Below are 57671 nucleotides of genomic sequence, written 5' to 3'. Positions count from 1 at the left end.
TTTGCCGTTCGGTGTAAGGGGAATTTTGTCCAGCTGGAGCAACGCTGTCGGTACCATGTATTCTGTAAGGCCTTGTCGCAGGTGCTCCCTCAATTGGCTGGTGTCGATGTCGCTGTCGGCTGTAAAGTAGCCACATAGATGCTGGACTGCGCCGATGGTTTTGATGTCAGCCACGCTGGCGGTGATACCAAGGAACTTCGCCATGGCGCTTTCAATCTCGCCAAGCTCGATGCGGAAGCCTCTGAGTTTGATCTGATTGTCGATCCGGCCGGCATATTCCAGATCACCGTTGGCATTCCACCGCACTAAGTCACCGGTACGATACATCTTGGCATTTTCTTCGCAGGTCTTAAAGGGATTATCGATAAACTTTTCTGCAGTCAGCTCTGCTCTGTTCCAGTAGCCCAATGCGATCTGTTCACCGGCAAGGCATAATTCTCCGGCTACGCCAATAGGCAGGAGGTTCATGGTTTCATCCACCACATAGGACCACGCGTTTGCCACCGGCTTACCGATTGGTATGTTGTCATATTCCTTATCCTGGTCAACGATGTGATAGCTGGAACTGATGGTGAACTCTGTGGGTCCATAGCCATTCACTAAAGTGCCGCTTATTTTTTTTACTGCTTTGAGTTTTTCTCCGCCTAGGGTGATCGATTTCAACGGCACATCAAATTGATTAATGAGTTCCGTGCCAAGCTGGGTGCTAAAGGCACCATCGGTAATGTTGTGCGCAATAAGATAGCGATGCAAAGCCTGCATATCCTGACGCATATCTTCGCTGACGATATGCAGCTGGCCGCCAAGAGTAAGGGGCACAAACAAATCATAGACAGAGGCATCAAAGCTGAAGCTGCTGTGGCAGCACACATTGTCTGCAGCAGTTAATCCATAATCTTTGGCCCGCCAGGCCAGGAAGGCCGACAGGGATTTATGCCTGATCATAACTCCCTTAGGTTTTCCTGTTGAACCCGAGGTATAGATCATGTAGGCTAAATTCTCCCTCTCGGGTGCTGCCAGCCGGATGTCCTGATTCCGTTCTTCGCCAAATTCAAATTCATCGATCAAAATGACATTGTCAACCTGTAAACCTTTTGACTCATAAATATCCTTTGTGGTGATCAGCACAGCCGCGCCGCTATCCTGAAGCATATACTCAATTCTTTCCAGAGGGTATTCATTATCCAGCGGCACATAAGCCCCGCCGGCTTTCATGGCTGCAATTACGCTTATCATGAATTCTCTGCGTCTGGGCAGCATGATTCCGACAAAAGTGTTTTTTGTTACACCTAAGCGCACAAGTTCCCTGGCGAGGCATTCGCTGTACACATCGGCTAGCTCGTAACTCAAACTGCTCACTGCATCAACTAAGGCGATATGGCCAGCATGTATTTGAGCCTGTTTTCTAAACAAGTCAATAAAAGTGGCGTTCTTGTCATAGTCTAAGACTCTGCCCTGGAACTGGCTGAGGATTTTCACCTTATCTTCCTCTGGTATAATGGCAAGGGTTTCGCATCTTTGTTCAGAGTTTTCCGCCATGTTATTTGCGCACTCGGCTATGGCTCTGCCTAAGGTCTCCATATACTCCTGCGTGTACAGGCTTTCATCATACTCAATATGGATTTCATAATCGCCATTGCAGGGACTGGCAGCAATAGATAAGGGGAATTTCGCTTTGTTTAACGCCAAAGCTTTAGTTTCCGCCATCTCGCCTGCGAGTTCGAACCCTTCCTCCATCCCCCCCTGATAGGCATAGCTGATTTGCGGTACAATTCCATGTTTTTCTGCTATTTTGGTAAAAGGATAGCTATCGTGGTTCAAGGCTTCAAACATGTTATCCTGTACGGCCTTCACATAATCCGCCGTTTTTTCCTTGGCCTTGACTTCAACGACAACAGGCACCGTTTTTACGAGCATCCCCATGATGTTATGCAATTTGTTTTCATTTCTCCCGCTGGAAATAGCGGCAATAGCGATCCGTTCTTCCCTGATATAGCGGCTTAAGGTTGTGCAAAGAGCTGCCAGGAAGAGGCTATTTGGCGTTACAGCATTAATCTGACAGAAGCTGTTGATGCCTGAGCTGGGAACCGAAACAGCAACCCGGTTGGAGCGGTTTTCTCCACCGCCTTTGGCGACTCGCGGCAGTTCTGTCATGCCACCCACTAATTTGGCGTCAAAGAAACTTTCGGCTTCCTTATATTTATCGCTTCCTATTAGTTGCTCTTCTTCTAAAGCATGTTCAAAGGCAGTATACGATTCCGGGATGAGCGCTTCGCCCTGATAGGCTTTTACCACATCACCCATAAACACACCAAGAGCGCTGCCGTCGATGATGATATGGTGGATGTCCGTGAACAGGTAAGTATGCTGGTCGGTATAATAGACAGCAATTCTGTACAAGGGGCCGTTGAAGAGGTCAAAGGGTTTGACAAATGTTTTCTTAATATTGGGGATGTCCGCGTCACTTAACTTGGCTAACTCAATGCATACCGGCTCGTCATCATGTCTCAGCTGCACCACCTGGCCGTCTTTCATCCCCAGGCAGGTTTTCAGGTAAGAATGAGCCTCGATTACTTGTTTCACAGCAGTTTTTAGTTTATGAGGGTCAACTTGGCAGGAGAATCTGCTTACTTCGGGGATGTTGTATTGCAGCGCGTTCCTGTCCTTTTCCCATTCGTAGTAAAGTCCCAGCTGGTTTGCGGTAAGGGGATAGTATTCTCTTTTGTCAAAGGTTTGTACTGCTTCTTCCTGGGCGGTGTTGCTTAGTATTTCTTCCAACTTCGCTATGGTCTTGTTCCTGAAGATATCATTGGTTTTTATGGTAATATGGAACTGCTTATGGATCGCCACTGCCAGCTTGATAGCCAAGATGGAAGTCAGACCCACACTAAAGAGGTCATCGGTGATACCAAAGTCTTCAGTTCCCAAAATGCCGGCAGTGATGTCAAATAGTTGCTGCTGCGTCCCATTTTGCGGCGGTACCATCTCCTGACGCTGAATGACCGGTTCAGGAAGAGCTTTCAAATCTGTTTTCCCGTTCGCCGTGACAGGCATCTTGCCCAATTGGGTGAATGATGACGGAATCATGTAGGCTGTGAGTTTTTGGGCTAAATAGTCTCTTAAATCGCTGCTATTTACTTTGCCTTTCGCTGTGAAATAGGCACAGAGATACTCGGCATTTTGCAGTTTTCTGATAATCACTACGCTGGCGGTTATGCCATTATATTCATTCATACGGGATTCAATCTCGCCCAGCTCTATCCGAAGACCCCGCAGCTTGATCTGATTGTCCATCCGGTTGATGATATCGACTTCTCCACCAGTTGTCCACTTCGCATAGTCACCGGAGCGGTAGACTCTCTCGCCCTGGAACAGGATAAACATTTCCTGGGTGAGATCCGGGCGATTCAAATACCCCCTGCCTACACCGCGGCCGCCGATAAGTAGTTCTCCCACGGCTCCGATGGGCAGAAGATTTAAGTCTCTATCTACAATATATAGTTTAACGTTGGCTAAACCTTTGCCGACAGTAACCTGTTCGTTCTCCAGCTCTTTGGCATTGGAGCCTATCGTAGTTTCTGTCGGTCCGTAGCAATTGTAGATGACCGCATCGGTATACTTTCGTAAGTAGGAAAAACAATTGGCCGGGAACTTCTCACCACCGCAAATGATTACTTTAACGTTAGCCAGAGCCTTGGCAAAATCCTCGGCTTCGAGATACTGCATGACCAGCGAAGGAGTAATGGCCATAACTTCGGCTTGTGTTGCCAGCATGAACTTGGCTAAAAGCATCGGGTTTCGCACTGTTTCTTCATCGGCAAAGGCCAGGGTCAGCCCATTGGCCAGGGTTACCAAGGTTTCCTCCAGGAATACATCGAAGGCTACTGTTGTGATAGATAACGAAACCCGGCATGAGCAATACTTGTTGATATAGAAGTTTGACGGCAGCGGCAATACATAGTTCACGATATTGTGATGTTCAAGCATCACGCCTTTAGGTTTGCCTGTTGAGCCTGATGTGTAGATGATATAGCAGAGATTATCTGCCGTTACGTCTGTCACTGGATTATGGTCAGCCTCCTGCAGCAGCAATTCATCTACGACCAAGCCGTTGCTGAAGTTAAGTTCTGCTTGATTTTTCTTCGTAGTTATGATGAATTTGGCGCCGCTGTCTTCAAGGACATGGTTAATCCTGTCGGCGGGATATTCGGGATCAACAGGAATGAATGCTCCCCCTGACTTGATAATGCCCAGCATGGTGCAAATGAGCCTGCTGTCTCGCGGCAATAAAAAGGCTACTTTGTCTTCGGGTCTGATCCCCTTTGTTATGAGGGCATGGGCAATTTTATTGGCCGATGCGTTCAGTTCAGCGTAGGATAGGGTTTTATCGCCAGCAATCAGTGCTGTGTATCCACTACTCACTTTTACAGTTTTCTCAAATACTTCGTGCCAGGTTTTTTCTGCAAATTCCTCATAGGCCGGATTAAAGCTTTGCAGCAATGCTTGCTGTTCATCATCGATGATAGGGATAGCTTTACACAGCAGCTGCGATTGTTTCGCCATTTGTTTGGCACACTCGGCTATGGCGCTGGTAAAGATCTTAATATAATCCTTTGTGTATAAACTGTCATCATACTCGATGGAAATTTCATAATCACCGTTGTTGGGTATGGCCGTTATAGCCAGCGGAAACTTCGCTTTATTGAGCGCCAAAACTTCTGTTTCTGCCGGTTTTCCTTCAAGTTCGAAACTTTCCTCCATCCCGCCTTGATAGGCATAGTTAATAAGCGGTGCAATTTTATGCTTTTCAACCATCTTGGTAAAGGGATAGATCTCATGGGATAAGGTTTCCAGCATATTGTCCTGCACAGCTTTCACATAATCGACTGTTGTTTCATCTGACCTGATTGGGACAACGACGGGTAGTGTTTTTACCAGCATCCCCATGATGCCATTTAATTTATTTTCACTTCTTCCGCTGGAAATAGCGGTAATAGCAATCTGTTCTTCTCTGGTATAGCGGTGTAAGGTCATGCATACGGCTGACAGGAAAAGGTTGCCTGGCGTGACTGCGTTTTTCTGGCAAAAACTATTGATGCATTCTCCTGAAACTGGGACAGCAACAAAAGCATCTTGCTTTTCTTCGCCGCTTGCCATAACTCTGGGAAGCTCTGTCATGCCATTCTTTAGCTTGTCGTCGAAGTATTTCTCCGCAGCATGGTACCTTTCGCTTCCTATTAACCGTTCTTCTTCCAAAGCATGTTCAAAAGCCGTATAGATCTCCTGGGTGAGTTCTTCGTCGTTGTATGCTTTCACTACATCAGCCATAAATACGCCTAAGGCACTGCCGTCGATGATGATATGGTGAATATCCGTAAACAGATAGGTATGCTGTTCAGTATGATAGACAGCGATCCGGTACAGCGGCTCTTGGAAAAGGTCGAAGGGTTTGACGAAGATTTCCTTAATACTTGCGATGTCCGCGTCACTTACCTCGGCTAATTCAATGTATACCGGCTTGTCATCACGTCTCAGCTGCACCACCTGGCCATCTTTCATTCCCAGGCAGGTCTTGAGGTACGAGTGAGCTTCGATTACTTTTTCCACTGCCGCTTTGAGTTTACTGGGATCTACTTGATTCGAGAATTTGCTTACTTGGGGAATGTTGTATTGTAGTGCTGTCCGGTCTTTTTCCCACTCGTAGTAGAGACCCAGTTGGTTTTCGGTCAGCGGATAGTACTCTTGCTTGGCAAAGGTCGTCGTCTCTTCTTCCCGGGAGGTATTGTTAACTAGCTGCTCCAGCTGTTCGATGGTTTTGTTTTTGAAAATATCGCTTGTCTTGACGTTGACGCCGAATTGTTTGTAAATGTCCACTGACAGCTTGATGGCCATAATGGAGGTCAAACCTACACTGAAGAAATCATCAGTGATGCCAAAGTCTCTCGTTGTCAAAATGCCGGCTATGATGTCGAAGAGCTGCTGCTGGGTCTCGTTTTGCGGCGATACTATCTCCTGTCGCTCAATGACCGGATCAGGCAGTGCCTTGCGATTGACTTTGCCGTTGGATGTAAGCGGCAGTGTATCGAGCTGGGTGAAGGCTGTTGGAATCATGAAGGTCGTTAGTTTGGTGGCCAATTGTTGTTTCAGTTTTTCCTGGTCTATTTCAGTTTCGGCAGTATAGTAGCCACAGAGGTGTTCTGTGCCGCCGATTTCTTTCACGGCCACAGCACAGCTCGTGATTCCCTCATAACTTAGGATCTGGGCTTCGATTTCGCCTAGTTCGATTCTCAGGCCCCGCAGTTTAACCTGCCCGTCCATCCTGCCGATGTATTCGATTTCTCCGTCAGGGGTCCATCGGACTAAGTCGCCGGTTCGATAGATGCGTTTTCCCTGCCACAGGATGAATTTTTCTGCTGTCACATCATCCCGGTTCAAATATCCTCTGCCGACACCGGCTCCGCCAACGCAAAGCTCACCGGCCACGCCGGGCGGCACTAACTGTAGCCCTGCATCCAGTACGTAGAGCTGATAGTTATCTAGGGGTTTGCCGATGATCGAGCTGTCATAATCTTGTTTGATTACATGAGAAGTCGTGAAAAGAGTGCACTCTGTCGGCCCGTAGACATTATAGAAATCATAGGACGGTTTTTTGATGGGTAATAGTTTTTCCCCGCCGATCATCAGAGTACGCAATGACTTGTTGTCCAATTGCTCAACAAAGTGTCTGCCAAGTTGGGTAGTCATAAAGGCTATCGATATCTGATTATCTTCAAAGTAACGATTTAGGCGAATAAAATCCAGCCTCATGTCCGAAGGTATAACATAAGTCGAAGCGCCACAAGTAATAAAGGGATATATATCCAGCATGTGGGCATCAAAGCCGAAATTGGCATAGGCTGGCGACCGATCTCTTTCGGTAACATGGTAGTAGGATTGATACCATTTGCAATAGTTCACTAGGTTATGGTGTTCTAGGATGCAGCCTTTGGGCATTCCTGTTGAGCCTGATGTATAAAGGATAACGAACATGTCATTGGGGGCAGGTACTGGCAATGGTATGCTTTCGTCAACCGCCATCATAGAGATATCGTCTGCTTTGATTATTCTTCCGCCAAACTGCGGGATATGTTCTTCTACTTTGTTTTGTTCCGACAGGATCAGCTTAACTCCCGCATCTTTGAGCATGAATTCTAATCTGTCACTAGGGAATGAATAATCGAGCGGCATATAGGCGCCGCCAGCTTTTAGGACGGCCAGGGGATAGATGACCATGTATTCGCTGCGATCGATGAGCACGCCAACGACTTGTTCTGCCCCTACACCCATGGTTTTGAGGTGTTTGGCCAGTTTGTCGGTTATATCATCCAGTTCTTGATAGGTGTATTTTCTTTCTTCATAAACAACTGCGATATTATCCGGCATTTTTTCGGCCTGCTGCCTAAACATTTCTACGATGCTGCCGCAGGAATTGGGGTATTCAGCATGTGTCTGATTAAATTTTTCCAGCACTTTTAGCTGACCGTCATTTACAATACAAATATCTTTGCATAACATTTTGGGGCTTTCTGCAATTTTACCGACACACTCGGCAATAGCACTACAAAGGGTCTCGATATAGTCCTTGGTGTATAGGCTATTATCATACTCGATTTTAAATTCATAACCATTCAGCTTAGGCATGGCAAATACAACCAGCGGAAACTTTACCTTTTCTAAGGCTAAGCCTTCCATTTCCGCAGCTTGTCCTTCCAGCATAATCTGTTCTAACATGCCTCCCTGGTATGCATAGTTAATCTGCGGAACAATTTTATGCTTTTCAACCATCTTGGTAAAAGGATAGATTTCATGGGACAGGGTTTCAAGCATATTGTTCTGCACAGCTTTTACATAATCCAGTGTGTTTTCGTCCGGCCTGATTGAAACAGCAACAGGCAATGTTTTTACCATCATCCCCATGATACCGTTCAGTTTGGTTTCATTTCTCCCGCTGGAAATTGCAGTAATCGCAATCTGTTCTTCTCTGGTATAGCGGTGTAAGGTCATACATACGGCTGACAGGAAAAGGTTGGCTGGCGTTACTGCGTTTTTCAGGCAAAAACTGTTGATGCTTTCTCCAGAAACTGGGACAGGGACCGCAACAAACGCAGACTGCTTTTCTCCTCCGCTTGCTGCAATTTTTGGAAGTTCTATCATGCCATTCTTTAGCTTTTCATCAAAATATTTCTCCGCAGCAAGGTATCTTTCGCTTCCTATTAACTGTTCTTCTTCCAAAGCATGTTCAAAAGCCGTATAGATCTCCTGGGTAACTTCTTCGCCATTGTATGCTTTCACTACATCAGCCATAAACACGCCTAAGGCACTGCCGTCGATGATGATATGGTGAATATCCGTAAACAGATAGGTATGCTGTTGAGTATGATAGACAGCGATCCGGTACAGCGGCTCTTGAAAAAGGTCGAAGGGTTTGACGAAGGTTTCCTTAATACGCAGGATGTCCGCGTCACTTACCTCGGCTAATTTAATGTATACCGGCTCATCATCACGTCTCAGCTGCACCACCTGGCCGTCTTTCATTCCCAGACATGTTTTGATGTACGGGTGAGCCTCGATTACTTTTTCCACTGCCACTTTGAGTTTACTGGGATCTACTTGGTTTGAGAATTTGCTGACTTGGGGAATGTTGTATTGCAGTGCTGTCCGGTCTTTTTCCCACTCGTAGTAGAGACCCAGCTGGTTTTCGGTCAGCGGATAGTATTCTTGCTTGACGAAGGTTGTTGTCTCTTCTTCCCGGGAGGTATTGTTAACTAGCTGCTCCAGCTGTTCGATGGTTTTGTTTTTGAAAATATCGCTTGTCTTGACGTTGACGCCGAATTGTTTGTAAATGTCCACTGACAGCTTAATAGCCAGAATGGATGTCAAACCTACACTGAAGAAATCATCAGTGATGCCAAAGTCTCTCGTTGTTAAAATGCCGGCTATGATGTCAAAGAGCTGCTGCTGGGTCTCGTTTTGCGGCGACACTATCTCCTGGCGTTCGATGACCGGATCAGGCAGTGCCTTGCGATTGACTTTGCCGTTAGAAGTAAGTGGAATGGCATCAAGGCGGGTAAAGGCGGTCGGGATCATGAAGGCCGTTAGTTTGGTAGCCAATTGTTGTTTGATTTTTTCCTGGTCTACTTCAGTTTCGGCAGTATAGTAGCCACAGAGGTGTTCTGTGCCGCCGATTTCTTTCACGGCCACAGCACAGCTCGTGATTCCCTCATAACTTAGGATCTGGGCTTCGATTTCGCCTAGTTCGATTCTCAGGCCCCGCAGTTTAACCTGCCCGTCCATCCTGCCGATGTATTCGATTTCTCCGTCAAGGGTCCATCGGACTAAGTCGCCGGTTCGATAGATGCGTTTTCCCTGCCACAGGATGAATTTTTCTGCTGTCACATCATCCCGGTTCAAATACCCTCTGCCGACACCGGCTCCGCCAACGCAAAGCTCACCGGCCACGCCAGGCGGCACTAACTGTAGCCCCGCATCCAGCACATAGAGCTGATAGTTATCCAGGGGTTTGCCGATAAGCGAACTGTCATAATCTTGTTTAATTACATGAGAAGTCGTGAAAAGAGTGCACTCTGTCGGCCCGTAGACATTATAGAAATCATAGGACGGTTTTTTGATGGGCAATAGTTTTTCTCCGCCGATCATCAGAGTACGCAATGACTTGTTGTCCAATTGCTCAACAAAGTGCCTGCCAAGTTGGGTAGTCATAAAGGCTATCGATATCTGATTATCTTCAAAGTAACGATTTAGGCGAATAAAATCCAGCCTCATGTCCGAAGGTATAACATAAGTCGAAGCGCCACAAGTAATAAAGGGATATATATCTAGCATATGCGCATCAAAGCCGAAATTGGCATAGGCTGGCGACCGATCTCTTTCGGTAACATGGTAGTACGATTGATACCATTTGCAATAGTTCACCATGTTATGGTGTTCCAGGATACAGCCTTTTGGCGTTCCTGTTGAGCCTGATGTATAAAGGATGACGAACATATCATGGGGGGTAGGAACTGGCAAAGCTATGTCTTCGTCAACCGCCATCCCGGAGATATCGTCTATTTTAATTACCCTTCCGTCAAACTGTGGAATATGTTCTTCAACTTTGTTTTGTTCCGACAGGATCAGCTTAACGCCCGCATCTTTAAGCATGAATTCCAGTCTGTCACTAGGGAATGAATAATCCAGCGGCATATAAGCGCCGCCCGCTTTCAGAATTGCCAGGGGATAGATGACCATGTATTCGCTGCGGTCAATGAGCACGCCAACGACCTGTTCTGCCCCTACACCCAAAGGTTTGAGGTGTTTGGCCAGTTTTTCGGTTATATCATCCAGTTCTTGATAGGTATATTTTCTTTCTTCATAAACAACAGCAATACGATCCGGCACGCGGCTGACTGTCTGTTTGAACATCTCGACGATGGTGCCGCAGGGATTGGGGTATTCTTTGTGCGTCTGATTGAAGCGATCCAGCATTTTGATTTGCTCGTCTGTTACGATCGAATCTCCATGCTGTAACATCTGGTGATTCTCTGCTAACCAGACTAAATGTCCGGCTATTTGTTCAAGGCTCTCCCTACTTAGCACTCCGGCAACACTTAGAACAGTAATATCGATACCGTCGGCCAATTCTGCATAAGAAACAACCAAATCACATTGCGTAACATTGGGAACCCACATATTTTCAATTATTGAACCGATCCGCGCAAAATCAAATTTATTGGATAGGGAATTTGTCAAAGCAACATTAATATGATTCCCTTTGCTATAAACAGTACCATTCAACTCCCAAGCTGCTACCTTTCTTGCAGAGCGAGGTGGAATTTCCTCATGTAGTTTCCGCACTTGTTCCGCAAAGGTTCCCTTTTCCTCAAATACATAAGGCAGTTGGTTAACACAAAATCCCTTTAGCGCCTTGTATGGCCCTCGCAGGCTTACCGGATAAGCAATTACGGCCTCCCCGAATCCGGAATAGCGGCAAACGAGTATACCGGTAAGAGCCTGCATAAAATTAAACAATGATACCTTGTTAGCTTCACAAAAGCCCTTGATTTTCTTATAGACTTCTCCCTTTATCATTCGACTTGCTTGAATAACCTTAAAATCCAGTTTTCGGCTCCCGCTCTCCCGCGGCAGTTGGTTGGTCATTGTTCTGCCAGATAGTCTGCTCACCCAGTAGGCAATCCCCGTATTATCAGCGGCATCCTCAGCTTCTGCCGACATGTACGCTTTTAATACTTCTAAACCAGCACTATCACTACCCTCAGGGGTTGGTTTTTCATTATTCACATAGGCTTGTTCCACTTGCCTGGCAAAATTCTCCGTCACCGCCCCATCAGTATTTAAATGACAGAATACAAATAGCAATGTTGTTTGTTGGTCAGCCATATTTTTTATGGCAGCACAGCGGACCAGCAGATCGCGTTCAAAATCAAATGGCAAGGCAGCCATTTTTTCAATATACAAGCTGCACTCTTGGGCGCTTCCCACTTCCCTGTATTCCAATTTCACATCAACAACTCTGCGCACACCTAAGTAAATCTCGCCGTTATGTTCAAAAAAATTACTGCGCATATCCCAATTATTATTTACTACGGCCTGCAAGGCATTCTGCAGCCTGATGATATCAAGGTCTCCAGCGAATGTCCAATATCTGGTCCCGTGATACCTAATATGTTCATTGGCAGGAATTCTTGTCATTTCTAACCACAGTGCTTTGGTATACTTACTGGCTTTTGCATAATACTCAAATTGTTTCATGCTATCATTAATCTCCTTCCATACTTAAAGGCTATCTCCTAAGCGTCCAGGCTTTCGCCTAGATATATCTCATAATAAGTCTCAGCTTATAACATCATCATATCCGATATGTCTGCGCACTCGCGGTATTAACAGCACAGACACTGTCAGCAGCAAAAGCCCTGTTCCGCAAACTGTCATCACCCGGTCAACACCAAGCCAGTCTGACACAAACCCGACGAACATGTAGGAAAGAGGAGCTGTCCCGGCGATTGCGGTTGCCACAAGACCAAAAAAACGGCCCTTGAGTTCCTGAGGCACAGTAAATTGAAACAGCATATTGGCCAATGCCAGCATAGCTGCGAACATGGCTCCCATAACAATCATTGAACCGGCTACCACGTTAGGATGAATACCCATTCCTGAAACTATCATAGCAATAGCGGTAAATGCCAAAACCACTGCATACTTACGGTAAAAATTGCGATACTGCTGCCGAAAACTCATCCCCACTGTCATGACAACAGCGCCAACTGAAAAACACGTTTCCAGTACGGCTACCCAGGTAACGGTCTCGTGCAGCACGTTTTTGACCAGTAATGGAATCATAATAAAGATAGGTAGAATAAAAAAAGCTGAACAGGCATACACGACTCCGAACGCCCTCAACTCTTTATAGTTCCAGATATAAGAAAGGCCTCGCTTCAGTTCCTCCCAGTAGTTCACTTCCCCTTCGGCATTACCCGGTTCAGCTGATAAATCCACTTTGATCAGAAACAGAAACAAGGTACCGCAGACATACAACGCGATATTGAGGTAAAGAGCCTGCAGCATTCCGGCAACCGCAATGACCGATGTGCTCAAGACCGCTGCAATAATATTGGAAAATTCAACGATCGATGACTGTAAAGCAACAGCACTGGTCAATCGTTCCTCATCAACCAGTTTAGCCACTGACGTGCTGATGGAAGCTTCCAACTGGGGCATGAAACAGCACATAGCAAAACTCAAGACAGCCAAAGTCACGAAACCAAGTTTGTCCCCATACATCAGCCAAACGATGACAGCAAGAAAAAAAAGCTGCATACACACGCCGATGATCATGCAGTTTTTTTTGTTGTACCTGTCGATTAACGGTCCGATAAAAGGACTGAGCAGAAAAATCGGCAAAGCCTGCACCGCCATGAGGATCCCCAAGTTCTCGCCGTTCTCGCCCTCTAGGGAAATAACCCACCAGGCAATGGCAATGGCAAAATATCTTGCAGCAACTGCTACCAGTACGCTGCCGGCAATAAAATTACGGAAATCAGGAAACAATACCAGCGGGTGGTCGCGCAATTTGTCAGGCAGTATCAAAGCTTTTCCCCCTCAATTCTTTCTCCATGTAAATAAGCTATTAGTTCGATAATTTATTACAGAAAAAATAGCCATAAATTGCTTTTTTAGTAACTTATGGCTATTTTCTCTGCTTGTTTAATCTAATCCTGCAATATATTACAAAAATTGCTATTCATATCATAGCATCCTTTGAGAACCAATTATGAAATTATTCTGCAACCTTAAAGTTATATTTGAGAAGTAAAGAGCAGATCACTGGGAATAATATAAATCTAATGGCGTTTTTTAACAAAGATTAGTGATGAATGCTAAAATATTAAACCTTGACTTGTGGCTGGTTGATTGTTTGAAAGGAGCCCACTATGGACAGTATGCTACGTATTGGGATTGATGTTGGGTCAACTACTGTAAAGGTGATTGTTCTCGATGGCGAAAACAATATAATATTTAATCAATACTTACGGCACTCGTCAGATATAAAAAATACCCTAAATTCAATATTCGTCAAAGCTCACCCCCTCCTGCAAAATAAGCTTTTATCTGTTATATTTACCGGCTCATCAGGTATCGGCTTATCCAATCGTTTAGAGCTTCCTTTCGTACAGGAAGTAATCGCCTGTACTCACGCGGTAAAACAGATCATCCCTAATACCGATACCGTAATTGAGCTTGGCGGCGAAGATGCCAAGATTACTTATTTGGGTTCCAGCGTGGAACAACGCATGAACAATACTTGTGCCGGAGGGACAGGCGCGTTTATTGATCAAATGTCCACACTCTTACATACTGACCCAGCTGGGTTAAACGAACTTGCCAAAAGCCATAAAACCATCTATCCCATTGCGTCAAGATGCGGCGTGTTTGCCAAAACAGACGTCCAAACCCTGCTTAATGAAGGTATTACCCGCGAAGATATCGCAGCATCAATTCTCCAGGCTATTGTCAATCAGATACTAGGCGGTCTGGCCCAAGGCAGGCCGATAACTGGCAATGTAGCTTTCCTAGGGGGGCCGCTGCATTTCATGTCAGAACTTAGACAAAGATTTATTGAGACGCTAAATTTGCAGCATGAACAGATTATTAGTCCTGAAGGATCGCATTATTTTGTCGCTGTCGGTGCGGCTCTCGCTAAGCAGCAACAGCCCATATCGTATGATTGTCTGCAGGCGCGAACACTTAAGTTATTTGAATTTGAAAACACTAGCACTGAAAAACTTAAACCCCTTTTTACCACAGAGGGCGACTACGAAAAATTTAAGGAACGTCACAATAAAAGCACGGTAAAAAAAAGCGATCTAGCAAGCTATTCCGGCAAAGCCTATTTGGGAATTGACGCAGGTTCCACAACAACAAAATTAGCACTCATCTGTGAGGATGGTAGTCTGCTGTATTCCCACTATGCTAGCAATAGGGGCGCTCCTCTGGCCAGCGTGGTACAAGCGCTAAAAACCCTGTATACAGCAATAACCGACAACATAAAAATAGCTAATTCGGCGGTAACCGGTTATGGCGAATTGCTTATCAAGGAAGCACTTCAAGTCGACATCGGAGAAGTTGAGACTGTCGCGCACTTTAAAGCCGCCAGTTGGTTTCTTCCTGGCGTAGACTTTGTTCTTGATATTGGCGGACAAGATATGAAAAGCCTTATTGTCCGCAATGGAGTAATTGACTCGGTTATGCTAAACGAAGCCTGTTCTGCTGGGTGCGGCTCATTTATTGAAACAGTCGCCCAATCTCTCAATATGAGCGTTGCTGCCTTTGCCAGTCTAGGGATTAAAGCCAAAAATCTTGTAGACCTCGGTAGCCGGTGTACGGTTTTTATGAACTCAAAAGCAAAGCAAGCCCAAAAAGAAGGCGCAGATATTAGTGACATATCTGCCAGCATTTCGGTCTCTATTATTAAAAACGCCCTGTTTAAAGTAATCCGTTTAAAAAGCCCGGCCGACCTTGGACAAAGGATAGTCGTTCAAGGCGGTACTTTTTGTAATGATGCTGTACTCAGGGCATTGGAACAAACACTCGGCCGAGAAGTCGTTCGCCCAGACATTGCTGGCATAATGGGAGCCTATGGTGCAGCGCTAATCGCCCGTGAACGTTGTGGCAACGAACATAATTCAACGTTGATAAATAGTAATGATCTAAATAAATTTGAGATACAAACCACGAACCGACGGTGCGGGATATGCGGTAATAGCTGTTTGGTTACCACCAAAAGCTTTTCCACCGGACAGACCTTTCATTCTGGCAACCGCTGTGAAAAAGGCACTGGAATAAAGAATACGGCTAAAGATGCGTCCAATATTTATTCTTTCAAATACCAACGACTTTTTAATTATATCCCGTTAGCCAAAGAAGCCGCCCCGCGTGGCACACTAGGCATCCCCCGCGTATTAAACATGTATGAAGATTATCCCTTTTGGTTTACATTTTTTACTGAGTTAAGCTATAGGGTTGTTTTGTCTGAGCCTTCTTCACGGCGGCTTTACGAGCTAGGGCTTGACACAATACCTTCAGAATCGGTATGCTATCCAGCTAAACTAGTACATGGCCATATTCTCGACCTCATAAATAAGGGAATTGATAAAATATTCTATCCGTGTATTCCCGTAAATATTAAAGAGGATCTAAGGTCTGACAACTGCTATAATTGTCCGATAGTAACTTCCTATCCGGAAAACATCAATGCTAATATCGACGTTCTACAAACACAAAATATTATTTTCTATCATCCCTTTTTGCCGCTTGATAACCAGGCTAGAATGATTAGTAGACTTATACAAGAGCTATTACCGGAAAAACTGCCGAAAGTGTCAATTATTAAAGCCGTTTATAAAGCCTACGCGGAGCTGGCAAAGTACAAAGATGATGTCCACAAAAAGGGTGAAGATATTCTTGCCGACATGGCCCGCAAAGGGATAAAGGGAATCGTATTGGCGGGACGGCCTTATCATATTGATCCGGAAATTAACCATGGCATACCAGAAATGATACAATCTTTCGGCCTGGCAGTATTATCGGAAGATGCGCTAAACCATTTAGTTCAAGTTGAACGGCCATTGCGCATTGTCGACCAATGGTCCTATCATTCAAGATTATACGCCTGCGCTGCTTTTGTCGCCCAACAGACAAACCTGGAGATAATCCAGCTTAATTCCTTTGGCTGCGGTCTTGATGCCATAATGATTGACCAAATGCATGAAATCCTTGAACCATCCAACAAAATACACACCATTATTAAGTTGGATGAGATGAATAATTTAGGGACGGCCAGAATACGTGTCCGCTCGTTGATTGCCGCAGTAAATGAACGGGCTGGCCTGCTTTTGACTGCCCCCAATACGCCTTCCTATCGATACCAGCGAACGATATTTAGTAAGGAAATGAAACAACACCATACCGTATTGGTACCGCAGATGTCGCCTATTCATTTTCAATTTTTTGAAACCACCCTGAAAAAGTTTGGTTATTGCGGAGCCGTAACTCCCTTAGCTGATAAGGCGGCAATTGATCTGGGTCTCAAGTATGTGCATAATGATGCCTGTTATCCGGCTATCATCGTAGCAGGCCAAGTTCTGCAAGCTCTAAAATCCGGCAAATATGATATAAACAATACTTCCATTATTATGACTCAAACCGGTGGCAGCTGCCGGGCAACCAATTATATCGCGCTCCTCCGTAAAGCGCTGCAAAATGCGCAGTTACCGCAGGTGCCGGTAATATCCCTATCTGCAGGACTAGAAAAAAATCCGGGGTTCAATTTTTCCCTGGCTATGCAGGATAATACGATTATGGCAATGCTTTACGGCGACTTGTTGATGCGTGTATTATACCGGGTCCGGCCTTACGAAAAAGTACCTGGTTCGGCCAATCAACTATACGAGTATTGGGTTAATAAGTGCAAAGATGCGCTATTAACGGGAAGCAAATTTACTTTTATAAAAACTGTGTTTGCGATTGTCCAAGACTTTGACAACTTCGCTATTAACGAAGATATAGTTAAACCCCAGGTAGGGGTAGTCGGAGAGATCTTTGTCAAATACCATGCCACTGCCAATAACCACATTATTGATCTACTAGAAAGCGAAGCAGTCGAGGCTGTTGTGCCGGATTTGACAGATTTCTTTCTCTACTGTGCCTATGATAGAAAAGTGTGCTATGAGCTATTGTCGGGAAATTGGTACAGCATGTTGGGCGGTAATACTTTTATCGCAGCAGTGGAGTTATACCGCTTAAGTATGAGAAAAGCACTAAAAGCAAGCAAACGCTTTCTGCCGCCTTCACCAATCAAAGAAATAGCCGGCCATACTGGTAAACATTTATCACTGGCCAACCAAAGCGGGGAGGGCTGGTTGTTAACAGGTGAAATAGTAGACCTTATTAAGCGTGGTGTAACCAATATCGTCTGTCTGCAGCCGTTTGCCTGCCTGTCTAACCATATTACAGGTAAAGGCATGCTCAAAGAACTTCGACGGTGCTATCCTGGTATAAACCTTATCTCGCTGGACTATGATCCAGGTGCCAGCGAAGTAAACTTATTAAACCGCATTAAATTGATGCTCGCCATTGCTAATGAAAAGTAAAACAAGAAACTCCTTCTCAGCAAAGAGTTTCTTGTTTTACTTTATAGCGACATATCACATTGCTGCTTTATATATATTTATCATGTCTTCCAGGGTGCCTTTCCTAGGGTTGGTTAATCCAGCGATATCCTTTAAAGCGTTTTGGGCAAGGGTATCAAAATCACTTTCCTGTACACCCATCTTTTTTAATCCATCTGGAATATCAATATCAGCAGCAAGCTTTTTAAATAAATCAGCAATCTTCTCCATAGCTTCAGGTTTGCTATTAGCTTTCACACCCATGACTGCGGCAAGTTTCAGCATTTTATGTTCCGGTACTGCTGGGGAATTAAACTCAAATACATAAGGAAGCAATATCCCCTCATAATCGCCATGTAGTTGATTGTAAAATCCGCCCAGTTGGTGCCCTAGCGCATGGCTATACCCCAGCCCCGCATTATTAAAAGCCATGCCTGCCATTACACTAGCGAACATCATCTGTTCTCTTGCTTCCAGATCATGACCATTCTCGTAGGTTCTTTTAAGATAATCAAAAACCAGCTTCACAGCCCCTAGCGCCAAAGAATCACTGATCGGAGAAGCCTCAGTAGACACATAAGATTCTATTGCATGTCCAAGCACATCAATGCCTGAAGCGGCAGTTACTCTTTCCGGCATAGTCACTGCAAACATGGGATCATTAACAGATATGAACGGCGTTATATTCGGAGAAGCAATTGACATTTTTACTTTTCGCGATTCATCTTTTATGATAGCAAACATTGTTACTTCCGAGGCTGAGTACGATGTATTGATAGCGATATGCGGTATAGCTGGTTTGGTTATCTTGTTATAGCCTTCATAATCGATAATTGAGCCGCCGTTGGCAGCCACGGCCGCTATCCCTTTAGCACAATCGTGATTTGTTCCTCCACCAATAGATATAATTAAGCCATATTCTCTTCTGAGTTCCAATTCCTGGGGGAAGTAGGCAAGTCCATCCTCGACAAATGACACGGTTGGATTTGAATGCAAGACTCCATCAAATATATCATAGAAAATAAACAAATTTTTCAAGATCTTTTCGACCTGTTCAACCCAGCCAAAGCTTATCATATTTTTATCAGTAACAATTAATGCTTTGCTTAACTTCCAGGACAATAATTCGTTTGGTAGATCTTTGATTGAGCCAACGCCGATAAGATTAGTTTTTGGCATAAAAAAATTATGTGTGTTTTCCATATAGTCGGTTCCCCCGATTAATCTCTACTTTAAGAAAAACAAATATAATACCAAGGCGTAGTCATATAATAACCGCTGAAGTTACTTTTCATTATTTGCTTTGTCATTATTCTCCTGGGATAATGGCTTGCTGGCCGCTGGTTGCAAGTTTCCTGAAAAACTTGTTCTTTCCGACCGGGCAAACACTCCATCCTGCCACATTTGAAAAACGTACACTATAACGGCTATTACGGACGCGAAAATAAACACTATGTATCCGGCATCGTCAGCGTCAAAGTCCTTAATTCCTTTTCTGGCAAGCCAAGGATAAATAATAAAGGCCAGCACATTATTCATAACTATTTCTGCAGCTACAAATAACCAAACGCGACCATACGTAAATTTCAAACTCCACATAGCAGCTACTGGATAAGCCCCATAAGTGTAGGTGGGCATCACCGCCAGCGGATATGTAGTTTCCCGAATAAGCCACCACCCTTTTGTAATACCTACCTCAGTTACCACTATGCACAAAAGGGTGGCTACTAGACCTGCAGGTAGATAACGTTTTATATCTTCTTTAGGCATAAAGAATAAAGTCAACCAAGGTACAACTAGCGAACCCCACAATATCACTTGATTGCTCATAAATAGCCTCCCTGTATTATCAGTTAGAAAGTATAACTTCCGCCTGGATAAGGGCAACATCGGCTTCCACTGTCGCCAAAGGCTCGGTGCAAGCCGTGTTTTCTTTATCATTTTATAGGTTACCTTACTGCAAAGTATTTATACAAGTAGTAATTGATTTGGTTATTTTGGTGTCCCTGGGGAGTTCTCTTCTACAGAAAATGAGGGTGTCTAAAAAGCTAAATTTAGCTTTTTAGACACCCTCATTTTCTGTTCCCTAAAAACTCTCACGACACGAGCTTTAATATGCTGACTAATTGAAGGCGAACGGTCTCGATTGTGTATTTATAGTCCTCATGTCCTCTCTGCCGATCTGCTTATTTTATTTTTCTGATATCAATATTTCCGCCCAAACGCCACAGGCTGATATTATTTACACCTTCTTCTTTAGCTATAGATATCCAGTAGTTTAAAGTTTCTACATCTGCGTACCAGACTTGATAGGAGACGCCCATATCTTTATAATCAAAAACGATGCATTGGCTTTCTTTATCCCTTTTTGTTTTACTACCATATGTCATTACAAGGGTTTTGGCTTCCGTTTCTGTCAGAAAGCGTTTTGTACCGTCATCACCCCACAGGCAACCGCCTGTTGAAAATGCTACCGACTTTTCACCCGGTAAATCTTTCATCCGAATTACTGTTTTTTTGATAAATTCCTTATTAGCCTTTGGACCTGGATCACTATGCAATCCGTACAGGTTATAAAGCATGACTACATATTCAGGTCCTTTGAAAAAATTGGCGGAAGAGAATGGCATACTCGGTTCCAGTATAATTCTGAGTTTTAAATTGTTTTCCTGGGCTTTTACATAAAGTTTATCAACGAATTTCAAAAAGAACTGTCCAATTTTTTCATCTTTCCATATTCTTTCATAATCAATCTCAATACCGTCATATTTGCCTTCCAAAGTCAGAGTAATGATTTCATCAATATGTCTTTCCATAGTCGCAGTATTGGAAAATATTGCGCGAAGAACTTCTGTGTCTTTCATTACAAGCGATCCGTCAAAATTCTGCTTATCATTAACAAATGTAAGATATGTTTCATATTTTCTTTTTTCCGCTTTTAATTTCCTTTGTTTATCACTGAGTTCTTGAGGAATGAAAATGCGACCATGTGGATCAAAATATGCGCCAAAATAAGAAAGTTTATCTAGCTTCTTAGCTATCCTTTGCAAGTCTTTTTCGCCTGCATCTAACTCCCAATAAGCTAACCATGCCGAGCTTCTGATTACTTCTTTTGCGTCTGCCGTACCCGCCAGGTGACTATTACTATTGCAGCCTGTCAAGATGACAAGAACAGATGCCAATAACACTACTTTGAAAATTTTACAAACTATGCTGCTCACGCATTTGCTCCTCCCAACTGATTACAAGTTTGCGACAAAAAAACTAATAATGGCTTCCCATAGCTGTTTCACTTTAAGTTTGGCGGCATCAATACCTTCCAACCTACTATCAAATAAAATTCTTTCCTTTTCTTCTCCGGTGTTTTCAGTAATGATTAGTTTTTCAAATACGCCGTCATATACATCATCTGCCAAATTTCTTTGACTCCAACCATAACCACCCCATGAAGTTTCAAGGAAAACAGCTCCCGCTTTCGTATCAGTTACTTGCAGATCCGCTACGGCCTCTTTGCCATCTACTATAACACTCATCTTATCTCCTTTAAGAGATAATGATACCACACGGTCACCTTGCGCATTAACGCTGAGTTCAGGTATATATCCTGCTGCCCCCTCTGCCACTGTAGGAACTACTTCCTGTTCTTTATTTTGTAGTTGTTTGGCGTAAATCTTCGCTTTCTCGACCGAGTCGGCATATTGTAGAAAAGTTTCTAGCGCGCGCATTTCAGCAGCTTTTTTATCCTCAGGGATGGATAAACTTTCTTTACCATCATGTTGATCTAAGTTTAACTTAAATAATTCCTTTTCGACACCGCTAATTTTTTCCGTAACATATAGAACATTATTGAGAATATGTACAGATAAGAATCTGTTTAAGGCTTCATCTGCCCGAAGGTACATTCTCTGCAAACCAAGTCTATTGCCCTTTAGTCTTACGGAAAGTTTTATATCTTCAAAATCATTACTGTTCTTTAAGCGCAGTAGACCTTTGTCTTTTGGCAAAGAGGTCAAAATTATGGTCTCTTCTTGAATTTCCAATGCCCCTTTAAGGGTTTCCCATGCCTTTTGTTTGTTCAAATTGCCTTTGACAAATCCCAAGTCTTGATTATTGTCGTATTTAATCCGCATCAACAAGTGATTGGTATACCAATAGGCCTGGGGCTGCATCCGCGTTAAATCATAGATACTGCTGTTTCTCTGATTGAAAGAAAACCCTTCCCTGTTAAAGTTCATTTTAAACAATGCTTTACTCCAATATTCGTTCACAGCACTTACTTTATCATTATTGCCGAACTTGCCTGTATTGGAGTGCATGAGTATATACATTGCAGGTAGGTAGCCAATGGATTGGGTATAAATATCTCTAACGGCTTCATAATCGTGTGAGATACGCTCTTTCATCTTGGTATGGCTCTCTTTGGGAACACCGTATTCATCACGTATATAATCCATTAAATAGTGATTGTATTTTCGGCCTAAGTAAGGCGCAACTCTGGCATGTTCCAGTGGATCTAATTCTCCCAAATAATTATCGTATCGGTCATATACATTAATAAATGCGAGCCTGTATCCATTGGTACCCATTTCCCAAAAAGTCGTTTTTTCAAGTTCTTGTAGTTCTTCGGGCATTAAGAATTTAGGGTCTTTTTTTTCAAACTTTTCGGGATAGGTCAACATTGTTGCTTTAAAATTCAAGTCTTCCAATATTTTTTGCGAAAAAACAGCAGTATCTCTTCTGCCGTCTTCAAAGATCAAAAACAATGATTTTTCTGGCAGGTCTTGGCCCGCTTGGTAGTAGTTTAAAATATCTTGCTGGGTGACAGTTACATAGCCCAGATCTTTTAGCGCTTGCAAATGTTCATGTAATCTCCCCACACCAATTACATTTTGATTACCAATTCTCTCTACACCAAAGTAGGCAAGTGCAACAAATCCTTTATCTCCTGAAATTCTTGTATTCTGTTCTGTATAAGGTTTATATGTTTTAAAGGTAGCCAAGGTGGCTATAGCTACAGCAATTATTATAAGGATGATCATCAGTTGTAACACTACACCTATCGCTTTGTTTCTGTCTTTGCGGTCGGTAAATCTCGCATATATGGAGCTTTTTCTGTTTTTGCGGGCAATGAGTTTTTCAGTTGGTTGTATCATCAGCTATACCCCCAATTGAATTTTGCGATTCTTTTTAGACGCTTCCGCAAGATCCGCCGGAGTCATCCGTGTTCCCCAAGTAGTTTTCCAAAAGGTAACCCAAGCAATGGGCATTTGCCATAAAAGTATGGCTTCATAATATACACAGAACCAAAACCCGTAAATCCATGTTGAGCTTTTTCTAAGAAATAATTGGGCCATACTCATAAGCAAGGCCATCAAAAAAATACCAATGATAAAAGTAAGCGGAAATACTCTGTGCATCAACGGAATGTAAACAAGATTATAAATGACGATGATCGGTGCCAGAATCGGTACTATCATACCCATATAAAAAGACAATGACATAAAAGGTTCTTTTTTCCACATAAACATGGCTGCAATGAGTGATTCTCTCAGCCACGACCGCTTCCAGCGCATTTGCTGTTTCAAAAAAACTCTATATTTGTTCGGCACAATAGTAGTACATATTGCCGTATCTTGGTACACGGTACGGTTATTTCTTAAGATGAAATTCGTCATACTCCGGTCATCGCCAAACGTGGCTTTCTCTCCTAAGAACTTTTGATTCAGCCACGCATCCATATATTTGACAACTAAGTCTTTCCTATAACAAGCAAGCGGCCCTGACAAGCAGGTAACGGCATCAAAATAACTCTCTGCTGCTTTCATGATCCGAAAGGCAATATAATATCGGACAGCCTGCATTTTCGTAAGTGCATTGGTATACGTGTTCGCAACATCAGTTCTACCGGACACACCTCCCATTTTGGTGTCTTTGAAAGGTTGAACAATATTTCTAATAGCAAAGGGATCTAAAAAACTATCTGAGTCGACAAAAACTACCAATTCATGTTGCGCCATTAGTGTTCCTTTAGCCATCGCTTCCCGCTTGCCTGCGTTTTGCTCCTGACGGAAATATTGGAGCCTTGTTTCTACCTCATAACGTTTTTCTTTGATCTTCAATTCTTCTACTATTTCTTTAATTTTTTCAATAGAGCGGTCATTAGAACAATCATCTATTACAATAACCTCCAGCTTATCAATTGGATAGTCCTGATTGATGCAGCTTATAATCGTTCTTTGTATCCATTCTTCTTCATTAAAACAAGGAATAATAATACTAACACCTGGTATAAAGTCGTTGTCAATAGGTACAGGCCGATAAAAAACAGCGAACAAATACCGGCTCAGTAAAAAGGTAGCAGCGATAATGCTATACATATACAATATTTTATTGAATTTAAAATATAGTACACTTTCTGCCCTCATCAGTATAATACAGGCACTAGTAATGAATAGGAACAATGAAGCTACCGACAACATATACCAGTTTTTTTTCTTGGTTGCAAACTGCGCGAGTGATTCTAAAAATGCTACTCCACACCGGATTTTTCCCTCTGCAGTTTTATCAAGCCGCATAAATTTAGCTGCAATGTCGACTTTCATCTCATATCCTTCAGGCATGGAACCGGGTGTAATGTTGAACTTCAAGCGAATTCGCTTTGCTTGGCTCAAATCCTGAGCAATTTCGTGGGAAACTTCTATTAACATTCCTGTTGTCGAGATATCCACACCTTTTCCGGAACATTTCACCATTTTCCCCGCCAAAACATACTGGATTGAAACCTCATAATCAATAAAATACCGTTTGCCCATGTTTTCAGATTCTATCCGCTTGGTAAGGTCGTTGGCTTCCTCATTACTACCTTTAACCCGGCGCCTGTCTACATTGGTACGCATACCTTCTTTGTCAGGTACTTTCGAAAGCAGCCTACGGTCAGGTTTAGCAGCAAGCAAGATATCTTCTTTCTCTTTTTTAACTTGCTGAAATAATATATCCACAGCCCACTTCCCTGCAATTTAATGTTTTTGCTTCTGTATTTTTACTTCCCAATGTTAACTGAGCTATGTAATGTTCTCAGTGTTTTTTTTCGATTTATTTGAGAATACCCCTCTATTAAATAGTCAGATAACCTGCCAACTTTAAACTTCGATGGATCAGAATCCGCCTTGGCTGTATTTGCCGTCAGCAAAATATCCAACGCTATTGGAGTGTATACAGATCCATCTGTCATATGCATAACCAGGATGGCACCTTTTTGCACTTCACCGTCGTTTGTGTAAACACCGCCTTTGAGCGCTTCTACAATTTCAGTAACATTTTTGGCTTGATAATCATTTGTGCTGGTCGAACCGGAAATAATATATTCGTAACCGGTTTCAAACAACGTTTCAGCACCCATCTTGCTGACTGCCAGCGTGGGCGGGCGGAAAAATCTGGTCAAAACCGGTTGGCCATTAAAAGTTACATCTCCTATAACATCTCGTAATTTTTGATAAGATGTGGCCAGGTCTTTGAGATATTCTTCTTTGTCTTGCGTTTTGACATAATGGTTTGTTTTCGGATCAAGCACAGCCATCGGTTTATGCTTATCCGAATGACTGGCGATTTCATGCCCTTCCTGGGCAATGGTCCGGAGCAGATTTGGGTTATTCAATACATTGTTCGTGAGGATAAAGAATGTCCCCGGTACATTATGCTTGCGCAGAATATACAGCAATTTATTAATTGCTGCATCTGACCCCCAATCATCGAAGGTAAAAAAGATAACATTATCTTTGGTATGTACGTAGCCGCTTTTATCAAGACGCCGTTCATCCATTTTTGAAAATCCGATCATCCGGTCTTCTATGTTAACATTTTTGTGCCCAATATAGCGTTTAGCGGTTTCTGATAAGAAATTGTGACTATCAATAGCTATTTCCGGCCCATCAGTTCTTACATGGGGCGGAACCTTTTGCAGGTCTACCGGATATTGATAAATAAACTTCGTATTATTAAGAAGTTCACCAACCGGCTTAATCGTAAACTGCGAATTATTGGCCCGATTATTAATGGGATTATCATAGAATGTCGCATAGGCAATATTATCTATTTTGCTTTGTTTGATTGATTCCATCAAACCGCCGATAATCTGGTCATCTGTATAAAAATCCATTTTAAAATAAATGATTTGCCCACGGGCTAATGAAACCATGCTTTTGCGAAAAATTTCTGCCATAATCTTATCTGCAGAGGTATACTCTTTGTGTTTGGTCTGTACAATATTAATAGATTGACCAATCAGTTTACACTCTAGACTTCCAACAGCTTCTTTTGTTGTATCTGATACAGCACCTGTTAGTTGCTTTACCAAATTTGTAGACACTCCAAACTGCTCTTTCAGTATGCGAGATGAACGTATAATGCTCTTGCGGGTTTCATCAAAGCTCTCCCCAGCCTTCGGTCTTATGGCAATACCGATTTCATGCCCATTTGCAATGATTTTTCGCAATGTTTGAGGATACTTTTTCATTTCTATTTCCGCCACAAAGAAGGTTGCTTTAATGCCAATGTTATTCAATCTTTCGAGTACATCATCTACTACTAATTCTTTAGTCAATCCGCCAAATGTGTAGGAAAGTGCCTGCTCTGTGGTGAAAATCATCTTGATTTCATCAGCTACAGGCTGTTGTACGTTTTCAGCCGCATAGGCTGTCTGATAGCTAAATAAAGCCATGATTTGTTCTTGTAGGAAAGAAGCTGTTTTTGCCAAAATAGCAACATTGTTGCCATCGTCTGGCCCCAAGGCTGTTTTACTATTATTTTTCGCGAAATCTTCCACATATGCTGTACTATATTTGGCCTTCTGAAGCGCAATTAACAGTTTTTCTACAGCCTCGACAATCTCTTTTTCTCCCAAGCCTGCCTGTTGCGGCATTTCTTTTAAACCCGGTTGTTTATCTATTGCCGGTTTCAGATCTGTTTTTCCCTGTTCAGTTGCAATCGGTTCAATATTGGCTTTTAATTTGGCAGACACAATACTTCCCGGTCTAATAGTTGCAACAAAGGCGTCCGCTCCATTTAGGGCGTTTATTTGTTTAACATTTAAAAAAATATCACTTTGTACAACACTGCTAAAACCGCAGGCCTTGGCGACTTGAAGCACTTGATCCGTATATTTGGTATCATTACATTTTAGCAGATTTGGTCCTTGATCTGTGTTCACTTTAATGATTTTTTTGGCACGACAAAAATCATTAACTAATCTTTCCACAGGTACAGCTTCCATCTTATCCATGCCTAACAGTGTATAATTTTCAATTCTCTGCCCTGCGTTTTTAATATCTGTCAACGTTTCTGGATCCTCGATAGCCTGCAGTCCATCTGCGAAAAATGTCGCCTTGACATTGTACTTTTTCAATAAGCCCAGTATCTGTTGTATGGTAGTACGATCTGTTAGTCCGTCAAAAGTCAATGCAATATGACGGAAACCACTCTTATCGCCTTTAACGATAGTGGCTTTTTCTTGACTTTTTTTCAGCTGCGCTAAGGCTTGCGCAACTTCCTCATCCGCATTATAGGGATTTTCCATGGTTATATTAGTCCGATACTCCCTTACTGGTTGAGTCTTAAAAAAATCATTGTAGAAAAATACCACAGTCAAAGAAATTCCTATTATAAGAACTAGTGCTAATGCAATCGTCCGGCTTTTCACGTATATCACCTCCTATAACTAAAGGCTCCAGTAAGAATAAACCTTTTCATCTATTGTTTTTGGTTCAATTATATTTTTGATATCAATAATCACATGTTTAGATTGATTCTTTTTCTGTTTGAACATCCTTTCGATATCTGCTGCCCCTAAATCCTTAAACTGCTGATGCCCTACTAAAAATACTAGACAATCGGCATTGCAAACATCTTTTATTTCTACAAGCTCACTATCCAGTTCTCTTTTGAATTCTACTTTATCAACGACCGGATCAACCACTCTTACTTTGATTCCATAGACAGCTAGTTGTTTACAAACATCCACAGCCTTTGAGTTGCGCATATCGGGACAATCTTCCTTGAAAGTTATTCCCATAATATAAATGCTGGATTTCTTAACATCGTTACCTGACTGAATCATTTTTTTTATTACATTATCAGCAATAAAAGTTGCCATGCTGTCATTGACTTTTCTACCAGCGGCAATTATTTGCGAGTGATACCCCAGCACCTCGGCCTGATACATAAAATAATATGGATCAATACCAATACAATGCCCGCCTACTAAGCCTGGATAAAATCCCAAAGCATTCCACTTGGTATTCATAGCATCAATAACTTCTTTTGTATTAATTCCCATTCGATCAAAAATCATGGCCAATTCATTCATAAAAGCAATATTAATATCCCTTTGGGCATTTTCAGACAACTTTGCAGCTTCCGCTACTTTAATACTGGGTGCTTTATATACACCGGCATGAATAATTAGCTCATAAACAGCCGCAATATTTTCCACTGTTTCTTCGTCCATGCCGGAAACAATTTTTTTAATATTATCCAATCTATGCACTTTATCGCCGGGATTAATTCTTTCTGGGGAATAACCGACTTTGAAGTCTTTGCCGCAAAGCAGGCTGGATTCTTTTTCTAAAATAGGTATACAAATATCTTCTGTCACACCCGGATACACTGTGGATTCAAAAACAACAATACTGCCTTTTGATAGATTTTGCCCTATTATTTTGCTAGCTTCAACAACAGGTGCCAAATTCGGTGTTTTATCACCATTGATAGGCGTCGGAACAGCAACTATAATCACTTTAGCTTCTTGTAATCTTGCTGGATCTGTAGTAAATTCCAATGTTGTGTTTTGGATTTTCTCATCACCAATTTCATGAGTAGGATCAATTCCCTTTTTATAAATATTGATTTTTTCTTGATTGATATCAAACCCCAGCGTTTTGATTTTCTCAGCAAATGCAACGGCGATAGGCAAACCTACATAGCCAAGACCTACTACTGCCAGGAAATCTTTTTTTGTCCGTATTCTGTCAAATGTTTCTAGCTGCATTCCCATTCACCTACTTAGGAAGATTAAAAATAATGCGTCATCTGGCTCCACAGAGTTTTACCTTTTCCCCCTGAAATTTTGTCTGTTAGATCGTAATATTCTATACCCATTACAAAGTCTTTTGCAAAAGTATAGTTTATTCCTAAACCATAGCCTTTCATTCCTTGCATTGAGCTGCCTTTGCCATTCATTCCATGGGCAATATAAGTACCTCTTGCTTGATTGTAATATTTTGCAAACAGATTATAGGTGCCCGGCCTATATTCGCGCAGATCGCCGTACTTAAGACTAAACACATAGCCATTGCTGTCCCCTTTGCTATCTTTCCGGCTAGAGCCCAGATACATAGCTCCTATACTAAAATTACTGTAATTGTAGTTTCCACCAATATTCCAGATTGTGTTTCGATCGTGAGTACCATTATCTATCTGATAGTGATACAGTCCGGCTTCCAGATTGTAATCAAAATCATTATACCGCGCCGTTGCTATGTAGGTTGCTTTTGTGTCATTGGTTTCCCCATAACTGATCGTGTATCTTACCGGATCTCCAAAATCAACCCTAATGCCATCAAAACGGCTATCATAAATATTTCCTTCTGCCATAAGGTAGCCAAATGAACCTGCTTTCACCGTGGATGCACCTACTTTGCCTACTACATATAGGCGGGAAAGCTCGAATTTATTATTATAATTGATTATATTTTTTTGACCTTCCAGCACACTATACACATGCCAATCCTTATTGATCCTACTGTCGGCACCAAGATAGGCACGTATTCCTGATGAGTCTTTATTCCATTTTTCGGAACCACTATTTACCGCGTAATGATAACGAATTTCACCATCAATATTTATCTTGCTGTCTATGTGCTTGCTGCTATTACCAACCTCCATCAATTCATCGATAAGGCCTGTATATGTTTCTGAATCAATAAGAGTTGTTGTTTTTTCACCGGCGACGATTTTATCTATATGATTTATGACTTTTGTTGTAAGTTGAGCAAATTGAGCTTTGGCTTTTTTTATATCTAAGTTTTGATCATTGATTATGGCTGATGTAATCTGCGCCATTTCGTAGGTAAATTCGTTTCTATGTTCGCTAGGTATAATCGGCATTACTTTTGCTGTAATATTAGACATTGCATAGGCAAACTCAACTTTAAAATTTTCGGCATTTATGACTGGAGCAGATAAAAATTTCGTTGCAATTTGTGCCATTTCATAAGCGAATTCATCTTTGATTTTTTCTGTGGTTCCTTTTGCTGCAGTACCAGCATGGTTACCCAGCTCACCCGGATTATTAAATTCACTTATATCATTTGCCTGGTTTCCCTGGGTTTCCGGTGCACTTAACACCCTCGGTTCTGCTCCTTGATAGCCATTGTGAGCAGCATAGCTTGTTTTTACATTGCCCGCTTTCTGTTCTTCATGGCTTGGTTCAAGAGCCGCAACAGCCTTACTCCGGCCATATTTACTCGTAATTGTATCCAGTACCTGACGGGACTTCGGATGATCACCCAAAGCAATGGCTGTACGTGCCATACCTGATAACCCGGCTAATTCTCCTTCCGGCTTGACAGACAACAATTGGTATTGCTTATAGGCCGCACGGTTGAGATTTTTCTTTACTAATACTTCGGCATACTGCTTACGGTAGGCCTGGTTTGGATACTTACATATAACTAATTCAAACAGTGTTTTTCCCGCAATATACTTCTCGGTATTAAGAAGAGTCACTGCATCAGTTACCGCACTGTCCGCATTAGATGCCGCTCTGATTAGTAATTTATCATAATAGCTAAGGCCTTCTGCTGTACGCCCATTCAACATTAGTTGGAAAGCCAATGTCCGCCATCTGGCATCGTCACTAGGCTGCCGTTCAGCAATGTGCCGATATACTGCAATGGCCTGTTCCTGCTTTCCAAGTCGAATATAGCTTTCGGCCAGCGACCAAAGTCCAAGTTCAGGTGCTTCCGTATACGTAGGCCACAATCTTTCTCCTTCTTGTACTGCCAACTCATGCTGAGAGCTATTACCGAGCGCTACTATATAGTCGCCTGCAATTGAACCTTCGACAGGCAAGTTTTTCGTATAATTCACTAATATCGAAGCAGCCTTTTGGTCCTGGCCTAAATGCATATAAGCAATGGCCAAATTTTGTTCCACCTTGACCAAACGAGTGGCCTTGTCCGGACTGTCAGGCACCAGTCTCCGCGCCCGTTCCAAATCCCAAGCAGCTTGCCGGTAATCTTTTATCTGCAGACTCAGCATACCACGGCTGAAATATACCTCATAATCATTAGGGTTCTTGGCTAATAATCGCTCATAATAGACTTGAGCCCCTGCATTATTACCGCGGAGCAAGTGCATCTCCCCAGCCCACAAAAGTGCGTCCCGCTCACCACGGGTAATTGCCGGTTGCAACACAGCCAGAGCTTTTTCATACTCTTTCAACCGATAATAAGCTGTACTAACACTTCTTACCACAGAAAAGGGCATAGTTGTACCAGCTTGCTGTTCATATAAATTAACAGCCTGCTCATTCTGGCCTGCCCATTGCAGAATAGTTATATAATCAGAAACAACCGATTTATCTTGAGTATCTGCCTTAAAAAGACGATTCATGATATCTAGCGACTGTTGATACCGGCCATTCTGCGCCATCTCCACAGCCTGAGTATGCAATATCTTCTGCTCACTTTTAGTAGAAACGGCAGGCTGTACAGCAGTGTTCTGTTCTTTCCGCGGCATCATAGGGGTATCGTCTGCCAGCCTATACATACGCAAAGTTCTCTCGTACCATTGAAGATAGTGTTGTTTATTAGGACTAATAGCTATGGCCTTTTGAAACAACGCTTTCCCGCCGCCAATATTGCCTTGCGATAAGAGCGCCACGGCGTCTTCCGCTGCACCTGTAAGCATTCCCTGATTCTCTAGCAGTACTTGGTGATACATAGCTAGACCCTTCTCCAGCTCACCGGCATACAGTAACGTATAAGCCAAGCCAGCGCGATAACTATGATTTTGGGGATTTCTGGCGATGAGCAACTCAAAACCAGCTTTAGCTAACCGTACCTGCCCTCCCCGAATATAGCATTCAGCCACACAGTATAACACTCTGTCAGGCATAGCTTCTAACCGCGGCCATGTTGCATTAGCGGTTTCTAAAACCCTCTCATAATTACAATCGTCAAACAAAGCGACAACCATCTGTTCCTCTACCACAGAAGCATGCGCGCGGACAGATTGCTCACGACTTGTATCAGGCACTGCTGCTGCCGCCGCTTCACCAGTATTATGCTGTGCGGCCATAAACGCCGAAACTACCGCCAGCCAAAACCGTCTATCTTTCATTTGTCACACCTCATCTTTAATATATAAAAGATGTATTAATTATTGTGTTAATTACAAAGTTGTCCAATTTGCTAGGCAATATATTAATCAAGTTACCGCCTAAAATTGTGAAAATAAAAAAATGCCGGTTTGCCACTCACAAAAACACCTTGTAAGAGCAACCAGGCAGTCATAGGTAATCCGTTAGACCCACGGCTTTGCGTCACCGCTTTTCAACGGTTATGCCACTATTATTCAATATTTATTATTTACTTGTATTTATTTTACTTGTCAACAATATCTGCTGTCAACTTTTATTTCTCAATCACCAGGGCGTGTTCCTGAAAAAAGCCCCATCTGTGCTAATATTGCTGGGCGCACCGTACAAAGAAGAGCTCCCAGTCCTAATTGTCTGGAAGCTCCTCTTTCATTAGTTACTTAACAATTTACCAAAAGGTACGAGGCATAATCCGTTCCAAATGCCAAACCGGATTGCCCATGCAGTCAACCGGCCCAATTTTGTCAGCGATTTCAGCAACCGCTGCTGTTGCCACAACAGGGACGCCTATGCGTCTGGCTGCCTCAGTAATTCCTTCAGCACCGCGCTGCACAATATCGACAGTTGTTTCCTCGGCCATATGTGTGTTATTAATCACGGCGTCTACTCTTCCCAATGACGCAACATATTCTAAAATATTGTCGACTGTTGAGGTAAATGGCCGTGACATATTCAGTACAGCAATGATTTTAAGATATGGATTCTCAAATGCGCCTTCCACAAGGTTAAAAATCTTAGCGCCATGTACGCCATAGCCTACGTCCATGATGATATTGCCTTTGCGGCGCAGCACCCAGCGCATTGAGCCTTTAATGACACTGCCTGCTTCGCCCAGGCCCATAGTGTCCATGGTCTCCCATGCTACTACCTCAATCCCCATGCCCTCAAGTTCCTTCTTGATCGGCCGGAGCGTATAGCAAGGCTCAACCGTATCCAAATCTACAATAGTAACAGGGAGTCCTTGTTTTTTTAGATAAATAGCCCTATTTACAGCATTTTCACTTTTTCCACTGGCATATTCGCCGACATATGCTTCAATGATTGGTTCAGTAAGCTGCGCATCTTTTTCAGTGTCCAACGCTCAATGCACTCCTTGTCCATCCAAACTCTATGATTCATTATATAAAAATACAGCTTGGCTTGTGCCAAGTTCTTTCGAATAACAGCACTACCAGGTCTTTTATGGCTAATACTACCAAGCTAGTTAATAAATATTTTAAACAAAATTAGTAAAATAACTCCCGGTAAGCCTAAAAAACCGGCCACGAGCGCGGTAATTGGGTTGATACCAATAGTAAAACCGATATACGAACCAACAAAATTAACAGCCCACAGCATCACTCCGCCTACTAAACCGTTATAGATCAGCTTAAATACTAATTTTATTGGCATTAAAAATACGCGGCCAATAAGGTAGATTAAAATAATCCCAAACGCGTACGCAATGATAACGTTAAATTCTAAACCTGCCGGTAAAAACGACATCTCTTACGCCTCCATTAAAAGTATCCTTCTCCCTAAGTTTACCACGTCAAAACGCCCTGCGTATAGTTCCTGCTTCAGTTATTTGTGCCATATTTATACCGCTTGGGCATCTAGCACCCTCTTGTCGTGCTTTTCTTAGTAGATATATATATCTACGCTCATAGGCTTTAGTAAGAAAAACAGCATAGTCAATTAAATCAGGATCAGTTACTGTATTATAGTAATTCTGGGCATATAACCAGTCCCGTCGAGCCTGATCCACCACCTCTGCCAAACAAACCATACCCTTAACTCCAGTTTGATCGGTATCCCACAGCCCCAAAAGCCTTCGCCATGCAATCATAATTTATCCCTCCAACAATATCGCTCACAACACTATATGTTGGCCAGTCCAAAATAATGATAGAGAAAACACGGCTTGTGCCGAGCCTTTGGCGACAGCAGAAGCCGATGTTGCCTTATCCAGACGGAAAGCTATACTTTCTAACAGAAAAAAAATACCGGACCAAGATCCGGTATTTTAGGGCTTGCTTTTCAATTAAACGGCGCATAACGTACCCCTTCATTGCGGGCACGTTTTAGTAGATATGTATACTTTTTCTCGGCTGCTTGGATAAGATATGCTGCATGGTCAACCAAATCAGCATCTGATACGTTATTATAGTAGTTTTGAGCGCTATGCCACTCTTGTTTTGCTTGTTCAAGCTGCTCTGACAAAGGCGGCAGCTGATGAGTCACTAGTGCATCTTGTGCCATAAGACCATTCACTATATTGGTGAATGCTGTTTTCATACACATCTCCCCCTGTTTTTAGTATTCCCAAAAACAGGCAGGATAAAACAGCGCCTTTACATTTCCCGGCGGTTTTCGAGCGCCTTGGACAGCGTCACCTCATCCGCGTATTCGAGGTCGCCGCCTACCGGCAGACCATGAGCAATGCGGGTTACCTTGACGCCAAGCGGCTTCAGCAGCTTAGCAATATACATAGCTGTAGCCTCGCCTTCGACATTAGGGTTAGTTGCCATGATGACTTCCTGGACCCCTTTGCCAACTCGGTCTAAGAGTTCTTTCACCTTGATATCGTCAGGACCGACGCCTTCGAGCGGCGACAGAGATCCATGCAGTACATGGTACAAGCCTTTAAATTCGCGGGTACGTTCCATTGCGGTCACATCTTTGGGGTCTTCGACCACACATACAACCGTCCTGTCCCGTCCCTCAGAACGGCAGGTTTGACAAGGATCAGCATCTGTCAGATCAAAACAAACCGAGCAATAGCTAACCCGCTCTTTAGCTTCAACAATAGCCTGTGCCAAAGCGGTCGCCTGACCTTTATCCATTTTCAGCACATGATAAGCGAGGCGGGCTGCTGACTTGGGGCCAATACCAGGCAAACGGCGAAAATGCTCAATTAGCTTAGCAATTGGCGCAATATAGCTCATCGATTAAAACATTCCTGGCGGAAGATTGAGACCGCCTGTCAGCTTACCCATTTCCTGGGCCATCATGTCATCTACTTTGGTCATTGCTTCATTAACAGCGGCAGCCACCAGATCTTCCAGCATTTCTACATCTTCAGGATCAACGGCCGAGGGAGCAATTTTAATTGATTGCAGCTTCTTTTCACCAGTGACTACAACCTTCACCGCTCCGCCTCCAGTTGATACTTCAATCGTGCGGGCTTTAAGCTCTTCCTGAAGTTTTGCCATGTCACCCTGAAGTTTTTGAACCTTCTTCATCATTCCTGCCATATTTCCCATATTTCCAAACATATTGTCAGCCTCCTAATTTTTATTTTCTTCATCTATCTTAATTACTTTACCACCAAACATCATTTGAGCCTGCCTGACAGCAGGGTGGTTGAAACCAGGATCGGCAGGTTGTTCAGCAGGTTGCGCGGGCGGCGCTGACCGCGGTGGTGCAGCCGGCTTGGCTGCTGGCATATCCTGCCCCATTGAGCAGATAAGCTTAACTTGCTGCCCGGTGACTTGCGCCAGCGTTTTTTCCACAATCGCCCGGTAATCATCCTTTTCTGTACGTTCTTTCGGAAAAGTCGCAGTAAACCGTACCATCGCCTGACTGTCAGTAAGTGCGGTTAAGTGTCCCTGCATAACACAAGCATGCACTGACCGTTTACCGCCGGTTAAGAGTTCCTTGAGCACAGCAGCCCATACCTCGTTTAAATTACCAGCACTACTGACAGCTGGTTCAGGCGGCTGCGGAGCAGCGGCTTTCACAGGAGTTGACGGCACAGATGGCTCCTGGTTGGCCGGCTGTCTCGGCACATCAGACAGAGGCTGCGGCTGCCGGGGAGGGATATGGGGCTGCGGCACAGGCCGTGAACTCACAGCACTAGTTGCTGCTGCCACCGGATGATTAGCAATCCTAGCTTCCAGCTCTGTGACTCTTTCAATTAGAGCAGCAATATCTGTACCTGCAGCCCGCCGACATAATGTGATAAGGGCCATTTCAACAGCAATACGGGGTTCAGCTGCCCACTTGGTTTCATTAGCCGCTGCATGCAGTACTTCCAGCATCTCTACCAGCTCGTGGTGACTAAACTTGGCGCTTTGCGCCGCCAGTACAGACCGATCATCACTGTACATCTCAATGTTATCGATCGACGGAGCTGCTTTATAAAGCATCAGACTGCGGGCATGAAGTGCCAATTCCACTAGCAATTGACGCACATCTTTGCCCAAATTGATGAGTTCATCAAGTTTTACCAGTACGCTGTGAGCATCCCGCCCGGCTACAGCATCAGTCAGTTGCCACACCCATTCGTGACCTATGAGCCCAAGCAACTGTCTAACATGGGCGGCGGTTATCACATCACCTGCATCCAGGGCGGCGCATTGATCCAAGATACTCAGCGCGTCCCGCATACCCCCGTCAGCCTGAACGGCAATAAGCCTAAGTGCTTCTGGCGCAGCCTGTAGATCACTATGTTCTGCTACAGAGGCCAGCCTCTGCTCGATTTCTTTTACCCCAATCCGCCGGAAGTCATAGCGTTGGCAGCGGGAGTGAATGGTAGCCGGAATCTTGTGCGGCTCAGTGGTTGCCAGAACAAAAACCACATGCCCCGGAGGCTCTTCCAACGTTTTTAGCAGCGCATTGAAGGCCTCAGTGGTTAACATATGAACTTCGTCGATTATGTATACTTTATAACGCCCATCTACCGGTGCAAATTTAACAGTTTCCCTCAGGTCACGAATCTCGTCAATGCCCCGGTTAGAGGCTGCGTCAACCTCAAACACATCCATCGACGTGCCAGCAGTAATCTTCTCACAGTTAGAGCAGGTATTGCAGGGATTAGCTGTAGGGCCATGCTGGCAATTGAGCGACTTAGCCAAAATTTTAGCAGTACTGGTTTTCCCTGTACCGCGTGGCCCGGCAAATAGATAAGCGTGGGCAATCTTGCCAGAAACGATGGCATTTTTAAGAGTAATACTAATATGCTCCTGGCCGACTAAATTGTCAAAGTCTTGCGGTCGCCACTTACGGTATAATGCCACATAAGCCATACCCACACCTCCTTGCCTTCAAAACTGTTATATTCAACATTAGTAAAATGTTTCCCTTTTCCAGGAAAATAATTAATATAGCAAAAAAGCAGCCCATTTTGGCCACTTTCAATAAGTAATTATGTAATTATAGGTACAGTTACGGCTTTGTTTTCTACGACGGACCATAGCAGACACCAGGCACCCTTACGGCACATAAGAATGATCACTTAGCGCTGCTTCCTTCCGAATCTGACGCGGTTCATGAGTTCTCATTGCGTAAGACCCGGCACTGCTATAGCCCGGCCTAGAAAACAAAAAGCCGTATACCGGCCTGCGATTAGTAAAATTTATGGCGGAGAGAGAGGGATTCGAACCCTCGGTACCGTTTCCAGTACACACGCTTTCCAGGCGTGCTCCTTCAACCACTCGGACATCTCTCCATGTGCTCTCAACAGAATTTGATTATATCTTATTTAGTTCAATAAATCAACTGGGAATTAACTACATTCACCATTGATTGAGTACTGCTCTATTATAACCAGTATAACCAAGCTTGTCAACTCAGCACTTTTCTAAAGTATTTTGTCAGCGTTTATCATTATATCTTCCCTGTGCTTCTTGTCTATAGCCTCTTTATGGAATCTAAAGTGCCTCCAGTTTCCTACTCTTTTTTGAGCAAATAAAAAACAAGCCTTCCAAGCTCTAAACCCAGGAAGGCTTATTTTATTATTATGACAATTTCTTTGTACAAGAGGAACATTTTTTCAGACGTTCCCGCCAATCTCTAGCATGTTCAAAAACTAAAGATACACCTTTATTTAGTAGTTGTGTTCGCAAGTTAGCCAAAGTCTGCAAACCTTTGCAGTCAATATAATACACACCCACCATATTAAGATAGATTAAACGGCTGCCATCACGAACCCTGTCTCCAATAATGGCCTGCAAAACTTCCGCATGCTCCCGGTAAATATCACCTTCAATGCACAGACGTATTTGCTGGCTATCTATAGTCATTTGTATGCCCATCCAGCTCTACCTCCTTTTTTCTGTGGTCATAACGCACTACAACCATCTTATGTAAGTTTCCCCTACGGCCGCGGCGTAAAGCTACCAGTTTATCTATTTATAATATCTGCAAAATCGCAAATCCTTGATATCTTTGCCGCATTACTCAGGTTGTTAGTGTAGTAAAGTCCAACCCCTTTAGATTAAGTGGTTGGACTTTGTGCTTTTTAAAGTAAAAATTCCAAGCTACAGGGAGTGTCAAGATTACGCCTGAATCCCGCCCTGTTGCCGCTCTGCAATTAAGTCTTCTAAACGTTCTTTTTGGCGCATTAATTCGTCTACCGGGATTTCACCCACACCTTGAGCAGCAGGCATTGGTACGGCTGGTGCCATAACTCGCATCGACTGTTCTGACATCATCTTATATCCAAATGCCCCAGCAATAGTTCCAACAACTAGGCCTATCCAAAAATCACTTCTTGCAAACATATATTTCACCTCCTTCCTCTGATTTAAAAGCATCTACCATTTTTTTTTAGCAGCCACTAAGATCCGTGCACTATTTAACACTACCCCTATGGTCGCAGCATTATGAATAAGAGCCGAAATCATCGGATTGGTTCGTCCAATCGCTCCGAGCAACATAGCTGCCGTATTGACTGCGATGGTAGCGGTAAAGTTCTGCTGCACAATCTTCATGGTTTGTTTACCCAGTGTAACTACCTCAGATAACACTAGCGGGTCTTCTGAGTTAATAGTGATAGCGGCTGACTCTACGGCGATATCTGTACGCCGTCCGCCCATAGCCACCCCTACATCAGCGAAGGCTAAAGCCGGTGCATCGTTGATGCCGTCGCCGACCATCAATACCTGAGACCGCCGTCTAAGCCGGTTTACCAATGTTGCTTTATCTTCGGGCAAAACCTCGGCATAGTAAGCGTCAAGATCTAACGCGGCTGCGACATGTTTCGCAACCGGCTCAGTATCACCGGTAATCATAACAACCTCGTCAACCCCTTGCCGCCGCAGCTGATTGATGGTCTTTTTCAGATTAGGACGAATGGGATCGCTAACTACCAGTAGGCCCAACAACTCTGCATCACGCGCCACATAGACCAAGTTATAGCCGCGCTCTGCTCCTGAATCATCCTTAAGGCCCTGACATTCAAGCTGATGTTCTTCCATGAACCGCCAACTGCCGACCAGGATGCGTCCACCACGAATATCCTCAAAGTCCGGTACCTCGGCCAAAATGCCTCTCGCAATGATAGTTTCAGTGCTGCTATGGGGCGGAATTGCCCATCCTTGAGCTTCTACGTGGTCCAGGATAGCGCAAGCCAGCGGATGAGCTGAATGATATTCCGCTGAAGCGGCCAGCAGAAGCAACTCCCGTTCTTTAACTCCCGGAGCTGCTTTGACGGCTACAATTTGCGGCTTACCAACGGTAATCGTACCGGTCTTGTCCATCACAACCGTATCTACTCCTGCCAGCGCCTCCACATAGTTGCCGCCTTTAACCAATACACCCCGGCTGGCGGCCCGTCCAATAGCAGCCGAGATAGCAGTGGCAGTAGAAAGTTTTAAGCCGCAAGAAAAATCGATAAACAACATGTTCAATACGCGCTGCCAATCCTTAGTTGCCCCATAGACCAAGCCAGCGGCAATAAAGGATATCGGAACCAGCATGTTGGCCATACGGTCAGCAAAGTTTTGCACCGGCGCACGGCGGGCCTGTGCTTCTTCCACCATATGAACGATACGTGCCAGCGCCGTATCATCACCCATTTTTTCCACTACAATCTCAAGGAAACCATTTTGGAGCACAGTGCCAGCATACACATAGTCTCCTTCACTTTTTTCCGCAGGTATGTATTCTCCAGTGATAGATGATTGGTCTACAGCCGCTGCCCCGGACAATACCCGCCCATCTACGCATATTTTTTCGCCTAGGTGCACACCGACCCGGTCACCAGGCTTCAGGCTTTCTACCGCCACTCGCACTTCATGACCGTCATCTTCCACCTTCCAAACATACTGCTGATCCAGTCGCAATAGGTTAGAAATATGTTTCCGGGCCCTTTCTGCAGTATACGTAGTAAGCATCTCGGCAAAATTGGAAAGGGCCAAAAGCGTCAGGCTGGATTCAGGTTTCCCCCCTAAAATCGAGGCCATTACCGCAGTTGTCGTGAGCGTATCAGCGTTAGGCTGGCGCTCAACTAGCAGACTTCGTACACCACTAGCGATAAATTTCCGGGCTACAAAGAGGACAAAAGCGCTACGACCTAAATAAACGGCAGTAAACGCACCCGGCATTGCCATACGCAGTAGCTGCAGTCCCAGTAGGCCAACCCCAGCCAAGATGGCATCCCGCCGATATTCAGCAAACGACGAATTGTCATCTCCCGTGTGTTGTGTATGGGAAACTGCAACCGGTTGTTCTGCACGACTTGCGAATTGTATTTTTGCCATCAACTCCGGCAAGACCAACTGACCTTCATAGTATACTGTCAAATTCCCGTTGTCGCCGATATAGGCGCTAACAACAGCCGGACTTTGTCTAACGTTAACTTCTAAAAGCGTTCTTTGACGTTTAGATAGTGCTGTATGTATAGGTAACGTTATATAGCGATATCCCATCAGCAACTGCGCCCTTTCAGTAAAGAGTAAGCCCACCATATCATCTGCGGACCGGAAGGACGCTGGCCCAAGTTCCACATCTTAGCGCCTCCCCGCAGCAGCATTAACAACGCCATTACTGTGCGCAAATCCAATGTACTAGCGGTATTCTTAAATACATTACGGTTCATTCGCCGGAAAAAACGTTGAATATCAATCCCTAGTTTACCGTACTCTGACCGGGGACCCGGCATCTTGTGCAAGCGCTCAAGATATTCCATCACTAGATCAATGTACTCTTCTGAGAATGTGTATGCTACTAAAACACTGCCTGTCTCCGGGCTTACCTGAACCCGCTCAATTCCCTTCACACTGGCTAAGTGACGCTGCCACGCTACTGCTAACTCTTTATTATGCAGCAAATCGTCATGTAAGTAACGCCGTCTCCCTGGCAAAGCATGTACTAAAGAGAAACCGTCTCCTCGCATAAGTTGACTGAGCTGACGTCCAGCGGAAATACCTAACGCCAATCCGGTAAGATAAGTCATTTCATATCACCTTCCATATTGTTTTGCCACCAACTGCTCCACATCCCGGAGAAAGGGGTTCCGCGAAACATCTTCGGGAGAATAGTGGATAAGCAGAGAACCGGTAGCAGCATTAACCGTAAACTGTTTGATTTCCGGTATTGTTTCCAAATGTTCACTTACCTGCCGGGCTATCTCCGGATTGTTTAATAAATGCTGTGAGGATAGGCGAACACGTCCGGGCATGTAATGCAGTACCTGAGTTTTCTGCAAAAACAGATTTACCTTCGCCGATGAATTAGAGAATTTTGTATACAGGGAGGATATGTCCATCTCTTGTCTCTCCTTGTGCAAATAATGCGTAAACTGCCTGCGATGCTGCCACGTATGAACAGCAGCCAACAAAGTAAATCCGACTCCTAGCCATAAATGAACTCGTCTATTGAGCGGCAACGAGAGTAGACTGCCTAATAGAGACACCACTAATCCCAGATTCACCCTACCATAGCGCAGCCTCATCACATCAGCCCCTTTGCTTTTTGACATTGAATATCATTATCAATTAAGTTCTGTGTTTATCATACTATTGATGCCAATTGTTGTCAATATATCTTCCATATTATTCTAGGGAATAATTTTTATAAAGAAACCAGGAGAAAGCTATACTTCTTTCATTACAATAAAGTTAACGCCAGGCATAGCCGCCTGGCGCTAAAACAGGGTCTGCACAGAAATCTTTCTTTTACTTCAAAATTACCGAAACTACAGAATCGAGATTTGACCCAAATACGTCTATTGCCGTTCCATTGGAAACAGCAGCGTAGTTTCCTTTTTCCACAGGTATACCGTTCAGTAAAATAACATCCACAGCTTCAAAGGTTAGTCCCCCAGGCAGTACAAAAACACCCGATTGATCGATTCGATTTAAGATTACTACCTTTCCCATTACCATTACTCCTCCTTTATGTTACTTGATTATATCCACCTTGCTCTATCTTAGGTTATATTCAAGCACACGCCTTTTCACTCAGCGAGTGTTAGACGTTTTATGTATAAGGCAGCCGTAGCTGCCTAGAACAAAATCTTTATAGCCATTCCAACGACTACGGCGCCACTAAGCCACACTGCCCATTTTGGTATTTGGTATTTTGCAGCGGCTTCCTCGACTTTGTCATCGATTGCTGACCCAGCAGCCTCAATCGCTGCAATCTCTTCTTTAATTATCTCTTTAATTTCTTCCTTCATTTCTTGGTCCACAATACCACCTCCTATGGCATCATATTCTGTCAGCTAGCAGAATGTTACATAATCCGTAACTTTTTATTCGTATATAGCTTTTCCATGCCGGAGTTGACAGCAGTGCTGATAGGTTCACATTTCTTCACAAAAGAACATAATATAAAGTGAGACTTAGCTTCAGGTGGGGTTTTAACCCCATCTGAAGTTTAGTCGACCAACTTCCAGGGAAGCCTCCTAAACTCCCGCTTAGAGAAGCGGGAGTATTAGAGCGACTTAGTCATCGGATAAACAAAGAATTGTTTTTGGGGGGATTATTATGCTGCTCTGGGTACTTGTTGCAGCTATCATACTATATCTCGTGTCACAATTCTGGGTGTTGCTTCTCGCTGTTGCCCTAATCTGGTTTTTCATTTAGGCGCTGATTTCAAAAAAAACAAGAGCCTTGCGGCCCTTATTTTAACTGCTCTGCTATATCATATCTGCCAATCTCTTTTAACTTTTCTCTCGCATCTTCCAGCGTTTTTCCGAGCGGCATTCTCTGCATGTTACTTGTTGTTATTAAAACATATTCGCCATTGAAATCTGCTATTTGTTCGCTCATATCGCTGTTAACCCAAATAGTCGGAGCTCCAGCCATCGTATTATCCCCTCCTTTTTTGATATACTTCGGCAGAAGGTAAATAATCCCTTTAATGTACAACCCACTAATTATTTAAAAAAATCCCAAACTTGCTTAATGAATCAGCACAAAGAAGCCAGCTGCTTTTGGCGGCAACTGGCTTCTTGTTTAACGTTGAGTTTTTGTTTGTTAACTAACTTGCATAGTTCCTGTTCTTACAAATCTTTCGTGCCAAGACAGTGCTTCTGACAATAAATGCGGCGTATGTGCAAAGCCTGTAGCTTCTTCAGCTCTTTTAAGATAATCCAGTAACTGTACTCGATAATCGGGGTGAGCACAATTATTGATAATCTTCCGTGCTCGCTCTTTGGGGCTGAGGCCTCTTATGTCAGCTACACCCTGCTCGGTTATGAAAACATCAACATCATGTTCGGTATGGTCAATATGGGCACACATAGGTACAACACAGGATATTGCTCCACCCTTAGCCACCGAGCTGCTGAAGAAAAAGGTTAGGTAGCCATTTCGAGCAAAGTCACCTGAACCACCAATACCATTCATGATTTTGCTGCCCATCACATGAGTAGAATTTACATGACCATAGATGTCAAATTCAATGGCCGTGTTCATAGCGATGACACCAAGGCGCCGGGCGATTTCTGGGCTGTTGGATATTTCTTGCGGGCGCAAAACGATTTTACTTTTGTATCTGGCAATAGTTTCATAAAATCTTTTTAAGCCTGCAGGTGACGGCGTAAGTGCTGTGCCAGAAGCAAAAAGAAGTTTACCAGCATCAATTAAATCCAGCATGCCATCTTGAATGACCTCGGTGTAAACTGTCAGGCCGGAGAAGTCTGAGTGTACCAAGCCGGTAATTACGGCGTTGGCAACAGAGCCTACGCCTGATTGCAACGGCAACAGATTGGCAGGCAGCCTGCCCGCCTTGACTTCACCCTGCAGAAAATCGATAAGATGTCCGGTCATAGCTTTGGCATCATCATCAACAGCCGCTAACGGGCGAACGTCATCAGGTATGCTGCTAATAACAATTCCGGCAATTTTATCTACCTGACAGGGAATATACGGTACGCCAATCCGGTCAGCTACATTGGTTAGCAGCAGGGGCTGGCGATGCGGCGGTTCGTTTGGTGTAAAAATATCATGCATCCCTTCCAGTTCCAGCGGCTGCACAACATTAAGCTCAATAATTACTTTATCAGCACTTTGAACAAAGGAAGCGGCATTCCCCACCGAGGTTGTTGGCACTATATGCCCTTCTTCGGTAATGGCACAGGCTTCTACAATTGCAATATCTACCTTTCCCCCCAAAAAGCCGCAGCGGGACATCTGCGCCACATGACTTAAATGCAAGTCAGTATATTGTATCTGTCCGTTATTTATCGCCTGCCTAATCGCATTATTGGTTTGATATGGCAGCCTTTTCGCGATCCCGTCTACTTCGGCAAGCACCCCGTCTAATTCTTTACCAACTGAGGCACCTGTCCACAGGTTTACTTTAAACTTTTCTTGCTGAATCTTCTGGGCTAGTGCTAGTGGAATTACTTTGGGATAGCCAGAAGGGGTAAACCCACTTGTGCCAATATTCATACCTGGTTGAATAAAACTTACTGCCTCTTCAGCAGAAATAACTTTTGCCTGTAATTTTTTGTTCCGTATTCTTGTAGATATTTCATTCACAGTTTGAGTCTCCTCCTACTGTACCACACCTACCCATTTCCAGTAGGTTAGTACCATAATACTCATAAAAGTTGCAGCTAAAATACTCATTACCGCACCTGTCTTGATAATTTCGCCTGAGGTTACTTGACCAGTGCCAATAGCAATGGCATTCGGCATGTTACTTACCGGGAGCAAATACTGGTGCTGCATGTTCATTCCCAAGATGAGCGCAAACACCAAGGGATCAGCACCAATCGCCACCGCGTGGGCAATAACAATCGGCGTAAGTGCGGTAGTTTTTGGGCCACCGCCGGTAAAGAATATTTGCAGTGCTGTCGCAATCCAGATCAAGATAATCATTTGGGTAGCATGCGGTATAGAAGCGATCGGTCCGAGCATCGTACCTGCCAGCCATTTGGCTGCACCAGAGGTTACCAGCGCGGTTCCCATGGACAAACCAGCACCATATAAGACGAAGATATTCCAGGGTACTTTCTGCTGCGCTTCTTTCCACGCCATAATGCCAGAACCAGGCCAAAGCAAGAGAACAACAGATACCATCCCTACCAAAACAACATTTACTTTATGTACAGAGTCAGTAGCCCACAACACTAAAGTGATTAAAAAAACAACCATGGTATACTTTTCTTGGCTAGTAAATCTTCCCAGGGCATTAAGCTCCTTACGTACATAGTCCTGGCCTTGTCCCAGGGTTTTAATTTCAGGGGCCCACATCTTTTGCAGTACAAATACGGATATAGCCGCAAGCAGAAAAGCCGGCGGTGCACCGATTTTAAACCATGCTGACCAGGAGATTGTTTGTTTAGTGGCGACTTCAATCAAGCCGGCGGTAATTGGGTTGCCGACATGGGCAGTAAGAATACCAATACTCATCATTGTGCCGCTCATCGCAACAATAAATAACAAAGCCTTGACAATGTTGCTTTCTCCCTGCTTAGCACCGAACGCCTGGCCAATACCAACAATGATGGGCAGCATCAATAACGTTCTCGCTGTGATCGAAGGGACTAAGAAACTGGTTACCAACATGACAAGGGCAACTGCCCAATATACTTTTACAGCCGATCCTTTAGCTGAGTTAACCAAGACTAGGGCAATCCTTTTTGATAAGCCGGATTTTTCCATGCATCCGGCCATAATAAATCCGATAACAATTAACCAGACTGCGGTATTTGAGTAACCGCTAAAGGCATTTGCAAGTTTGGTAGCCCCCAATGCTGCCAGCAAAAATACAATGACTAGCCCGCTAATAGCGTCATCTAGTGCTTGGGAAACCCATACAATAATGGCGAAGATAGCGACACCAATCGATTTTTTCCCTTCTAAAGTGAGACCCTTCATCTCTGGCGTCAGCCAGATAACACCAAATAAACAGGCACAGGCTACTAGGAGATACAACCATTTTTGTTTACCCATACATCCCCCTCCCTCCCATTAATCTAAATATTTTGAATACAGCTCAATTCTAAGCATTGTTAGCTTAGCCAGCTATGATATATCGACCAACCACAAAAAAAACGGTTACCAACGGCTAATAGTTGTAACCAAAAACCGCCTGCTAAAGGCGGCACAGCAATCACAACTCAATATACTCCTTTAGTTTAGCGGCATAGGCTCTGCCGACTGGAACTTCCAGCCCCTTTTCTGATGATGATTTTTGCAAAATCAATAGATAGCCTTTATTGAACCAAGTGGCAATTTCTTTAATTTGATTGACGTTGACAATATAGTTCCGGTGACAGCGGAAAAACCGATCTGACGGCAGTTTGGACTCAAATTCCTGCAAGGTTAGTTTAGTCCGGTATATCTCGCCATCAAGGGTTTTAATAAACACAAGCCGGTCTTTGGCATAAACAATTTCAATCTTGTCACTACTGATAACCTCCATTCGATCTCCCTTCTCAACAGAAAACTTACGGAGGGCACCTGATTTCGTTATTTCTTTATTCTCACTTGATTTTGGTTTCACACTTGACCTGGCAAGCATTTTTTCAAACTTCCCCATGACTCGCGTAAGATCACTCTCATCATAAGGTTTAAGAATATAGTCCATTGCATTTAACGAAAATGCTTTTAGCGCATATTCGTCATAGGCAGTAGCAAAAACCACTACAGGCGGTTCTTCATAGGCAATAAGCTTTTCCGCTACTTCCAGTCCGGTCATCCCTGGCATTTGAATATCCAAAAATGCAATATCCGGCCTATAAGTTTTTACCAGTTGCACAGCAGCTTCACCATCATGCGCTATACCTACTATCTGGATGTCAGGGTACGTCTCAAGCAGCAACGACTGCAGTTCGTTCGCCATTAGTTTTTCATCATCCGCAATTACAACTTTTACGTCCTTCAACCGTGTCATCTGATGTCACCTCCTGCCAAGGTAAACGAATAAATACCTGGGTGCCTTCGTTTTCATTACTCCCAATTGTGAGACCAAACTCATTCCCGAACAGCCTTTTAATCCGGGCATGAACATTACTAAGTCCTATTCCTATTCCGCCTGCCATCTGAGGCACAGGCTGCACTTCCAATAATTGAGCAAGGCGCTCTCGGGAGATGCCTACGCCATTGTCCTCTACCGAGATGTAAACAGCGTCCTGCGCCTTTCGCACCTGGATTTGAATGATGCCGCCAGCTTTTTGGGGCGAGAGGCCATGCTTAACGGCGTTTTCGACAAGTACTTGTATGGAAAAAACGGGAACTGCCTGTCTATAGGTGTCCGGATCAATCACTTTAACTATTTGAATGCGGTCGCCAAATCTAGCTTGTTCCAAGCGGACGTAACTGTCCACAAAATCAAGCTCTTCCTGCAGGGCATTTAGTTCCTTGCCTGGCCGGATATGCCGCCTGATAATGTCGGATAAATCTTTAATTAGTGCTCGTGCTTTCTCGGGTTCTGTGCGGATCGTGGCCCTAATCGTCCCTAATGTGTTAAAAATAAAGTGGGGGTGTATCTGTGCTCTAAGTGAGTTATACTCTGCTTGGGCCAACAGGACAGTCTGCGCTTCCAGTTCGGCATGCAATAGCTGTAAGCTTAAAAAATCCGCAATGCCCTGAACAAGTTCTGCTTCATATGGCAGAATCATCCCAGCGCCTGTCTTATACACCTTAATACTCCCCTGAAAGCGGTTGTTCACAACCATGGGAGCATCTATGACCGCAGTTAATGGACACCCTTTCCAGGGACAGCCAATCTCTTCTTTATTATTCGTAATAACTGTCTGTCTGCTTTGCATGGCTCGTTTGGTTGCCAAGGTGATAAAGGCCTGCCCCACAATGTGATGATCATTCCCTTCACCCAAAAACGCTAAAATCTTGTCCGTATCAGTGACGGCCACGGCATCGGCGTCAATTTCGGAATGAACAATCTCAGCTACGGCTTGAGCAGCTTCAACGGTTAAACCTTGCCTAAGCACACCGTTCGTCTTCTGGATAACGCGCATGGCTTTTTGCGCCGATCTAGCTTCAGCCTTGTCCTGCTCTTGATAAACATCGCGGACAATATAGACAAAAAGCATGACTCCAAGGCTATTGGCGATCGTAGTCGGAACGGCAATTACCCGCTCTAGTTCCCATGCAGCCTCAAAAGGTGTTGATAAGGTGATTACCATTAATTTGAGTATTACTTCAGCACCGAAGGCTGCGGCAAATGCTGTTTTAATTCCAATCTTCCGGGGGCCGTATTTGGCGTAAATAAGCCCACTTAAATACCCCACCAGAATATTTGCAGCAACCGCCGCAATCATGGTGAAGCCCCCCATGAAATACCTGGGGATAGCCCCAATAATCCCCGCTCCTAAGCCCACAATCGGACCGCCTAAAAGACCGCCTGCAACTGCGCCAACAATTCTGGTATTAGCAAGCGAGCCCATAATAGGCATACCCAGATAGTTACCAACTGCAGAAAAGAAGCCAAAAATGAAAACAAGGATGACTTTATCCTGCAACCTATACTGAGATTGATTCAACGCCCGGCGAAAAGGCGGCAATTGCGTTGTTAGGTAGGCAGCTACCCCTAGAACGGCAATATTTTTGATGACAACTTCCATCAAATTAATGTCCACAGTGCTACCTCCGAAACGAGATAAGTATTCTTTTTTCATTGTATCACACAAAATCAACTCTCTCGTACGAATCGCTGCCAACTTCATAAAACATGACACAAACACCTTTTTTAGACCACTGAAAAGCTGACTTTATTAAGCTGGTTCGCGTAAATCACAATCTAAATGAATTCACCGCATTATGCAGTTCTTCTGACAGACGAGCCAGGTTATGACTTGACGAAGCGATCTCCTCCATGGTGGCTGACTGTTCCTGGGTAGCGGCAGATACAGTCTGAGTCCGTTCGTCCACGCGGTTGCCTGCCTGTTCAACGACCCGCACCTTAGTAACAATTTGAGCACTGCCGTTAGCCATTTCTCTGATTGAAGATGACATATCCCTGACCTGATCAGAGACTTTGCTGACAAGTAGAGCAATCTCACCAAACGAATTCCCCGCGTTGTTAACAAGCGTAATCCCTTGTTGGACGTCACTGGTTCCCGCATTCATGAGGGCTACAGCGTTAGTACTATTCGAATGGTTTTCCCCGATAAGACTGGTAATTTGCTTTGCTGCTTCCTGCGTCTGTTCAGCAAGTTTTCGCACCTCGTCGGCAACAACGGCAAATCCCCGCCCTTGCTCACCAGCCCGCGCAGCCTCGATGGCAGCATTTAAAGCCAAGAGGTTGGTCTGACCGGCAATGCTGGCAATCACATTGACGATTTCGCCAATCTGAGCAGAACTGGCAGCCAGTCGTTCGATGGCTTGCTGTACGCTTGCAGTAGCTTTCTCGATACTGTTCATTTGGTTCACAGTCTGCTCCACAGCCTGCCGCCCTGTTACAATTTTGACAGATGTTTGCTCGGCCAGAGAGGCTGCTGCCTGGGCTCCACCGGCGACTTCCCGGATTTGTTCAGAAAGTTCCTCCACTACAGTAGCGGTATCTTTCAGATCCTTACGCTGATTTCCCGTATCAAGAGTAACCTCGCCGATTACCCCGGCCACATGGGCTGCCGCGTCTGCCGACTGCTCAGCGCTGGCTGTCAGTTGTTCTGAAGCGGCGGCTACCTGCTCGGCAGACTGCATTACCTGTCTGATTATACTTCTGGTATTGGCAGTCATAGTATTAAAAGCAGCAGCCAACATCCCAAGCTCGTCTTTTGAATTCACCCGGGCCTCCGGAATGTCCAGATCACCCCTGGCAATGCTCTCCGCCATTGCGCTAAGGTTCTGCAGCGGCTTTGCAAGGGTCCGGGAGAAAAGAAAACTAATCGCGCTGGCTAAGATCAGTACAATACCCAAAGTTGTGAAAAAACCTAATTTAAATGAATCAAGTTTTGATAATACCTCTGTCACAGGGATATTTACTGCTAAACTCCATGATGTACCAGTTACAGGCGCGTACGCCAAATATTTAGCTATCCCCTGGAAGGTATATTGAGCAGTGCCTTTCTCTCCTCCGATCATCCGCTCAGTAAGGGCTCGCAGTTTAGTGTCCACATCTTGGCCGGTTAGCAAGTTGGCTTTCATGACAAGCTCTTTGTCAGGATGCATAATCACCAACCCGCTTCCTTGGATGACATAAGCATGTCCGGTCACACCTGTTTTAAATGCTACAACCTTCTTTATAAGGTCATCCACCGTCACCGTGCCGCCTAGCATACCTATAGTCTTACCATCTTTTTGCAGCGGGACGGCAATTACTACTACCATCTTTCCGTCAACTTTAGAGACAACCGGATCGGCGATAAAAGCTGCTCCACTGGCCATAACCTTTTGATAAAACTCCCGATCGCTTAGGTTGGCGGATGATCCATTGGTATAAGCCGCGTTTCCTTGATCATCAACGATAAAGAACCGCGAATATATCTTATTTTTTTTACCCTCCTCGGTAAGATAAGCTATGGCAGTAGCGCGATCCTCCTGTAAAATTGGTGAATTAGCCAGAGTTAATGTTTCGGCTTTTCGCGCTTCAAACCACAACCCCACCTCGCTTGCTGCTAAGGCTGCACTTGCCGCAAGTTCTTGTTCTGCATCACTGGTAATTAGCTTGTAAGCTTGCCAATAATTGATAGCGCCTAAAATCCCTAATGATAATACCAGGAGCCCGCAAATCATCACTGTCAGTTTTGCCTTGATTTTCATCTCCCAGCCCCCAATAAATGAAAATTCATAGTATATAATTCTAAAAAAGACTAGATTATCTAAATTTTATAATGTGAATAACAACCTCTAGCGGTCTGAACGCCAGAGGTTGTTATTATAGTTATCGCTTGCTTAAACGGCCTGATAGCCTATCTGCAAAGCTAACTTGTTCATATCCTCAGTGCCTTTGGGCACACGGGCAAGAACAGCTTTTTCTAAGGCATCAAAGCTGACAGAGCCTGTAAGTTTGGTAATGGTCCCTAAAGCGACGATGTTTGCGAACAATTCACGTCCGCATTTCTCTTTTGCCAATTGGGTGATAGGAACAGCATGCACATTTTTATATTTATCCGGCACTTCTCTGACAAAGTTGGTGTCAACAACTAATATTCCCTCTTCTTTTAAGTCAGTGCCGTATTTATTGAGCGATTCCTGGGTCATGGCAAGAAGAAGGTCAGGAGCAGTTACTTTGGGATAATGGATGGGTTCTGTACTGATAATAACCTCCGACTTACTGGAACCGCCACGGGCCTCAGGCCCATAAGACTGAGACTGCACCGCGTCTCTTCCGTCCGCAATTGCCGCCTCGGCGAGGATGATGCCGGCCAGGATTAATCCTTGTCCCCCTGAGCCGCTTAATCTGACTTCCATCATACTAACAACACCCTCCCATCGCTTGTTTAATTACCTTGCCGTATTCTACAGTATATTCGGGTGCAGTTTCCTGGTGTAACACGCCTATTTGGATTTTCCCGGCCAATTGTTCGGGCTTAAGCTTGGCTGCCGCTTCCACCGGCACAGTATTATCCCGCTGCCAGGCCAAAAGAGCGGCAGGCTTGCTCAGTTTATTTTGTCTGCCGAAGGAAATGGGACAGCCTGTCAGGGCTTCTACCACGGCAAAGCCCTCATGTGTGATGGCTTTGGCCACAAGCTCTGAAAGTTGTTTGGCATGATAGGTGGTAGACCGGGCAACAAAAGTCGCACCCGCTCCTTTAGCTAGCTCACCTAGGTCGAAAGCACGGTCTATATTACCATAAGGCGCGGTGGTTGCTTTGGCCATTTGCGGGGTTAAGGGCGAATATTGGCCGCCAGTCATACCGTAGATATTGTTATTAAATACAATAACTGTAAGATCAATATTACGCCGGGCGGCGTGAATGAAATGATTGCCACCAATAGCTGTTGCATCGCCATCACCCGTTATAACGATGACCTTGTGGTTAGGCTTAGTCAGCTTAATCCCGGTAGCAAACGGCAGGGCGCGGCCATGAGTGGTGTGTAACGTATCAAAGTGCAAATATCCGGGAGCCCGTGACGAACAGCCGATTCCAGATACGATTGTCGTCTTATCCTGATCAAGACCCAGCTTATCAATAGCCCGAACAATAGCTGCTGTGACAATACCGTTCCCGCAACCGGGACACCAGATATGCGGCAACTTGGGGCGAAAGTATTTTTCAAGTAATTGTTCCATGGTTGTTCCCTCCTCCTTAGTTGGGTTACTTCGCATTTGCTTCTTTGATGGCTGCTAACATTTCCTGAGGCGTAATCGGGTCATTATTCCACTTGGCCAGTGACACAACGTTAGCCTGTCCGGCAACAATACGCTCAACTTCATCCACATATTGTCCGTAATTGAGTTCTGCCACAATGATTGTTTTAGCTATTTTAGCTAATGCCTTAATCTGTTTTTCCGGCGACGGCCAGATTGTAATTGGCCGGAACAAACCTGCCTTTATTCCCTGCTGACGCGCCATTTCTATGGCAGCATAGGCTGTACGGGCTGTACCGCCGAACGCGATAACCGCAACCTCGGCATCGTCGATACACTGTTCCTCAAATGTAACAATATCATCAATATGATCTGTGATTTTAGTGTGCAGTCTGGCGATCAATTCATGGGATGTACTATTTGCGCCGCTAGGAAAACCAGTATAATCGTGCGCCAGGCCGGTAACATGAAACCGGTAACCATCTCCGTAAGCTGGCATAGGGGGAACACCGTCAGCATCCGGCTTGTAAGGGAGAAACTCCCCAGGCGGCAGCCCCGGTTTCTTACGATTAACAATCTTCAGGCTTGCCTGATCAGGAATTTCGATTTTTTCCCGCATATGACCAATAATCTCATCAAGAAGAAGCACCACCGGAGTGCGATATTGCTCAGCAAGATTAAACGCCTCTACCGTTAGCGTGTAACATTCAGGCACACTGGCAGGGCTAAGCGCGATAACGCCCCGGTCGCCGTGCGACCCCCACCGGGCTTGCATGATATCGGCCTGGGCCGGAGATGTTGGCTGACCAGTGCTGGGGCCAACCCGCTGAACGTTTACTATAACACAAGGAACCTCGGCCATAGACGCATAACCGATTAGTTCCTGCTTAAGAGAAAAACCGGGGCCGCTTGTTGCCGTCAAGGACTTAACGCCTGTCAATGCCCCGCCGATTGTTGCTGCCATCCCGGCAATCTCATCTTCCATTTGGACAAAAGTTCCGCCGACCTGCGGCAAACGTTTAGCCAATAGCTCGGCAACCTCGGTGGACGGTGTTATCGGATAGCCGGCAAAAAATCTGGCTCCGGCGGCAAGCGCGCCTTCTGCACAAGCATGATTTCCCTGCATGAGTACTGCTTTTGCCATGAATACATACCTCCGTTCGTTATAACTTATTACTTATCTGCAGTTACAAAGATTGCATAGTCAGGACACCTGAGTTCACATTGCCCACAAGCTACGCAATCTTCCTCATTGGCAACCTCAATCTTAGCAAACTCATCAAGCTTCAATACCTTTTTGGGACAAAACTCTACACATATTCCACAGCCTTTACAAAACGCGGGCTTGGTTTTTAGCATGCTCTTTCCTCCTCTGATTGTTTGTAGCTCCTGTCTAAAGGATTAATGAAATTTTAACAGCAGTCGGTTCTGCGGGTCGAATGCTAAGTCTCCTGCTTCTCCGGCTATATTGATTCCATCCCGGGAGGATAATTCCGCAGCTATCCCTTCCGACACCAGGCATTCTGTCAAAAACAGCGTATTGGGGATGACTACGACCCGCAATTTCTCCGCTGGTATACTGCTTAGACTATACTGCACCGCTTCAAGAAGCTTTTGGTCATCTTCGTAGTGAATGGGAATCGCTGCCCGTATGACAAACGTGCTTGTCAGGCAATTAAGATAGCTTGCCTGACGGTCCATCTTGTCAACTAGTCGCTGAGTCACAAAGTCCGCTAATCCGATTCCAGTTGCGTTGCCATGGGATTCCTCAGACAAATCCAGTACGACAATCCGTTTTACAGCCGGACGTAAAGGCTCGGGAACCCCCTGAATGCGCGTCCGGCCGATAATATTAGTATCAATACCTGTACCACTGAAATTCTTACCCATTTCGCCGATGATCAACACGTCAATGTCATCGATAGGAAGCGAAGGCATCAGCGACTTAGAATATAGCAATAACTGACTTTCCGCCTGGATTAACTCTGCTTTTGTTACACCCTTAATGAGCGCAGTTTCCTCATACGCATTCTCTATTATTGCGATCCCACCAACGATAGGAAGTTTCTCCAAAATAACCTCGCCAATCTCTATGAGCAGCCGAGACAGTTCCTCACTACCAAATCCATGAAACTGTTGAGCCCCTTGTGGTCCTCCCAGCCCTACAACCAGTTTTTTAACCAGACCGCTCTCGACCTTACCTTTAAATGAGGTATGGGTTTTTACCCGGTTAACCACTAAAATTCCGTCAAGGCTGAGCGCCGACTGCAAAATGAAGGTGGGGATACCATCCCGGGTATGTCCGATAATCTCGCTCTCAGCACACGTTAGCACTTGGGCACCGATAGCTTCTTTGGTAAGCCCCAGACTGTCCAGCACCTCCTTTTGTCCTGCCTCAGTTCCTCCCCCATGACTGCCCATGGCAGCCAGCAGGAAGGGCTCTCCCCCATGTTGCTTAACGTATTGAGCAATATACCGGAGTATTGTTACGATATTCTGGATACCGCGGCTCCCGGCAGTAATACCTATTCGTTTTCCGGCCAACTGGTTGGCTATCTTCAGTCTCTCAAGTTCATCAAGAACCGCTCCAGGCACATCATCAACAAGCGGTCTGGAAAAGGTCTGCCGTATTTGAACCAGCTTGGGAAAAGCCATAAGTCGTCCTCCCCCTCATTTTTCTAAGTTTATCTGCTTATAGTAAGCCGATCCATTTCCACCAGGTAAAGGCAGTAACAATCCACAAGCCCCAGATTATCAGGCCTAGCACAATTGAGGACTTTAGTTGTTCTGTCACTGTGTAGTAGCCCGCTCCGAACATAATGATATTTCCCATGGTATTAAAAGGAAGGAATAAGGCATACGCCATCATAATCGCCAACGGCATAACAAAGGTGACAACATCAAAGCCAAGGGTTTTTGCCAGACCAATGTAGATGGGTATCATAACCCCAGTCATGGCTGTCGTTGTCGACCAGATGACATGACTAAATATGCTAAAACCAATTAAGATGATAAGAAGCGGCATCATGGCTACACTTTTAAGTCCGAGTACGCCAAGCAGTGCCTTAATAATCCACTCGAAAGCCTTAGTTTTCATTAAGGCATCGCTTAATGTCAACACACCACCAAAGTAGACAAAAAGTTCCCACGGCAATGACTTTTCTGTCTCTTTCCAGTCAAGGACTCCTATACGGGGCGTAAAAATCAACATCGAAACAAAGAAGGCAACCATAGTTGAGTTAAACTTATGGAGCGCGTCGGTTGACCAAAGAGCAAGAGCTAGAACAAAGTACAGAATCGCCCTTTTTTCCCGGCCAGACATCGGCCCCATGGAAAGAAGTTCCTTTTTTATATATTCAACCCCGCCAGGCAGGGCTTTTACTTCTGACGGATACAGCTTAAGCAGCAGCCAGCCGGTAATTGCCAGGATGATAATGTTGGTAGGAAGCGCCGCCAGCGCCCAGTAACTCCATGTTGTATAGATAGATGCCCCTGCTGCTGCGGCGATCATGCCGATGGCTACCGGGTTAGGGATAGTTCCGGTTAGAAAAGCAGAGCCAGTTATATTTGATGTAAAGGTACTGGCTAACATGAGCGCCTTGCCGAAGTTACTCTGGCCAGATTTGGCTTTATAGGCTTCTGCTATACCTTCCACAATAGGCAGCATCGCGGCAGTACGCGCCGTGTTAGACGGTGTCAGGGGAGCGATTATAAAGTTGGCCAGCATAGAAGCATAGATAGCACCAGCCGGAGTCCGTCCCAGCACCCTCATCATTTGCAGAGCCAGCCTCTTGGCTACTCCGGATTTGGTCATGGCGATGGAAAGCACAAAGCCGGTAACCAATAACCACAAAGAGGCAGATGCGAAACCACCTACAGCAAAGTCGGCGCTTCTAATTAACTGACCGACTTTATCGACCTTGCCTTCAGGGTTTCCTACCCAGAAATATAAGAGCGTCACTACGAAAAACGTGCTTACAGCAAAGTTAATCCCAATAGTTATCCACGCAACTACAGCTCCGCCAAAAATCGCCAACAGCTTGTGTTGGGTTAGGCTCATGGTCTCAGGAGTAGGCATTGCCCATATTGCCAGTCCAACAAAAATTGCCGCAAAAAGCCCGTATCTTTTGCCCCATTCTTCAATAGCACTAGTGTTGGCGTTGGTATTGGTGTTAACAGTTAAATTTGGTTTTGCCACCGTCATTCACTCCTCTCTATATATTAAAAAGCTTCCCAGGGTTTAATAACCCTTGCTGGTCAACAACGCTTTTGAGCTTCTGTCCAACAGCAAAACCGGTTTCTCCTGTTTCCCATTTCAAGAACGGCGCTTTCATATAACCAATACCATGTTCACCGGACAAAGTACCCCCAAGCTCTAACGCTGCCTTAAAGAGATCTTCTACCGCTTGTTCTACCCGTTCCATCTCTTCATGGTCATGCTTATTGCTTAGAATATTGGGATGAAGGTTACCGTCACCGGCATGACCAAATATGACCATCTTTAGGTCATACTTCTTGGCAATCGCGCGCAGGCGGCGAACCATTTCGGGGATCTGACTGCGGGGAACAGTGGCATCCTCCGAAATCTTGGTGGGGTTGATTTTGCCACAGGCCGGCGAGATGGCCCGGCGGGCGCGCCATAGTTTATCGATATCTTCGGGGGTTGAGGCTGCCTGGATCTCGGTGGCGCCGCATTTTCTACATACTTTCATGACATGTTCGGCCTGTTTGGCGATGGCCACGGCACTGCCATCGACCTCAATTAAGAGGATGGCTTCGGCACTCACCGGCAGCCCTACGTTAAGGTAATCCTCCACGGCGCGGATGGTCTGGTTATCCATGATTTCCAGGGTTGTCGGGATGGTGCCTGAGGCGATCATGTCACTTACGGTGTTGGCTGCGTCATCAAGGCTGTTAAAGATCGCCAGCAGGGTTTGTTTGGCGCTTGGTTTGTCAACCAGTCTCAGATAGGCCTTGGTCACAATGCCCAGCGTGCCTTCTGAGCCTACCAGGAGCATCCCCCAGTCAGGTCCAGCCATCTCACTGTCAAATTTGTTGCCCACTTCGACTACGCTGCCGTCTGGCAAAACAACTTCCAGTCCAAGTACGTAGTCGCGGGTAATACCATACTTTAC

Annotated in this window: 38 protein-coding genes, 1 tRNA gene and 1 riboswitch (1 of these 40 running past the window's edge); of the genes, 1 reads left to right on the top strand and 38 read right to left on the bottom strand. The window is 44.5% G+C overall.

The genetic code is table 11. The annotated features are described in order from the left end of the window. Together B9A22_RS13655 and B9A22_RS13650 are read right to left on the bottom strand one after the other, a co-directional pair. Positions 1–11808: the 5' portion of a non-ribosomal peptide synthetase gene (locus tag B9A22_RS13655; protein ID WP_084576293.1), read on the bottom strand. The gene continues 1476 nt to the left of window position 1, outside the view; only the first 11808 of its 13284 coding nucleotides appear in the window; its start codon is at positions 11806–11808; its stop codon lies beyond the left edge, outside the window. Between the two features lie 81 nt (positions 11809–11889). Then, positions 11890–13143, bottom strand: coding sequence for an MFS transporter (locus B9A22_RS13650; RefSeq protein WP_084576292.1), 1254 nt, complete (start codon positions 13141–13143; stop codon positions 11890–11892). Between the two features lie 344 nt (positions 13144–13487). Here B9A22_RS13650 and B9A22_RS13645 point away from each other — a divergent pair, with 344 nt between their 5' ends. After that, on the top strand, positions 13488–17705 hold the full coding sequence (locus B9A22_RS13645) for a 2-hydroxyacyl-CoA dehydratase (protein ID WP_084576291.1): 4218 nt from the start codon (positions 13488–13490) through the stop codon (positions 17703–17705). A gap of 54 nt (positions 17706–17759) precedes the next feature. Here B9A22_RS13645 and B9A22_RS13640 read toward each other — a convergent pair whose 3' ends face one another. The 36 genes from B9A22_RS13640 to B9A22_RS13455 all read right to left on the bottom strand — a co-directional run. Then, on the bottom strand, positions 17760–18902 hold the full coding sequence (locus tag B9A22_RS13640; protein WP_217805955.1) for an iron-containing alcohol dehydrogenase: 1143 nt from the start codon (positions 18900–18902) through the stop codon (positions 17760–17762). A gap of 105 nt (positions 18903–19007) precedes the next feature. Next, the gene (locus B9A22_RS13635) at positions 19008–19553 is read right to left on the bottom strand and encodes a hypothetical protein (RefSeq protein WP_084576289.1); all 546 of its coding nucleotides are present in this window, start codon (positions 19551–19553) and stop codon (positions 19008–19010) included. A gap of 356 nt (positions 19554–19909) precedes the next feature. Beyond that, positions 19910–20944: a glycoside hydrolase family 18 protein gene (locus B9A22_RS13630; protein ID WP_084576288.1), complete on the bottom strand. Its 1035-nt coding sequence runs from the start codon at positions 20942–20944 to the stop codon at positions 19910–19912. Positions 20945–20965: 21 nt separating this feature from the next. Next, positions 20966–22876, bottom strand: a complete 1911-nt coding sequence (locus tag B9A22_RS13625; protein ID WP_084576287.1) for a polysaccharide deacetylase family protein — start codon at positions 22874–22876, stop codon at positions 20966–20968. 3 nt (positions 22877–22879) lie between these two features. Further along, positions 22880–24721 carry a glycosyltransferase family 2 protein gene (locus tag B9A22_RS13620; protein ID WP_084576286.1) on the bottom strand — a complete coding sequence of 614 codons (1842 nt, stop codon included), beginning with the start codon at positions 24719–24721 and terminating at the stop codon, positions 22880–22882. A gap of 41 nt (positions 24722–24762) precedes the next feature. After that, the gene (locus tag B9A22_RS13615; RefSeq protein ID WP_084576285.1) at positions 24763–27417 is read right to left on the bottom strand and encodes a polysaccharide deacetylase family protein; all 2655 of its coding nucleotides are present in this window, start codon (positions 27415–27417) and stop codon (positions 24763–24765) included. Between the two features lie 18 nt (positions 27418–27435). After that, positions 27436–28770 carry a nucleotide sugar dehydrogenase gene (locus B9A22_RS13610; protein WP_245823988.1) on the bottom strand — a complete coding sequence of 445 codons (1335 nt, stop codon included), beginning with the start codon at positions 28768–28770 and terminating at the stop codon, positions 27436–27438. Between the two features lie 17 nt (positions 28771–28787). After that, positions 28788–32120, bottom strand: coding sequence for a tetratricopeptide repeat protein (locus B9A22_RS13605; RefSeq protein ID WP_084576283.1), 3333 nt, complete (start codon positions 32118–32120; stop codon positions 28788–28790). A gap of 153 nt (positions 32121–32273) precedes the next feature. Beyond that, positions 32274–32356: riboswitch (cyclic di-GMP riboswitch) on the bottom strand. Positions 32357–32545: 189 nt separating this feature from the next. Further along, on the bottom strand, positions 32546–33235 hold the full coding sequence (locus B9A22_RS13595; RefSeq protein WP_084576281.1) for a hypothetical protein: 690 nt from the start codon (positions 33233–33235) through the stop codon (positions 32546–32548). A gap of 122 nt (positions 33236–33357) precedes the next feature. After that, a complete protein-coding gene (locus tag B9A22_RS13590) occupies positions 33358–33642 on the bottom strand; it encodes a pro-sigmaK processing inhibitor BofA family protein (RefSeq protein WP_084576280.1) in 285 nt (94 codons plus the stop codon). Between the two features lie 46 nt (positions 33643–33688). After that, positions 33689–33985, bottom strand: a complete 297-nt coding sequence (locus B9A22_RS13585; RefSeq protein ID WP_084576279.1) for a DUF2508 family protein — start codon at positions 33983–33985, stop codon at positions 33689–33691. A gap of 191 nt (positions 33986–34176) precedes the next feature. Beyond that, complete coding sequence (locus B9A22_RS13580) at positions 34177–34434, bottom strand: YaaL family protein (RefSeq protein ID WP_084576278.1); 258 nt, start codon at positions 34432–34434, stop codon at positions 34177–34179. Positions 34435–34490: 56 nt separating this feature from the next. Continuing rightward, entirely contained in the window at positions 34491–35084 is a 594-nt protein-coding gene (recR, locus tag B9A22_RS13575) for a recombination mediator RecR (protein ID WP_084576277.1), read from the bottom strand. Positions 35085–35087: 3 nt separating this feature from the next. Next, positions 35088–35414, bottom strand: coding sequence for a YbaB/EbfC family nucleoid-associated protein (locus B9A22_RS13570; protein WP_084576276.1), 327 nt, complete (start codon positions 35412–35414; stop codon positions 35088–35090). Between the two features lie 12 nt (positions 35415–35426). Continuing rightward, positions 35427–37166 carry a DNA polymerase III subunit gamma/tau gene (gene dnaX / locus B9A22_RS13565; RefSeq protein ID WP_084576275.1) on the bottom strand — a complete coding sequence of 580 codons (1740 nt, stop codon included), beginning with the start codon at positions 37164–37166 and terminating at the stop codon, positions 35427–35429. A gap of 332 nt (positions 37167–37498) precedes the next feature. After that, a tRNA-Ser gene (locus tag B9A22_RS13555) sits at positions 37499–37588 on the bottom strand. 289 nt (positions 37589–37877) lie between these two features. After that, positions 37878–38174: an STAS domain-containing protein gene (locus B9A22_RS13550; protein ID WP_084576274.1), complete on the bottom strand. Its 297-nt coding sequence runs from the start codon at positions 38172–38174 to the stop codon at positions 37878–37880. Between the two features lie 243 nt (positions 38175–38417). Then, a complete protein-coding gene (locus B9A22_RS13545; protein ID WP_084576273.1) occupies positions 38418–38642 on the bottom strand; it encodes a 50S ribosomal protein L9 in 225 nt (74 codons plus the stop codon). A 33-nt stretch (positions 38643–38675) separates the two neighbouring features. Further along, positions 38676–40790: a heavy metal translocating P-type ATPase gene (locus B9A22_RS13540; RefSeq protein WP_084576272.1), complete on the bottom strand. Its 2115-nt coding sequence runs from the start codon at positions 40788–40790 to the stop codon at positions 38676–38678. Next, positions 40790–41317 (bottom strand): HMA2 domain-containing protein, encoded by a 528-nt coding sequence (locus B9A22_RS13535; RefSeq protein WP_084576271.1) that lies wholly within the window; start codon positions 41315–41317, stop codon positions 40790–40792. Before B9A22_RS13535 ends, B9A22_RS13540 begins: the two co-directional genes overlap by 1 nt. Before the next feature lie 6 nt (positions 41318–41323). Next, entirely contained in the window at positions 41324–41842 is a 519-nt protein-coding gene (locus tag B9A22_RS24980; protein WP_139796249.1) for an HMA2 domain-containing protein, read from the bottom strand. Between the two features lie 196 nt (positions 41843–42038). Continuing rightward, a complete protein-coding gene (locus B9A22_RS13525) occupies positions 42039–42242 on the bottom strand; it encodes a hypothetical protein (RefSeq protein ID WP_084576269.1) in 204 nt (67 codons plus the stop codon). A 125-nt stretch (positions 42243–42367) separates the two neighbouring features. Then, positions 42368–42553, bottom strand: a complete 186-nt coding sequence (locus B9A22_RS13520) for a hypothetical protein (protein WP_084576268.1) — start codon at positions 42551–42553, stop codon at positions 42368–42370. A gap of 433 nt (positions 42554–42986) precedes the next feature. Beyond that, entirely contained in the window at positions 42987–43172 is a 186-nt protein-coding gene (locus B9A22_RS13515; protein ID WP_084576267.1) for a hypothetical protein, read from the bottom strand. 171 nt (positions 43173–43343) lie between these two features. Next, positions 43344–44852 (bottom strand): succinyl-CoA:acetate CoA-transferase ScpC, encoded by a 1509-nt coding sequence (gene scpC, locus B9A22_RS13510; protein WP_084576266.1) that lies wholly within the window; start codon positions 44850–44852, stop codon positions 43344–43346. A 15-nt stretch (positions 44853–44867) separates the two neighbouring features. Further along, positions 44868–46271, bottom strand: a complete 1404-nt coding sequence (locus tag B9A22_RS13505; RefSeq protein ID WP_084576265.1) for an SLC13 family permease — start codon at positions 46269–46271, stop codon at positions 44868–44870. A 160-nt stretch (positions 46272–46431) separates the two neighbouring features. Beyond that, a complete protein-coding gene (locus B9A22_RS13500) occupies positions 46432–47214 on the bottom strand; it encodes a LytR/AlgR family response regulator transcription factor (protein WP_084576264.1) in 783 nt (260 codons plus the stop codon). Next, on the bottom strand, positions 47174–48919 hold the full coding sequence (locus B9A22_RS13495; protein WP_176215510.1) for a LytS/YhcK type 5TM receptor domain-containing protein: 1746 nt from the start codon (positions 48917–48919) through the stop codon (positions 47174–47176). The genes B9A22_RS13500 and B9A22_RS13495 overlap by 41 nt, the downstream gene beginning before the upstream one ends. 154 nt (positions 48920–49073) lie before the next feature. Beyond that, positions 49074–51044: a methyl-accepting chemotaxis protein gene (locus tag B9A22_RS13490; RefSeq protein ID WP_084576262.1), complete on the bottom strand. Its 1971-nt coding sequence runs from the start codon at positions 51042–51044 to the stop codon at positions 49074–49076. 132 nt (positions 51045–51176) lie between these two features. Continuing rightward, positions 51177–51698, bottom strand: coding sequence for a 2-oxoacid:acceptor oxidoreductase family protein (locus tag B9A22_RS13485; RefSeq protein ID WP_084576261.1), 522 nt, complete (start codon positions 51696–51698; stop codon positions 51177–51179). Between the two features lies 1 nt (position 51699). Further along, entirely contained in the window at positions 51700–52518 is an 819-nt protein-coding gene (locus tag B9A22_RS13480; protein WP_084576260.1) for a 2-oxoacid:ferredoxin oxidoreductase subunit beta, read from the bottom strand. Positions 52519–52543: 25 nt separating this feature from the next. Next, a complete protein-coding gene (locus tag B9A22_RS13475) occupies positions 52544–53680 on the bottom strand; it encodes a 2-oxoacid:acceptor oxidoreductase subunit alpha (RefSeq protein ID WP_084576259.1) in 1137 nt (378 codons plus the stop codon). A 29-nt stretch (positions 53681–53709) separates the two neighbouring features. Beyond that, positions 53710–53895, bottom strand: coding sequence for a 4Fe-4S binding protein (locus B9A22_RS13470; RefSeq protein WP_084576258.1), 186 nt, complete (start codon positions 53893–53895; stop codon positions 53710–53712). A 42-nt stretch (positions 53896–53937) separates the two neighbouring features. Next, complete coding sequence (locus tag B9A22_RS13465; RefSeq protein WP_084576257.1) at positions 53938–55191, bottom strand: nickel pincer cofactor-dependent isomerase, group 22; 1254 nt, start codon at positions 55189–55191, stop codon at positions 53938–53940. A 37-nt stretch (positions 55192–55228) separates the two neighbouring features. Beyond that, the gene (locus tag B9A22_RS13460; protein ID WP_245823987.1) at positions 55229–56734 is read right to left on the bottom strand and encodes a DASS family sodium-coupled anion symporter; all 1506 of its coding nucleotides are present in this window, start codon (positions 56732–56734) and stop codon (positions 55229–55231) included. A gap of 16 nt (positions 56735–56750) precedes the next feature. After that, positions 56751–57671, bottom strand: a 921-nt coding sequence (locus B9A22_RS13455) for an FAD-binding oxidoreductase (RefSeq protein WP_139796248.1), incomplete at its 5' end; no start/stop codon positions are given.

This window comes from Sporomusa malonica (assembly GCF_900176355.1).
Lineage (GTDB): Bacteria > Bacillota > Negativicutes > Sporomusales > Sporomusaceae > Sporomusa > Sporomusa malonica.
This window is presented reverse-complemented; position numbering and strand designations above follow the sequence as displayed.

What these genes read in the sequence shown, in the direction of transcription:
- B9A22_RS24980 (WP_139796249.1), bottom strand. Translation starts at nt 41,842, where the DNA reads ATGTCAAAAAGCAAAGGGGCTGATGTGATGAGGCTGCGCTATGGTAGG.
- B9A22_RS13470 (WP_084576258.1), bottom strand. Translation starts at nt 53,895, where the DNA reads ATGCTAAAAACCAAGCCCGCGTTTTGTAAAGGCTGTGGAATATGTGTA.
- B9A22_RS13645 (WP_084576291.1), top strand. Translation starts at nt 13,488, where the DNA reads ATGGACAGTATGCTACGTATTGGGATTGATGTTGGGTCAACTACTGTA.
- B9A22_RS13535 (WP_084576271.1), bottom strand. Translation starts at nt 41,317, where the DNA reads ATGACTTATCTTACCGGATTGGCGTTAGGTATTTCCGCTGGACGTCAG.
- B9A22_RS13525 (WP_084576269.1), bottom strand. Translation starts at nt 42,242, where the DNA reads ATGGGAAAGGTAGTAATCTTAAATCGAATCGATCAATCGGGTGTTTTT.
- B9A22_RS13515 (WP_084576267.1), bottom strand. Translation starts at nt 43,172, where the DNA reads ATGGCTGGAGCTCCGACTATTTGGGTTAACAGCGATATGAGCGAACAA.
- dnaX (WP_084576275.1), bottom strand. Translation starts at nt 37,166, where the DNA reads ATGGCTTATGTGGCATTATACCGTAAGTGGCGACCGCAAGACTTTGAC.
- B9A22_RS13465 (WP_084576257.1), bottom strand. Translation starts at nt 55,191, where the DNA reads ATGGCTTTTCCCAAGCTGGTTCAAATACGGCAGACCTTTTCCAGACCG.
- B9A22_RS13550 (WP_084576274.1), bottom strand. Translation starts at nt 38,174, where the DNA reads ATGGGCATACAAATGACTATAGATAGCCAGCAAATACGTCTGTGCATT.
- B9A22_RS13590 (WP_084576280.1), bottom strand. Translation starts at nt 33,642, where the DNA reads ATGTCGTTTTTACCGGCAGGTTTAGAATTTAACGTTATCATTGCGTAC.
- B9A22_RS13475 (WP_084576259.1), bottom strand. Translation starts at nt 53,680, where the DNA reads ATGGCAAAAGCAGTACTCATGCAGGGAAATCATGCTTGTGCAGAAGGC.
- B9A22_RS13485 (WP_084576261.1), bottom strand. Translation starts at nt 51,698, where the DNA reads ATGATGGAAGTCAGATTAAGCGGCTCAGGGGGACAAGGATTAATCCTG.
- B9A22_RS13505 (WP_084576265.1), bottom strand. Translation starts at nt 46,271, where the DNA reads ATGGGTAAACAAAAATGGTTGTATCTCCTAGTAGCCTGTGCCTGTTTA.
- B9A22_RS13625 (WP_084576287.1), bottom strand. Translation starts at nt 22,876, where the DNA reads ATGATACAACCAACTGAAAAACTCATTGCCCGCAAAAACAGAAAAAGC.
- B9A22_RS13540 (WP_084576272.1), bottom strand. Translation starts at nt 40,790, where the DNA reads ATGGGATATCGCTATATAACGTTACCTATACATACAGCACTATCTAAA.
- B9A22_RS13570 (WP_084576276.1), bottom strand. Translation starts at nt 35,414, where the DNA reads ATGTTTGGAAATATGGGAAATATGGCAGGAATGATGAAGAAGGTTCAA.
- B9A22_RS13545 (WP_084576273.1), bottom strand. Translation starts at nt 38,642, where the DNA reads ATGTTTGCAAGAAGTGATTTTTGGATAGGCCTAGTTGTTGGAACTATT.
- B9A22_RS13640 (WP_217805955.1), bottom strand. Translation starts at nt 18,902, where the DNA reads ATGCCAAAAACTAATCTTATCGGCGTTGGCTCAATCAAAGATCTACCA.
- B9A22_RS13610 (WP_245823988.1), bottom strand. Translation starts at nt 28,770, where the DNA reads ATGGGAATGCAGCTAGAAACATTTGACAGAATACGGACAAAAAAAGAT.
- B9A22_RS13490 (WP_084576262.1), bottom strand. Translation starts at nt 51,044, where the DNA reads ATGAAAATCAAGGCAAAACTGACAGTGATGATTTGCGGGCTCCTGGTA.
- B9A22_RS13480 (WP_084576260.1), bottom strand. Translation starts at nt 52,518, where the DNA reads ATGGAACAATTACTTGAAAAATACTTTCGCCCCAAGTTGCCGCATATC.
- B9A22_RS13605 (WP_084576283.1), bottom strand. Translation starts at nt 32,120, where the DNA reads ATGAAAGATAGACGGTTTTGGCTGGCGGTAGTTTCGGCGTTTATGGCC.
- B9A22_RS13635 (WP_084576289.1), bottom strand. Translation starts at nt 19,553, where the DNA reads ATGAGCAATCAAGTGATATTGTGGGGTTCGCTAGTTGTACCTTGGTTG.
- B9A22_RS13500 (WP_084576264.1), bottom strand. Translation starts at nt 47,214, where the DNA reads ATGACACGGTTGAAGGACGTAAAAGTTGTAATTGCGGATGATGAAAAA.
- B9A22_RS13580 (WP_084576278.1), bottom strand. Translation starts at nt 34,434, where the DNA reads ATGAAAACAGCATTCACCAATATAGTGAATGGTCTTATGGCACAAGAT.
- recR (WP_084576277.1), bottom strand. Translation starts at nt 35,084, where the DNA reads ATGAGCTATATTGCGCCAATTGCTAAGCTAATTGAGCATTTTCGCCGT.
- B9A22_RS13585 (WP_084576279.1), bottom strand. Translation starts at nt 33,985, where the DNA reads ATGATTGCATGGCGAAGGCTTTTGGGGCTGTGGGATACCGATCAAACT.